45 protein-coding genes and 2 pseudogenes (1 of these 47 running past the window's edge) are annotated in these 57,671 nt (G+C 65.4%); 19 read left to right on the top strand and 28 right to left on the bottom strand.

Annotated features, from left to right (window positions below):
- Positions 1–609: the 3' portion of a response regulator transcription factor gene (locus tag ACYCVF_RS36345; protein ID WP_459604886.1), read on the top strand. 27 nt of this gene lie to the left of the window's left edge; only the last 609 of its 636 coding nucleotides appear in the window; its start codon lies beyond the left edge, outside the window; it ends in the stop codon at positions 607–609.
- Positions 610–742: 133 nt separating this feature from the next.
- Here the strand turns inward: ACYCVF_RS36345 and ACYCVF_RS36340 are convergent, their stop codons facing one another.
- Positions 743–4,261 carry a PAS domain S-box protein gene (locus tag ACYCVF_RS36340; RefSeq protein ID WP_459604885.1) on the bottom strand — a complete coding sequence of 1,173 codons (3,519 nt, stop codon included), beginning with the start codon at positions 4,259–4,261 and terminating at the stop codon, positions 743–745.
- Positions 4,262–4,334: 73 nt separating this feature from the next.
- Positions 4,335–4,433: pseudogene (locus ACYCVF_RS36335) on the bottom strand (response regulator); the annotation flags it as partial.
- A 267-nt stretch (positions 4,434–4,700) separates the two neighbouring features.
- Here ACYCVF_RS36335 and araD point away from each other — a divergent pair.
- Together araD and ACYCVF_RS36325 are read left to right on the top strand one after the other, a co-directional pair.
- On the top strand, positions 4,701–6,440 hold the full coding sequence (gene araD / locus ACYCVF_RS36330; protein ID WP_459604884.1) for an L-arabinonate dehydratase: 1,740 nt from the start codon (positions 4,701–4,703) through the stop codon (positions 6,438–6,440).
- Positions 6,441–6,550: 110 nt separating this feature from the next.
- Positions 6,551–7,270 carry a ribonuclease activity regulator RraA gene (locus ACYCVF_RS36325; RefSeq protein WP_459604883.1) on the top strand — a complete coding sequence of 240 codons (720 nt, stop codon included), beginning with the start codon at positions 6,551–6,553 and terminating at the stop codon, positions 7,268–7,270.
- Positions 7,271–7,531: 261 nt separating this feature from the next.
- On the opposite strand, the gene ACYCVF_RS36320 is transcribed toward ACYCVF_RS36325, so the two are convergent.
- Positions 7,532–9,631, bottom strand: coding sequence for a S9 family peptidase (locus ACYCVF_RS36320; RefSeq protein WP_459604882.1), 2,100 nt, complete (start codon positions 9,629–9,631; stop codon positions 7,532–7,534).
- Between the two features lie 249 nt (positions 9,632–9,880).
- Here ACYCVF_RS36320 and ACYCVF_RS36315 point away from each other — a divergent pair, with 249 nt between their 5' ends.
- Together ACYCVF_RS36315 and ACYCVF_RS36310 are read left to right on the top strand one after the other, a co-directional pair.
- Positions 9,881–11,317, top strand: a complete 1,437-nt coding sequence (locus tag ACYCVF_RS36315) for an MBOAT family O-acyltransferase (RefSeq protein ID WP_459604881.1) — start codon at positions 9,881–9,883, stop codon at positions 11,315–11,317.
- On the top strand, positions 11,317–12,429 hold the full coding sequence (locus ACYCVF_RS36310; RefSeq protein WP_459604879.1) for a hypothetical protein: 1,113 nt from the start codon (positions 11,317–11,319) through the stop codon (positions 12,427–12,429). The genes ACYCVF_RS36315 and ACYCVF_RS36310 overlap by 1 nt, the downstream gene beginning before the upstream one ends.
- An 82-nt stretch (positions 12,430–12,511) precedes the next feature.
- On the opposite strand, the gene ACYCVF_RS36305 is transcribed toward ACYCVF_RS36310, so the two are convergent.
- The 3 genes from ACYCVF_RS36305 to ACYCVF_RS36295 all read right to left on the bottom strand — a co-directional run bounded on the left by ACYCVF_RS36305 (position 12,512) and on the right by ACYCVF_RS36295 (position 16,421).
- Positions 12,512–13,699 carry a pyridoxal-phosphate-dependent aminotransferase family protein gene (locus ACYCVF_RS36305; RefSeq protein ID WP_459604878.1) on the bottom strand — a complete coding sequence of 396 codons (1,188 nt, stop codon included), beginning with the start codon at positions 13,697–13,699 and terminating at the stop codon, positions 12,512–12,514.
- Positions 13,700–13,806: 107 nt separating this feature from the next.
- A complete protein-coding gene (locus ACYCVF_RS36300; protein WP_459604877.1) occupies positions 13,807–14,532 on the bottom strand; it encodes a thermonuclease family protein in 726 nt (241 codons plus the stop codon).
- Between the two features lie 158 nt (positions 14,533–14,690).
- A complete protein-coding gene (locus ACYCVF_RS36295) occupies positions 14,691–16,421 on the bottom strand; it encodes a hypothetical protein (RefSeq protein WP_459604876.1) in 1,731 nt (576 codons plus the stop codon).
- A gap of 417 nt (positions 16,422–16,838) precedes the next feature.
- On the opposite strand from ACYCVF_RS36295, the gene ACYCVF_RS36290 reads away from it, so the two are divergent.
- Complete coding sequence (locus tag ACYCVF_RS36290; RefSeq protein WP_459604875.1) at positions 16,839–17,687, top strand: caspase family protein; 849 nt, start codon at positions 16,839–16,841, stop codon at positions 17,685–17,687.
- Between the two features lie 166 nt (positions 17,688–17,853).
- Here ACYCVF_RS36290 and ACYCVF_RS36285 read toward each other — a convergent pair whose 3' ends face one another.
- Complete coding sequence (locus tag ACYCVF_RS36285) at positions 17,854–18,747, bottom strand: efflux RND transporter periplasmic adaptor subunit (protein ID WP_459604874.1); 894 nt, start codon at positions 18,745–18,747, stop codon at positions 17,854–17,856.
- 287 nt (positions 18,748–19,034) lie between these two features.
- Between ACYCVF_RS36285 and ACYCVF_RS36280 the strand changes: the two genes are divergently transcribed.
- On the top strand, positions 19,035–19,646 hold the full coding sequence (locus ACYCVF_RS36280) for a PAS domain-containing protein (protein ID WP_459604873.1): 612 nt from the start codon (positions 19,035–19,037) through the stop codon (positions 19,644–19,646).
- Positions 19,647–19,649: 3 nt separating this feature from the next.
- Here the strand turns inward: ACYCVF_RS36280 and ACYCVF_RS36275 are convergent, their stop codons facing one another.
- Positions 19,650–19,775: a hypothetical protein gene (locus ACYCVF_RS36275; protein ID WP_459604871.1), complete on the bottom strand. Its 126-nt coding sequence runs from the start codon at positions 19,773–19,775 to the stop codon at positions 19,650–19,652.
- Positions 19,776–19,889: 114 nt separating this feature from the next.
- Positions 19,890–20,093 (bottom strand): annotated as a pseudogene (locus ACYCVF_RS36270) (beta-propeller fold lactonase family protein); the annotation flags it as partial.
- A gap of 213 nt (positions 20,094–20,306) precedes the next feature.
- Here ACYCVF_RS36270 and ACYCVF_RS36265 point away from each other — a divergent pair.
- Positions 20,307–20,483 carry a hypothetical protein gene (locus ACYCVF_RS36265; RefSeq protein WP_459604870.1) on the top strand — a complete coding sequence of 59 codons (177 nt, stop codon included), beginning with the start codon at positions 20,307–20,309 and terminating at the stop codon, positions 20,481–20,483.
- A 93-nt stretch (positions 20,484–20,576) separates the two neighbouring features.
- A complete protein-coding gene (locus ACYCVF_RS36260) occupies positions 20,577–20,699 on the top strand; it encodes a hypothetical protein (RefSeq protein WP_283807823.1) in 123 nt (40 codons plus the stop codon).
- 111 nt (positions 20,700–20,810) lie between these two features.
- Here the strand turns inward: ACYCVF_RS36260 and ACYCVF_RS36255 are convergent, their stop codons facing one another.
- Entirely contained in the window at positions 20,811–21,857 is a 1,047-nt protein-coding gene (locus ACYCVF_RS36255) for a GlxA family transcriptional regulator (RefSeq protein ID WP_459604869.1), read from the bottom strand.
- Positions 21,858–21,993: 136 nt separating this feature from the next.
- Here ACYCVF_RS36255 and ACYCVF_RS36250 point away from each other — a divergent pair, with 136 nt between their 5' ends.
- Positions 21,994–23,040 carry a class I SAM-dependent methyltransferase gene (locus ACYCVF_RS36250; protein WP_459604868.1) on the top strand — a complete coding sequence of 349 codons (1,047 nt, stop codon included), beginning with the start codon at positions 21,994–21,996 and terminating at the stop codon, positions 23,038–23,040.
- A 225-nt stretch (positions 23,041–23,265) separates the two neighbouring features.
- Here ACYCVF_RS36250 and ACYCVF_RS36245 read toward each other — a convergent pair whose 3' ends face one another.
- Positions 23,266–25,926: a bifunctional diguanylate cyclase/phosphodiesterase gene (locus tag ACYCVF_RS36245; RefSeq protein ID WP_459604867.1), complete on the bottom strand. Its 2,661-nt coding sequence runs from the start codon at positions 25,924–25,926 to the stop codon at positions 23,266–23,268.
- A gap of 134 nt (positions 25,927–26,060) precedes the next feature.
- Positions 26,061–26,753 (bottom strand): hypothetical protein, encoded by a 693-nt coding sequence (locus tag ACYCVF_RS36240; protein WP_459604866.1) that lies wholly within the window; start codon positions 26,751–26,753, stop codon positions 26,061–26,063.
- Positions 26,754–26,935: 182 nt separating this feature from the next.
- Between ACYCVF_RS36240 and ACYCVF_RS36235 the strand changes: the two genes are divergently transcribed.
- Together ACYCVF_RS36235 and ACYCVF_RS36230 are read left to right on the top strand one after the other, a co-directional pair.
- Entirely contained in the window at positions 26,936–27,994 is a 1,059-nt protein-coding gene (locus tag ACYCVF_RS36235; RefSeq protein ID WP_459604865.1) for a LysM peptidoglycan-binding domain-containing protein, read from the top strand.
- Between the two features lie 319 nt (positions 27,995–28,313).
- Positions 28,314–29,564: a Spy/CpxP family protein refolding chaperone gene (locus tag ACYCVF_RS36230; RefSeq protein WP_459604894.1), complete on the top strand. Its 1,251-nt coding sequence runs from the start codon at positions 28,314–28,316 to the stop codon at positions 29,562–29,564.
- Positions 29,565–29,596: 32 nt separating this feature from the next.
- Here ACYCVF_RS36230 and ACYCVF_RS36225 read toward each other — a convergent pair whose 3' ends face one another.
- The 11 genes from ACYCVF_RS36225 to ACYCVF_RS36175 form a co-directional block, all read right to left on the bottom strand.
- Entirely contained in the window at positions 29,597–30,640 is a 1,044-nt protein-coding gene (locus ACYCVF_RS36225) for a uroporphyrinogen decarboxylase family protein (protein ID WP_459604864.1), read from the bottom strand.
- A gap of 36 nt (positions 30,641–30,676) precedes the next feature.
- Positions 30,677–31,546, bottom strand: coding sequence for a fumarylacetoacetate hydrolase family protein (locus ACYCVF_RS36220; protein WP_459604863.1), 870 nt, complete (start codon positions 31,544–31,546; stop codon positions 30,677–30,679).
- 3 nt (positions 31,547–31,549) lie between these two features.
- Positions 31,550–32,209: a polysaccharide deacetylase family protein gene (locus ACYCVF_RS36215; RefSeq protein ID WP_459604862.1), complete on the bottom strand. Its 660-nt coding sequence runs from the start codon at positions 32,207–32,209 to the stop codon at positions 31,550–31,552.
- Positions 32,210–32,218: 9 nt separating this feature from the next.
- On the bottom strand, positions 32,219–33,028 hold the full coding sequence (locus ACYCVF_RS36210; RefSeq protein ID WP_459604861.1) for an ABC transporter permease: 810 nt from the start codon (positions 33,026–33,028) through the stop codon (positions 32,219–32,221).
- A gap of 7 nt (positions 33,029–33,035) precedes the next feature.
- The gene (locus ACYCVF_RS36205) at positions 33,036–33,842 is read right to left on the bottom strand and encodes an ABC transporter ATP-binding protein (RefSeq protein ID WP_459604860.1); all 807 of its coding nucleotides are present in this window, start codon (positions 33,840–33,842) and stop codon (positions 33,036–33,038) included.
- Positions 33,821–34,576: an ABC transporter permease gene (locus tag ACYCVF_RS36200; protein WP_459604893.1), complete on the bottom strand. Its 756-nt coding sequence runs from the start codon at positions 34,574–34,576 to the stop codon at positions 33,821–33,823. The genes ACYCVF_RS36205 and ACYCVF_RS36200 overlap by 22 nt, the downstream gene beginning before the upstream one ends.
- A 5-nt stretch (positions 34,577–34,581) precedes the next feature.
- On the bottom strand, positions 34,582–35,544 hold the full coding sequence (locus ACYCVF_RS36195) for an ABC transporter substrate-binding protein (protein WP_459604859.1): 963 nt from the start codon (positions 35,542–35,544) through the stop codon (positions 34,582–34,584).
- Positions 35,545–35,591: 47 nt separating this feature from the next.
- The gene (locus ACYCVF_RS36190; RefSeq protein ID WP_459604858.1) at positions 35,592–36,299 is read right to left on the bottom strand and encodes a GntR family transcriptional regulator; all 708 of its coding nucleotides are present in this window, start codon (positions 36,297–36,299) and stop codon (positions 35,592–35,594) included.
- Positions 36,300–36,426: 127 nt separating this feature from the next.
- The gene (locus ACYCVF_RS36185; RefSeq protein ID WP_459604857.1) at positions 36,427–37,293 is read right to left on the bottom strand and encodes a hypothetical protein; all 867 of its coding nucleotides are present in this window, start codon (positions 37,291–37,293) and stop codon (positions 36,427–36,429) included.
- 222 nt (positions 37,294–37,515) lie between these two features.
- Positions 37,516–39,963, bottom strand: a complete 2,448-nt coding sequence (locus tag ACYCVF_RS36180) for an adenylate/guanylate cyclase domain-containing protein (RefSeq protein WP_459604856.1) — start codon at positions 39,961–39,963, stop codon at positions 37,516–37,518.
- Positions 39,964–40,211: 248 nt separating this feature from the next.
- Positions 40,212–42,278 carry an AsmA family protein gene (locus ACYCVF_RS36175; RefSeq protein ID WP_459604855.1) on the bottom strand — a complete coding sequence of 689 codons (2,067 nt, stop codon included), beginning with the start codon at positions 42,276–42,278 and terminating at the stop codon, positions 40,212–40,214.
- 235 nt (positions 42,279–42,513) lie between these two features.
- On the opposite strand from ACYCVF_RS36175, the gene ACYCVF_RS36170 reads away from it, so the two are divergent.
- Positions 42,514–43,188, top strand: a complete 675-nt coding sequence (locus ACYCVF_RS36170) for a Crp/Fnr family transcriptional regulator (RefSeq protein WP_459604854.1) — start codon at positions 42,514–42,516, stop codon at positions 43,186–43,188.
- Between the two features lie 194 nt (positions 43,189–43,382).
- Here the strand turns inward: ACYCVF_RS36170 and ACYCVF_RS36165 are convergent, their stop codons facing one another.
- The 4 genes from ACYCVF_RS36165 to ACYCVF_RS36150 form a co-directional block, all read right to left on the bottom strand.
- On the bottom strand, positions 43,383–46,529 hold the full coding sequence (locus ACYCVF_RS36165) for an efflux RND transporter permease subunit (RefSeq protein ID WP_459604853.1): 3,147 nt from the start codon (positions 46,527–46,529) through the stop codon (positions 43,383–43,385).
- Positions 46,529–47,458 (bottom strand): efflux RND transporter periplasmic adaptor subunit, encoded by a 930-nt coding sequence (locus ACYCVF_RS36160; RefSeq protein WP_459604852.1) that lies wholly within the window; start codon positions 47,456–47,458, stop codon positions 46,529–46,531. Before ACYCVF_RS36160 ends, ACYCVF_RS36165 begins: the two co-directional genes overlap by 1 nt.
- Before the next feature lie 158 nt (positions 47,459–47,616).
- Complete coding sequence (locus ACYCVF_RS36155) at positions 47,617–48,288, bottom strand: OmpA family protein (protein ID WP_459604851.1); 672 nt, start codon at positions 48,286–48,288, stop codon at positions 47,617–47,619.
- 144 nt (positions 48,289–48,432) lie between these two features.
- Positions 48,433–49,980: a caspase family protein gene (locus ACYCVF_RS36150; protein ID WP_459604850.1), complete on the bottom strand. Its 1,548-nt coding sequence runs from the start codon at positions 49,978–49,980 to the stop codon at positions 48,433–48,435.
- Between the two features lie 362 nt (positions 49,981–50,342).
- On the opposite strand from ACYCVF_RS36150, the gene ACYCVF_RS36145 reads away from it, so the two are divergent.
- The gene (locus ACYCVF_RS36145) at positions 50,343–51,149 is read left to right on the top strand and encodes an N-acyl homoserine lactonase family protein (RefSeq protein WP_459604849.1); all 807 of its coding nucleotides are present in this window, start codon (positions 50,343–50,345) and stop codon (positions 51,147–51,149) included.
- 103 nt (positions 51,150–51,252) lie between these two features.
- Here the strand turns inward: ACYCVF_RS36145 and ACYCVF_RS36140 are convergent, their stop codons facing one another.
- On the bottom strand, positions 51,253–51,795 hold the full coding sequence (locus ACYCVF_RS36140; protein WP_459604848.1) for a MarR family winged helix-turn-helix transcriptional regulator: 543 nt from the start codon (positions 51,793–51,795) through the stop codon (positions 51,253–51,255).
- A 111-nt stretch (positions 51,796–51,906) separates the two neighbouring features.
- Here ACYCVF_RS36140 and ACYCVF_RS36135 point away from each other — a divergent pair, with 111 nt between their 5' ends.
- The 5 genes from ACYCVF_RS36135 (at position 51,907) to fahA (ending at position 57,525) form a co-directional block, all read left to right on the top strand.
- Complete coding sequence (locus ACYCVF_RS36135) at positions 51,907–53,511, top strand: FAD-dependent oxidoreductase (RefSeq protein WP_459604847.1); 1,605 nt, start codon at positions 51,907–51,909, stop codon at positions 53,509–53,511.
- Positions 53,512–53,523: 12 nt separating this feature from the next.
- Positions 53,524–53,748 carry a DUF2783 domain-containing protein gene (locus ACYCVF_RS36130; RefSeq protein WP_459604846.1) on the top strand — a complete coding sequence of 75 codons (225 nt, stop codon included), beginning with the start codon at positions 53,524–53,526 and terminating at the stop codon, positions 53,746–53,748.
- Between the two features lie 18 nt (positions 53,749–53,766).
- On the top strand, positions 53,767–54,723 hold the full coding sequence (locus ACYCVF_RS36125; protein WP_459604845.1) for an MBL fold metallo-hydrolase: 957 nt from the start codon (positions 53,767–53,769) through the stop codon (positions 54,721–54,723).
- Positions 54,724–54,725: 2 nt separating this feature from the next.
- Entirely contained in the window at positions 54,726–56,072 is a 1,347-nt protein-coding gene (gene hmgA, locus ACYCVF_RS36120; RefSeq protein WP_459604844.1) for a homogentisate 1,2-dioxygenase, read from the top strand.
- Positions 56,073–56,250: 178 nt separating this feature from the next.
- Complete coding sequence (gene fahA, locus ACYCVF_RS36115) at positions 56,251–57,525, top strand: fumarylacetoacetase (RefSeq protein WP_459604843.1); 1,275 nt, start codon at positions 56,251–56,253, stop codon at positions 57,523–57,525.
- Positions 57,526–57,671 lie beyond the last annotated feature (146 nt).

Below are 57,671 nucleotides of genomic sequence, written 5' to 3'. Positions count from 1 at the left end.
ATCTTCGTGGTCGACGACGACCCTGCCGTTCGCGACACCTTGTCGATGGTGTTGAAGGCGGCGGGCTATGAGGTGATCTGTTTTGCCGACGGTGCAGCGCTGCTCTCCGTCGCGCGGAGCCGCACACCGGCTGCGATCCTGCTCGACGTGCATATACCCGGAAAGTCGGGTCTCGACATCCTCAAGGAGTTGCAAGGTGAGGACTATCCGGCGCCGATCTTCATGATCTCCGGGCAAGGCGACATCGCGATGGCGGTGGGGGCAATCAAGAGCGGCGCGCTCGACTTCATCGAGAAGCCATTCCGCGGCAGCGAGATCGTCGGCCGGCTCGACGAGGCGATAGGCGCCTTTGCACGCAGGCAGGCGGAGAATGCGTCGCCGAAGTTCGGTTCGCTGCATTTCCCCGGACGCGAGCCGTTGACGCGCAGGGAACGCGAGGTGCTGGAGCAGTTCGCCTCCGGCGCATCCAACAAGGAGGCCGGCCGCACGCTCGGCATCAGTCCGCGCACCATCGAGGATCACCGCGCCAACATCATGAAGAAGCTCGGCGCGCGCAATGCCGCCGATCTGATTCGCATCGTGATGACCGCGGCCCAGCGGGCGTCGTAGCGGCTGGTTGCATCGCGGACATTCTTCGTCATTCCGGGACGATCCGGAGCATCGAACTACGGTGCGCAATCGCGCACCTGAGTATCCCGAGATTCCGGACCGTGCTGGCCGTTCCCGGAATGGCTCCCAAACGTCACCCGATCAGCGCCTTGCGGATGATCCGCGCCAGATCTGATTTGCGGTAGGGCTTTGCGAGCAGCAGAACGCCCGAATCCAGCCGGCCGTGATGGATGATCGCGTTCTCGGTATAGCCGGACGTGTAGACCACCTTGAGATCGGGACGTGTCTTCTGGAGCTCATCGGCGAGCTGGCGGCCGTTCATCTTGCCGGGCATGATGACATCGGTGAACAGAAGGTCGAACTGCTTTCCGGCGGCGACGATCGCGAGCGCCTCCGCGGCGTTCGCGGCCTGCAAGGTGACGTAGCCCAGCGAATGCAGTTGCGCCAGCACGTAGTCCCGCACCAGCTGGTCGTCCTCGACGACGAGGATCGTCTCGTGTCCGCCCTCGATGGCCGCCGCCGTCACGCCCTCTCCAACTGCGGTCGGCGTCTTGCCGGGCGGCAGATACATCTTGATCGTGGTGCCGTGGCCCTCCTCGCTGTAGATCCTGATGTGACCTGTGGACTGCTTGATGAAGCCGTAGACCATAGAAAGCCCGAGCCCGGTGCCCTTGCCCGGTCCCTTCGAGGTGAAGAAGGGGTCGAAAACCCTGGCCAGCATGTGCGCGGGAATGCCGGTGCCGGTGTCGCTCACGGCGATCAGCACGTAGTGCCCCGGCGGCACGTCGTTCACGCTGGCATAGACCTCGTCGAGATAGGCGGCGCCAGTTTCCAGGATCAGCTTCCCGCCGTTGGGCATGGCGTCGCGAGCATTGAGCGCGAGGTTGAGGATCGCGGTGGTGAGCTGGTTGGGATCGACGATCGCGACGCAGTTCTCGTCCTCGAACACCGATTCGATCTGGATCTGCTCGCCCAGCGTCGGCCGCAACAGTTTCGCGGTGTCGACGATCAGCGAGTTGATGTCGATCTCGCGCGGCTGGAGCGGCTGCTTGCGCGCGAAGGCGAGCAGGTGCTGGGTCAGATCGGCGCCCCGCGCGGCGGCCTCGTCGATCATCTTCGTGATGGCCGCGAGCTGCGGCTCCTTCGCGACCGCTTCCGCGAGAATCTCGATCGTCCCGGTGATGACGGTCAGAATATTGTTGAAGTCATGCGCCACGCCGCCCGTAAGCTGGCCGACAGCCTCCATTTTATCGGCATGGCGGATGCGCTCCTCGGCCGCGATCTTGTCGGTGAGGTCGCGGTAGAAGACGTTGAACAGCAAGCCTTCGCGGCGCTTCAGCGCGGTGACGCTCAGTTCGGCCGTGAACTCCTTGCCGTCGCGGCGGCGGCACATCAGCTCTCGACGGCGCTTCAGCGCCCTGCCGTCCTCGCTTTCGAGGAAGCGCTTCAGGCCGGCTCTCACCCTGCCACGTTCGCTCTCGGCGACGATCAGGTCGATCGTGCTCTTGCCGAGCACCTCGTCTCGCCGCCACCCGAAAAGCTGCTCGGCCTGCGAATTCCAGTTCAGGACGCAGCCGGTCTCGTCGATCTGGACGAAGGCGTCGAGCGAGGTCTCGACGATGTTGCGGGCGAGCCGTTCGCTTTCGAGCAGCGATTCCTGCGCGAGCCGAGCCTCGGTCATGTCGCGCCCGACGAAGAAGAAGCGCTTCGCCGGCCCTGACCAGCTGCCGAGCCAGGATAGCCAGACCTCGTGCCCGTTCTTGTGGAAGCAGCGGGTGTCGGAGATCTTGACGCGCTCGCCCTGCCGCATCGCGCGCATCTCGGCGCGGGACTGCTCCAGATGGTCTGGATGAATGAAGTCGGCGCCGCTGCGGCCGATCATCTCGTCCGGCCGATAGCCGAGAATGGCTTCGCTGCTCGGGCTGACCTGCGCGATATGGCCCCGCGCATCCATGATCATGATCAGGTCCTGTGATGTCTCGAAGATCTGCCGCCGCTCCTCGAGCTGCTGCTGCAGCGCCCGCTCGGCGCGCCGGGCTTCGGTCAGGCAGCGCGCGCTTCCGGAGGCGCCGATGATCTCGCCCGAGGGTCCCTTGATCGGCGACAGGCCCAGCGAAATCTCGACCGGCGTGCCGTCCTTGTGCAGGCGTACCGTTTCGAAGCGTTCGATCGGCTCGCCCCGCGCGATCCGTCGCAGATAGTCCTTGCCGTGCTCGCGGCGGTCGGGTGGCACGATGATCGACGTGGGCTTGCCGATCGCCTCGTCAGCCGAATAGCCGTACAGCCGCTCGGCGGCCGGATTCCAGCCCGTGATGACGGTATCGAGCGTCTGCATCACGATCGCATCGTCGGACGATTCCACCGCGGCACTGAACAGGCTCTCGCGTGCTGCGTGATGGCTTCGCGCGGCCTCGGTGCGGCGATGCTCCCCGATTTCGCGTTCGAGCGCGGCGGTCTTCGCCTGCGTCTCTTCCACCATCCGGGCAAACGCCCGCGCCAGCACGCCGGTCTCGCCGCCGGCATCGACGGGAATCTCCGCGGGACGTCCGCTGCCGATGGCCTGCACCGCCGCGGTGAGCCGCCCGATCGGGCGTGTCAACGAACGCGCCAGCAGCACTGCGAGCGAGGCCGCTGCGAGCACGGCCAGCACACCGACGACCAAGGAGGTTTTCTGGATGGCTCCTGGCACGAGGCCGAACACAGGCGCTGGAATCGTCTCGATGATTGCGACCCATTCCTTGCCCACGAGCATCGCTGGCGCGATCGCCGCGCCGCTCGGCCGGCCCGCACCATCCGTCATGAGCTGCGTGGAGACTTCCAGCGTGCCGGCCAAGGCGGCGAAATATGGAAAGTCCTTGCGCCAGTCGCTGGGACGGTCATGCGGTGCGCCGAATTCCCGCGTGCGATCGGGATGGATCAGATAATCGCCGCGCGAATTCACGACGTAGATCTCTCCTCCTGAGGTCGTGGTGGAGCGGACGCGGTCGAGTGCCGGGCGCATGTCGACATTGGCGACGATGATGCCGAACGGCTTGCCCTCGGATGCGAACAGAGGCATCGCGACCCGCAAAGTCGGAGCGCGAGCCGCCGTAGTTCCCCCGTGGCGGGTCGCTAGATCGATGGGCGACACGTAAATCTCGCCGGGCCCGAGCCGCATCGTTTCCTTGAAGTAGGTTCGGTCGCCCTTGCGCTCCAGTTCGCCGTCCGGGGCGATCCGTGCCGTTCCGCCCGGTCCGGAGCGATCGACGCGGACCAGTTCGCGCTGGTCGTTATCGACACCGATGATCCGAAACTGCCCATAGATCGGCTTGGCCTCGATCTCGGCCGCGAGCCGCGTCGCGATACGCTCGCGCCAGGTTTGCTCCGAGACGCCGTCAGTGGGGTCGATTCCTCCACCGGTCTGAGCTCGGATGAGGCCATTGATGGCCGCTGCGGCGCGATAGCCGATCAGATCGCCGCGCACGCCCGCAACGTAGGATTCGAGATTGGTCGCGAGCAGGCGTGACTGGGCTTCAACCCGCTCCAGGACCCGTGGAATGACGGCCCGTGTGGTGTTGCGATAGCCCAACCATCCGACTGCGGCCACGGTCACCGCCACCAGCAGGATCATCGCGATGGCCAGTCGCGTGGCCAGCGTCGTTGCGAGCCTCATGGGGATTTTCGCCGGGCTTGCCGTATCGCGCTTGTTCTGGCTCGGAGCAGAGGAGGTGTCCTGGTCATCTGCAGCCATCGCCGGCGACCGTCACGTGATGACCAGCCCGTTTCAGCAGCCGGATGGTGATCTGTACGGCCGGATCGTCATCCACGATCAGGATGTTGGCCACGCCTGAAATCCTCCAGGTCGGTGGGGGAGAGTCCCAGCGACCACAATCAAAGGCATCAAAAACATGGAATTCTTGCGCAGATTCTGGTCGGCCGGCAAGCACTTCGGAGCCCCTCCGGCCTGATGCCGCCGATTTATTGCGCCGCATTGTCCCTATGCCTGCCTGGGTGCATAGCAGAGGCCCGCCTTCGGCTAGCGCACCGCCTTGCCGGCGGTGGACAGCGTGTGAGAAGAGCAGGGCGTACTCTTGGGACGGACGAGGAATGAAATGACCAAAAAGAGGAAAACGCCCGACCAGCTCCGCAGCGCGCGCTGGTTCGCGCCCGACGATCTCCGTTCGTTCGGCCACCGCTCCCGCGCCATGCAGATGGGTTATGCCCCGGAGGAGTGGAAGGACCGCCCGATCATCGCGGTCCTCAACACCTGGTCGGACGCGCAGCCCTGCCACATGCACTTCAAGTCGCGGGTCGACGACGTCAAGCGCGGTATCCTGATGGCTGGCGGCCTGCCGCTGGAGCTGCCGGCGCTGTCGCTGTCGGAATCGCTGCTCAAGCCCACCACCATGCTCTACCGCAATCTGCTGGCGATGGACGCCGAGGAGCTGTTGCGCAGCCATCCCGTCGACGGCGTGGTGCTGATGGGCGGCTGTGACAAGACCACGCCGGCACTGCTCCTGGGGGCGACCTCGATGAATATCCCGGCGATCTATCTGCCGGCAGGCCCCATGCTGCGCGGCAACTGGAAAGGCAAGACGCTCGGCTCGGGCTCGGACGGCTGGAAGTATTGGGACGAGCGGCGCGCCGGCAAGATCTCCGACAAGGACTGGCTCGACATCGAGGCCGGCATCGCCCGCAGCTACGGCACCTGCATGACCATGGGCACGGCCTCGACCATGACCGCGATTGCCGAGGCGATCGGCATGACGCTGCCGGGCGCCTCCTCGATTCCCGCAGCCGACGCCAACCACATCCGCATGGCCTCCGAATGCGGCCGCCGCATCGTCGAAATGGTGTGGGAGGACCTGACGCCGAAGGTGATCCAGACCCGCAAGGCCTTCGAGAACGCGATTGCGGTCGCGATGGCAATGGGCTGCTCGACCAACGCGATCATCCATCTAATCGCACAGGCCCGCCGCGCCGGCCAGGACATCGGGCTCGACGATTTCGAGATCGCAAGCCGCAAGGTGCCGGTGATCGCCAACGTCCGCCCGAGCGGCGATGCCTATCTGATGGAGGATTTCTTCTATGCCGGCGGGCTGCCGGCCTTGATGGGCCAGATCAAGCCGCATCTGCATCTCGACTGCATCACCGTCACCGGAAAGACGCTGGGCGAGAACATCGAGGGCGCCGAGGTCCACAATGCCGACGTGATCCGCTCCATCGACAATCCCATCTACGAGGAGGGCGCGCTCGCCGTGCTCAAGGGCAATCTCGCCCCCGACGGCTGCGTCATCAAGCCCTCCGCCTGCGCGCCGCGCTTCCTCAAGCACACCGGGCCTGCGCTGGTGTTCGACGACTATCCCTCGATGAAGAAGGCGGTCGACGATCCCAACCTCGACGTCACCGAGGATCACATCCTGATCCTGCGCAATGCGGGGCCGCAGGGCGGACCGGGTATGCCGGAATGGGGCATGCTGCCGATCCCGACAAAACTCGTGAAGCAGGGCGTGCGCGACATGGTGCGCATCTCGGATGCGCGCATGAGCGGCACCAGCTACGGCGCCTGCATTTTGCACGTCTCACCCGAATCCTACATCGGCGGTCCACTGGCGCTGGTGCAGAACGGCGACCGCATCACGCTCGACGTCGCCGCGCGCACGATCGATCTCGACGTCCCCGAAGCCGAGCTCGCCAGGCGCCGCGCCGCCTGGCGACAGCCCGAGCGCCGCTTCGAGCGCGGCTATGGCTGGATGTTCACCAGGCACATCAAGCAGGCGAATGACGGCTGCGACTTCGACTTCCTCGAGACCGATTTCGGCGCGCCGACCGGCGAGCCGTCGATTTACTGACGTCGTTCCGGGGCGCGAAGTGAACCCGGAACCCATTTCACCGCCGTACGTGCGGCCCGATGGATTCCGGGTTCGCGCTGCGCGCGCCCGGAATGACGAGAGAGAACCTGATGACCAAACTCAGTGACGCCACCCGCAACAAGCTCAAATCCGTCTCCACCGCCACGGTCGCCACCGCCCTGTTCAAGCGCGGCCTGCGCATCCAGATGATCCAGGATGTGCATCCCTTAAATCCCGATCAGCCGACCATGGTCGGCGAGGCCTTCACGCTGCGCTACATGCCGGCGCGCGAGGATCTCAACACGATCGAGGTCTTCAAGGACCGTTCGCATCCGCAGCGCAAGGCCGTGGAAGATTGCCCTCCGGGCGCTGTGCTGGTGATGGACAGCCGCAAGGACGCGCGCGCGGCCTCGGCCGGTGCGATCCTGGTGACGCGATTGATGAAGCGCGGCGTCGCCGGCGTCGTTACCGACGGCGGCTTTCGCGATTCCGCCGAGATCGCCAAGCTCGGCATTCCCGCCTATCACCATCGCCCCAGCGCACCGACCAACCTGACGCTGCACCAGGCGATCGAGATCAACGTCCCGATCGGCTGCGGCGATGCGCCGGTGTTTCCCGGCGATGTCATCCTCGGTGATGCCGACGGCGTCATCGTCATCCCAGCGCATCTCGCGGACGACATCGCCAACGAAGCCTTCGAGATGACTGCGTTCGAGGATTTCGTCACCGAGGAAGTCGGCAAGGGCCGCGGCATCTTCGGCCTCTATCCCGCCACCGATCCGCAGACGCTCACCGATTTCGCGGTATGGCGCAAGAAGAACGGGAGGTAGTCTCTTCTCCTCCCCCCGCTTGCGGCAGGGCTATCGCATATAGGCGATCTCGCTTGTGGCCATCCTTCGAGACGCCCGCCGTTGGCGGGCCCTCAGGATGAGGACCGAGGTCGTGGCGACCGTTTCAACGAGCACAGATGCTGTTTAGCCTCATCCTGAGGAGACCGCGCAGCGGTCGTCTCGAAGGACGAGGCGTGCGCACCGGCGGCCGCTACAAGTCATATGCGATCGCCCTGCCACTTGCGGGGAGAGGGAGAAGAGTTAAGCCTCCGCCATTCCGGCCGCCCACAGCGCGAAGGCATAGACGATTGCGACCTCATCGAGCCGGTCGAACCGTCCCGACGCACCGCCGTGGCCGGCGCCCATGTTGGTGCGGAGCAGGACCGGGCCGCCGCCGCTCATGGTGGCGCGCAGGCGCGCAATCCATTTGGCGGGCTCCCAATAGGTGACGCGCGGATCGGTCAGCCCGCCCATTGCCAGGATCGCCGGATAGTCCTTCGCGGCGACGTTGTCGTAGGGCGAGTAGGCCAGGATCGTTCGAAAATCCTTCTCGCTCTCGATCGGGTTGCCCCATTCCGGCCATTCCGGCGGCGTCAGCGGCAGGGTGTCGTCGAGCATGGTGTTGAGCACGTCGACGAACGGCACTTCGGCGACGATGCCGGCGAGCAATTCGCCGGCGCGGTTGGCGACCGCGCCCATCAGCATGCCGCCGGCCGAGCCGCCATGGCCAATGATGCGCTTGGCGCTGGTGTACTTCGCATCGATCAAAGCGCGTGCGCTGGCGGCGAAATCGTCGAAGGAATTCGTCTTCTTCTCGCGCTTGCCGTCGAGATACCAGCCCCATCCCTTGTCGGCGCCGCCGCGGATATGGGCGATGGCATAGACGAAGCCGCGATCGACCAGCGACAGGCGATTGGCGTTGAAGGAGGCCGGCATCGCCATGCCGTAGGAGCCGTAGCCGTAGAGCAGCAGCGGCGCCGCGCCGTCGAGCTTTAGCCCGCGGCGATGCAGGATCGAGACCGGCACCTCGGTGCCGTCATGCGCCTTGGCCATGATGCGCGTGGTGACGTAATCGGCGGCATCGTGGCCGGAGGGAATCTCCTGGCGCTTGCGCAGGGTGCGCGTGCGATTGACCATGTCGTAGTCATAGACTTCCGACGGTGTCGTCATCGACGAATAAGCAAAGCGCAGATTCGTCGTCTCGAACTCGTAGGAACCCATCGTATCGAGCGAATAGGCCGCTTCGTCAAACGCGATCGCGTGCTCTTCCTTCGTCGCGAGATCGCGGATCACGATCGACGGCAGCGCATTGGCGCGCTCCAGCCGCACCAGATGGCCGGCATAGAGATCGAGATCGATGATGTAGATGCCGGGACGATAGGGGATCAGGTCGCGCCAGTTCTTGCGCTCGGGCGAGCCGAGCGGCGCGGTGACGATCTTGAAGTCGATGGCGTCGTCGGCATTGGTGAGGATGAACAGCTCGTCGCCGCGATCGGCGAGCGAATATTGCACGCCCTCCTCGCGCGCCGCGACCAGGCGCGGCGGCACTTCGGGGTTGGCGAGATCGATCAGCCGCTGCTCGCTCGTCTCGTGGTCGCCGCCCGCGATCACGCAGAAGCGGCCGCTGGTGCTCTCTTGCAGATGGGTGAACCAGCCGGCGTCCTGTTCTTCATAGACCAGCATGTCGTCAGCCTGCTTGGTGCCGAGCCTGTGCCGCCACACCTGCATCGGCCGGTGGTTGTCGTCGAGCTTCACATAGAAGAAGCTCTTGCAGTCCGCGGCCCAGACCACGCCGCCGTCGGTCTCCTCGACGACGTCGTCGAGATCCGTCCCGGTCGTCCAGTCGCGGACACGGATGGAAAAATATTCCGAGCCCTTGGTGTCGGCGCTCCAGGCCTGCAGCTTGTGATCGTAAGAGTGCCGGCTGCCGCCGAACTTGAAATATTTGTGGTTCTTTGCGAGCGCGTCGCCGTCGAGCACGATCTGTCCCTCGCCGCCCTCGCGTGGCATGCGGCCGAACAGCTCGTGCTGCCCGCCCTCGCGAAACCTGCGGAAATAGGCGAAGGGACCGTCGGGAGACGGCACGCTGGAATCGTCCTCCTTGATCCGTCCACGCATCTCGCGCACCAGCGTCTTCTGCAGGCTAGCTGTGTGGCCGAGCAGGCTCTCGGTGTAGACGTTCTCCTCGTCCAGATATTTGCGGATATCAGGATCGAGCACCTTGGGATCGCGCAGCACCTCCTGCCATTTCTCGTCCTTCAGCCAGGCATAGTCGTCGGTCACGGTGATGCCGTGCCGCGTGAAGGAATGCGGCCGGCGCGGGGCGACGGGCGGCTGGGAAGGCGTCTTGGCTTGGGTCACTCGGTCCTCGTTGCGTTTCACCGGAAACTCACTCGTCATGCGCGGGCTTGACCCGCGCATCCATCACAGAAATGTCGTGAGCGATGAATTGCCGGGTCAAGTCCGGCAATGACGGCGATAGGGCGGCAGCTCGCGCATCATATGGCGACGAGCGCTCGAATTGCCAGCGCCGCCGCGCCGAGCGTGCCGGGTTGTTGACCGGCCCCTTGTATGCTTTAGGGACGATATCCCCGCCGCCGGTCCAGCCAGATGCTGTTCAATTCCTATCCATTCATCCTGCTGTTCCTGCCGGTGGTGCTGGCCGGTTATTTCTGGCTCGGCCAGCGCAGCAATCTCACCCCGGTGATCTGGCTGGCGCTGGCCTCGCTCGCCTTTTACGCCATCGGCAGCTGGCAATTCCTGCCCCTGCTGTTGATCTCGATCGTCTTCAACTACGGCGTCGGCCATCTCCTCATCGTGGCGGAGCTTGCTCCGTCGCAACGAAAGGCGGCGCTCGCCTTTGGCGTCGCCGGCGATCTCCTCGTGCTCGGCATCTTCAAATATGCCGGCTTTCTCGCCGAGAACGTCAATGCGCTTGCTGGCACGCATCTTGCGGTCCACATCCTGCTGCCGGTCGGGGTCTCCTTCTACACCTTCACCCAGATCGCGTTCCTGGTCGATGCTTACCGCGGCCAGGTCGCGGCCTACGCGTTGCCGCACTACGCGCTGTTCGTGACCTACTTTCCGCACCTGATCGCGGGGCCGATCCTTCACCACAAGGACATGATCCCGCAATTCGGGCACGCGGAAGCGAAGCGCCCGGACCCGCATCTCATGCTGTGCGGTGTGATCATCTTCGCCATCGGCCTGTTCAAGAAGACGTGCCTTGCCGACGGCATCCAGCCGCTGGTCGCGCTCGCCTTCGAGGCGCGCTCGCCGAGCTTCGACCAGGCCTGGTCTGGTGCGCTCGCCTACACGTTCCAGCTCTACTTCGACTTCTCCGGCTATTCCGACATGGCGATCGGCATATCGCTGATGTTCGGCATCTTCCTGCCGGTCAATTTCAACTCGCCCTACAAGGCGACCAGCATCGTCGAGTTCTGGCGCCGCTGGCACATGACGCTGTCGCAATTCCTGCGCGACTATCTCTACATCCCTCTCGGGGGCAATCGCCGCGGCCGGGTGCTGCGCTACGTCAACCTGATGATCACGATGCTGCTCGGCGGGCTCTGGCATGGCGCGGCCTGGACGTTCGTTGTGTGGGGCGCGCTGCACGGCGCCTATCTCTGTGTCAACCACGCCTTCAATGCGCTGGCGCCGAACATCCCCGCGATCGTCAGGCGCCCGGTCCGCATCGCCGGCGCCGTGCTGACGTTCCTCGCCGTCGTCGTCGCCTGGGTGTTCTTCCGCGCCGAGAGCGTCGCGTGGGCGCTGCGGGTGCTCCACGCCATGGCCGATCCCTCGAATATCGTCCTTGGCCGCGAGGAGATAGCGGCGCTGGTGCTGGTCGCGATCTATGCGGCGCTGGTCTGGCTGGCGCCGAACACGCAGGCGGTCATGGGATACGACCACGGCGACCGCCGGGTCGGCGAGAATTTGCGGGCAGGGCGCATGCGACCGCTGTTCCTCTATGGCGCATCGCTGGTGCTCGCGCTCGGCATTCTGGGCATCCAGAGCCACAGCGAATTCATCTATTTCCGGTTCTGATGCGGGCCACGTTCACCAGTCTATGGCGTCTTCTGCTTGCGAGCATCGCTTGCGTGCTGGCCGCGGCCCTGCTCACCTTCGTGGTCGATCCCCTGCAATTGTTCCGCCCCTCGCGCCTCGTCACGGCCTTCTATTCCGAGGACACGCGCGTGCAGAATGCCGGGCTGATCCGCAGCCAGTCGTTCGACACCGTGTTCATGGGCACCTCGCTCGCGATCCATTTCCGCCAGAACGACATCGACCGCGCCCTCGGTGTGCATTCGCTCAAGCTGGCGATGACAGGCTCCAATTCGCGCCAGCAGGCCTTCGTGCTGGAGCAGGCGCTCGACCGCGGCGCAAGACGGGTGATCTGGGAGATGGACGACTTCATCTTCGTCGATGCCGCGGACATCGAGACGGATCCCTATCTCTCCGTCGACCTTTATCGCGGAACGGCCAAGGGCATCGCGTCCTATTTGTTCAGCGCGGCGATGGCGAAGGAGTCCTTGTTCGCGCTGATGCGGTCAGTCCCGCCGCTGGGGGAGCCGCTGACCCGGGTGGCGCCGTTTCTCCCGGTCAAGTTCGCGCTGTCAGATGTCGATGACATCTACGCGCTGCCGCGGAACTTCGATGTCGCGCGCGGCTACAACGCGACGAGGACGCTCGCGGCCTTCGCCCACATCACCGATCCTCTGCGCAGCCGCTTCCTCGGCGAAGGCTATCACTACGATGCGATGGTCAGGCATTTCGAGCACGATGCCGTCGGCCTGATCGCGCGCCATCCCGACGTGACATTCGACGTCTACTTCCCGCCTTATTCGATCCTGCAATTCGTCGCGATGCGCGATGCCTCGCCCGGGACGCTGAAGATCGTCACCGATCTCACCGCGCATGCAGCGCGGCGCCTGACGCAGCTTCCCAACGTGCGGCTCCATGATTTCCGCGCGATCAAGGCGGTCACGCACGATCTCAGTAACTACGGCGACGTCATCCACCATTCGCCGGTGGTCGACGCGATGGTGCTCAAGTGGCTGGCGAGCGGTGCGTACCGGGTGGATTCGAAGAAGCCGACCGCATCGCTGGATGAGCTGAAGGCACAGGTCGAGATATATCGGGTGCCGGGGCTGCCGTAGCCCGCACGAGCGAAGCGACATGCGGGACCTCGCATAAGAGTCCCGGGTGTCGCTTCGCTCACCCGGGCTACAAGATTGCAGCCTACGCCGCCACCTCTTCACCCAGATACGCGACTGCCGCTTCCAGTCCGCCCTTGCCGTGCGGGATCTTCAGCGCGTTCAGGGCGATCTCGACCACTCCGAGCGTGCCGAGCAGCATCGGCGCATTGACGTGGCCCATATGGGCGATGCGGAAGGCCTGCCCGGAGAGGTCGCCGATGCCGGTGCCGAGCACGACGCCGCACTTCTCCTTGCAATAGCGCTGCAGCACGGCCGGGTCGTGGCCGTTGCTCATGGTCACCGTGGTCACGGTGTTGGAGCGCTCGCTCGCTTCGGCAACGTTGAAGCCGAGCACCTGGCCCTCCGACCATACGGCGACTGCCCGGCGCGCGGCTTCGCCGAGCAGGCTGTGGCGGCGGAAGGCGTTCTCCAGGCCTTCCTCATGCAAGAGGTCGATCGCCCGGCGCAGCGCGAACAACAGATGCACCGGCGCGGTGCCGGCATATTTGCGATAATTCTCGGTGCCCTCGCGCTCGCTCCAACTCCAATAGGGCGTCGTCATGTTGGCCTTCTTGTGTACCTCGAGCGCGCGCGCATTGGCGGCGACGAAGCCGAGGCCGGGCGGCGTCATCAGGCCCTTCTGCGAGCCGGACATCGCGACATCGATGCCCCATTTGTCCATCTCGAAGGGCATGCAGCCGAGCGAGGCGACGGTGTCGACCATGTACAGCGCGGGATGGCCGCTCGCCTTGATCGCCTTGCCGATGGCCTCGATGTCGTTCTGCACGCCCGAGGCGGTGTCGACCTGGACCACGACGACCGCCTTGATCGTGTGCTCCTTGTCGCGGCGCAGGCGCTCCTCGACCTCGTGCGGCCGCACCGCGCGACGCCAGTCGCCCTTGAGCACCTCGACCTCGGCGCCCATCAGGGCCGCCGCATTGCCCCAGCCGATCGCAAAGCGCCCGCTCTCCAGCACCAGCACCTTGTCGCCGCGCGACAGGACGTTGCTCAGCGCCGCTTCCCAGGCGCCGTGACCGTTGGCGATGTAGATGTAGGACTTGCCCTTTGTCGCAAACAGCTTCGAGATGTCGCCGAGCAGGCTCTCGGTCAGATCGAGCATCTCCTTGGAGTAGATGTCGATCGCCGGACGATGCATCGCCCGCAGCACTTCGTCGGGCATCGTGGTGGGCCCGGGGATGGCCAGAAATTCCCGGCCCGCGCGAACGGTCATTGCTGTTGGTCCTTGTTGCTCGAGGACGGATCGGTGGGTTGTTGAATTACACTCTTACGCGCCGCCGATCGCCAAGAAAAGCACCCAAAATGCAGGCCAGGGCTGGGTTATCGCTTCGTCTCGCGACAGCCTGCTGCCTCCGCCTCCTCGACCGAGCAGAACCAGCGGGTGCCCTTGCTGATCTTCATCTTGATCTGGGTGTACCAGCGGCTGGTCGGCTGGTGATAGATGCACTCCCCGGCGCTGTTCACGTTGCCCTTGATGGTGCAGTCCGGCGAGGGCGCGACCGGCCCCGAGGCCGAGGCGAGCAGAACCGCATGCGCCCCGTCGGGCGGTTTGGTGGCGCCCAGAATGGCCGTCTTCTTGTTGCGCTCGCGCCAGTCCCAGGGTGCGATGAAGGCGCCCTGCCACATCCCGGCCTTGGCCTCGCGCGCGGCCTTTTCATCCGCCTCATAGTCGTGCGACATGCGCATATAGGCCAGCGCCCAGCCGCTGCGCACCAGCCACTTCTGGATGTCCTCACCACCGACCTCGCAGCGCGCCACGGTGCGGCCGCGCCGGTCGACAGACCTCGTGTGGCAGACCCAGCTCTTGCCGTCGGTATGTTTGGCGAGCTCATCGCGCGCCGCGACGCCGCACGTCCAGCGCTCGGCCTTGGTGTTGAGGCAGAGCTGATCGACCGCGGGCGCGTCGATGCCGCCGAGCCTGATGCGCGTGTTGCCGATCACGACGGCATCGCCGGCGCGGACCTTGGCCATGCCGCTGATCTCGGCGGCGTCGGCCAGCGCCGGCAGCGCAAGGAAAGACAGTGCAATCAGGATTCTTCGCAGCATGTCGGTCCGGTTGCTCAGGACGATCTCGATAAGCTGCGCGATTGTGGTCGGCTTTTGGTCGCCCGGCCACCATATGCCTAACGACTGAGCTTTCAACTTCCTGTCATCGAAGCGGGCGAGTTGCGAATAGGGGCTGGCGAACGGGGGTGCGACGAGCTCTATTCGCCGTTCACCATTCGCCTCCGCGCCACCGCCAGCCCCATCAGCACGAAGGCCGAGGTCACCTCGGGACCGCCGACCAGAATCCGCGTCGGCGTCTTCATCTTGTTCCATTCATAGGCGCGGAACGGGCCGCGGCGGCCGCCTTCCCCCAGGCTTGCGATGATGACGTTCAAGGCCGGCGCGAAGGCGCGCGGGTCGGCGCCGAGATGGCCGAGCGCGATCAGCGCCAGCGCGGCGTCGAACACGTTCATCTCGGCAGCCATCAACTCGCCCTTGACGTAGGACAGCACGCGATGGCGGATGAAATCGAAATCGCCGTCGGGGTCGATCGCGGCCTGCGCCGCCAGCGGCAGTGCCAGGAAGGCGGCATAGCAGCGGCCGAAATAGGCGCTGTAGAGCTCCGGCAGGTAATAGATGTGCGAGCGCGGATTGGCGAAGGCGCCGCTGGCGGCCAGACGCTTCTGGAAGCCGATGATGCGATGCACGGTGGCAAGCCGCGCCGGCGTCTCCAGAACCTTCCAGCGCGCAAGATTGCGAAAACTGACCTCGAGGATGTCGAGATTGAGCGTCGGATCGAGATCGTTGCCGTAAGGGCGCTCGCCCGCGAGGTTGTCGATCCATGTCGCAACCCCGCCCTCATAGTCGATATTGTCATTGAGCGGCACGGTCACGCGCGGCGCGTTGACTCCGGCGCGCACCTGATAGCCCGAGTAGAAATCCAGCAAGGGCTGGTCGATGATCGGATCGGTGCAGCCGGCCTGCGTTGCGGCGGAGATCGAGCACGCCGTGGTGTCGCAATCCGGCACGTAGATGCCGAAGCCGAGATCCTGCTTGATCTGGGCGAAGTAGCGGGAGAAGCGCGGGTGCGGCGCCGGCGCGAGCGCGGTGATGACGTTGAAGCGCACGCCGTCGATGCCTTCGACCTCTTCGCGGCTGATGTTGACGCAGAAATCCACCATGTCGGCGATCGCGCGCTCCGCCGCGGACTTGTCGGCCGGCGAGGCGAGCCCGGTCTCGACATAGCTCAGCAGCGCCTCGATGAAGAACGCATCGTAATAGGCCGAGCGGTGGCGGATCTGCACCGGCTCCCACATTGGCTCCGCGATGCCTTTCCAGGGCGGATTGACCACGTCGCGCGCGGGCGAGCGCGCGATGAAGACGCGGGCGAGGTTGAACAGCAGTGAGGAATTCTTGTAGCCGCGCGCGTTCAGCCCCGTGAGCGCCGTGATCAGCTCTGGTCCACGGAAATCGGGATCGCCGATCAGGTTGAAGGCGGCATAGGTCGGCAGGAAACCGTTCTTGCGATACGAGCCGAGCAGGTGCTGGGCACAGTCGCGGATCACGCCGTCGATCTGCGCGCTCTGCGGCATGGCGGCGATGAACGGCGCCGGCGGCGGCCTGGGGTGGTCAAGCGCGATGCTGTCGACGAGATCGGCGATCGGTCGCCCGATCGCCGCCCAGTCGGGCTCGACCTTGTCCCGGGCGTGGACGAGTGCCTCGCGCAGCCGGCTCAGCCTCGCCTCGTCGTGCAGCTCGGGCAGGCCGGCGCGGCGGAGCAGTATCCGCAGCGCGGGATTGCCGAGTGCAGTCTTGTAGAATTTGGCCAGATGCAGATCGCCGCTGGCCGCCTCAGACAATACGGGATCGCAGAGGTCGTAAAGCGAGGGGCCGTCCTTCCGCGCCGTCAGCGCCCGGCAGGCGGCGCCGGCAAAATATTGAAAGCTCATGAAATACCTGGTCGCGGGGCCTTGGTCGGGGACGGCCGGCGCGCTCCCACCTGCGCGCCACCCCTGCAAGTCGTTGAAAAACTACCTGGATTCGCAGGAAATACAATGTGATGAACGTCACGGAAATATCAGGCACGAGGGTTGCATTATCGGCCCCCGGAAGGCTACGGGGAAGCCAAAAATGCGGAAGCTCGGGTCTGGAAATTAACTAGTACAATCAGTTGCTTAGTTCAAATTTTGAGCAATCTATTGCCCCAGGGCCTATATGCGGTTAAGGGTTTGTTTGGTGCGGCGCCGCAAATTGCGCGCAATTCGGGGGCACATCCCCGGCCAATCCCTCAAACCTAAAGACGCTATCGCGCTACTCAAACAGTGTGCGCGTGCTTGGCTGGTCTTTGGCACAGGAAACGAACCGAGATGAATCTAAAGCAGCTCGACCTTTCCAGACGCACGATCGCCCTCGCCGCAGCCCTCATCGGCACGGTGTCGCTGGTGATCGGCGCCCATGCTGCTCTCAACATGCGCGCGATCGACGCCGCCAAGGCCGTCTCGACCGACCAGATCACCGGTTCGATCGGCCAGACCTCGCGCCTGGCGCTGGTCATCGGCAACGGGCATTATCCCGACGCCAGTGCGCCCCTGACGCAGTCGATCAACGATGCCCGGGCGCTGTCCTCGTCGCTGCGCAAGAACGGCTTTGACGTCGATATGGTCGAAGACGCGACCAAGGACGACATGGTCCGCGCCGTCAATCGCCTGAAGTCCCGGATCAAGCCCGACAGCGTCGTGATGCTGTTCTTCGGCGGCTACGGCGTGCAGGCCGGCCGCGAGAGCTACATGCTGCCGATCGATGCCGTGATCTGGAAGGAAAGCGACGTCCGCCGCCATGGCGTCTCCATCGACGGCGTGATCGAGATGATGAAGGAGCAGGGCGCCAAGGCCAAGCTCGTCGTGGTCGACGCCTCCCGCCGTAACCCTTACGAGCGCCGCTTCCGCTCCTACAGCCACGGCCTCGCGCCGATCAGCGCGTCGGACAACGCGCTGATCCTCACCTCCGCCTCGCCCGGCAAGGTCGTCGACGACGGTAGAGGCGAGCACAGCGTGCTCGTCAGCGAGTTCCTCAACAACCTCGGCAAGCAGGGCAGCGCCGAGAGCGTCTTCAACAAGACCCGCCTCGCCATCTCCCGCGCCAGCGAAGGCGACCAGGTCCCGACGGTTTCCTCCTCGCTGCTCGAGGACGTCCAGTTCGGCGAAGCCGGCGGCTAGGCTTTAATCTTAGGTCTTGCGAAGTCTCGTGCCCCGGACGCAGCGCATCATGCAATGATGCGACGTTGAGCCGGAGCCCCAGTTCTCCTGGGGCTGTCACTTCGCGAAGAGATGGTCGCGGCTTTGCGCTGCAGCGCGTCCGGGACACGAGCCAATTTTTCAAGATCTACTTCGCCGCTTCCGCGCTCGCCATCACCGGACGCACCGGATCGCCTTCGCGCAGCAGTGCGCCGGCGCGGGCGACGACGACGTCGCCTTCGTTGAGGCCGTCGCGGACCTCGATATTGCCGCCCGACATCAGGCCGGTCTCGACCCGCTTGGTCTCGACGCGGTTGCGCCGGATCACCTGCACGACGGTGCCCGCGGATGAATACTGCACGGCGGTCAGCGGCACCGCGACGTTGCAGCTCTGCCCGGTCTTGATCAGCGCGCGCCCGCTCGCGTTCAGGAGCAGCCGCTTCTGCGAAGAGATGCCGATATAGACCATCCCCTGCTGGATGTTCGGCTCGACGGTCGGGCCGATGCGGCGCACCTTGCCGCCGATGTCGTCGCCGCTTGCGACCCGCACGGTCGCTTGCTGATTGACCGCGACCTTGCGCATGTCGCTGGTGGCGACGAGACCGACGAGATCGTATTCGCTGCGTGCCACGATCGTGAACAGCGCCTCGCCCTTGGCCGATGCGAAGTTGCCGATCTGCGCGGTCGAAGTCGCGATCACGCCCGCCACGGGTGCCGTCACCTGAAGCGTGCCGCCTTCGGGCAGCGCCAGCCGCGCCAGCACCTGGCCTGCGGTGATGGTATCGCCTGCTTCCGCCAGCACGTCCGTGACCTTCAGGCCGGGACGCTCGGGCCGCACCGAGGTTTCCTCGCGCGCGATGATCGTGCCGGTCGCCTCGACGATGTCGGAGAAGCAGGATTTCGCGACCTTCAGCACGGTAACCGCCGGCCCCTTGGGCGCCTCGTCATCGGCGGCTCCGGCCGGATAAGGGCTGAAGACGAGCAGGCCGGCAACGGCTGCGGGACACAAGTTTCGAACGACGGCAGGGGGTAAATGACGCATCGGAAATTCCACAGGGGCTATGCCTCCAATCGATAGCAGATGGCTGCCGCCCGCACTACGGCCGCGTAGCCCCGGAACAGGATGCCGCGCCGCCGCAGGCGGTCGCGGCAAGTCCTTGATTAGTCGCGGGATTGGAGAACAGGTTCGCTCCCCTGGGCCTGCTCGCTGTGGCGCCTGGGCCTCGGGTGCGGCCGATTACGGTCTTCTCATCTGCCAGAGCCGCCTGTATGCACCTAGGATCAGGGAAGATGCGGCGTTGCCGCCGCACAGCTGGCGGTTGAGACGGGATGCAGCAGTTCGTTTGCGAGCAGAATATCGTCCATTTCGAGCGCCTGCTCGATGAAGCGACCGATCCGACGGTCCAGAACACCGTACGCGCGCTGCTGGCAACGGCGAAGCGCCAGTTGGCGTTGCTGAACTCGGCTGCGTCCGGTGCCGATGCGACCCCGCTCGAACGGCGCCGGCGGCAGCATGTCGACGCCGCAACGATCCGGCAGCAATTCCAGCCGGAGTTCGATACCTCGCCGCATCCTTATATGCTGCTGGACCCGGGTCCGGGCCTGTCGATCGTCGACATCAACGACGCCTATGCGGCTGCGACCTTCATCAGCCGGACCGACGTCGTCGGCCGGTCGCTATTCGAGGTATTTCCCGACAATCCCGATGATCCGCTCGCCGATGGCGTCAGCAATCTCTACGGCAGCTTGAGGATCGTCGGCGAGACGGGGCGCGCCCACGCCATGGCGATCCAGCGCTACGACATCCGGAATCCCGGCGGCTCCTTCGTGGAGCGTCATTGGCAGCCGATCAATTCGCCGATCCACGACGCGAGCGGCCAACTGGTCTTCCTGCTGCACCATGTCGAGGACGTCACGGCACAGGTCGCGGCGCTGCGTTAACCGTCAGCCGCGGCGGTCGCCCAGCAGCTTGCCGGTGGCCCGTTCGATCAGATGAAGCCGGGTGCAGGCCGGACAGGACACGGACACGTGCGTGCGATCGGCCGGCTCGTCGGTAAGCCGATGCTGCACGTTCAAGCCAGTTTGGGGGCATTTGAAGACGATATGTCGATCCATGGCCGGAGATATGCCGCCAAGCCGGGCCTTGCGAAATTACGGATGTTTACGTAGGTCGGCCGCGTCCACTCACGGCAGGCTCACGAGCTCGACCCGGTTCGGCTTCTTGCCTGTAGGGTAGGATTTCAGCCTGGCCAGCGCGCCGCTGCTCTGGTCGATGGCATGGACCGTCATGCCGTCCGAGAGCTCGCCGACCGCGGCGAGGTACCGCCCCGTCGGATCGATGTGGAAGCCGCGCGGCTGCTTCTCGGTCGGCACGCTGCCGATCGCGGTTCACGCGCTGACCGCAATCAGGGCGCACGTCGCGATGGTCCGGACGATGAGTCGTTTTCGCATCAGGCCGGATCCGTCGGTCCGAATTGCGTTGCCTTGGGGGCGCGCCAGCCATCCTGCATTGCAAAGTGCGACGCGCCTGCGAGCCCTTTCACAGGTCGAAAACAGGCCATGTCGTTGCGAACCAATAGCGTGCGAGCGCATTGAACCGGCATGCCCCGTGAAAACGATCTCGAAGGTAAGCCCGACATGGGCGGCAAGCATGGCGGTCAAGCCGGCCAGCCCAAGCCTCCACCGCGCCCGCACGAGGGCGAGCGCGACGGGGACGTCGTGGCAAAGCGCCACACCGGTCAAACCGATCGCGCGCCGCCATCGACCAAACCAAAATAGCGCCTTGCCCCGGGATCAGATTCGCCTTGGGAACCGCAGTCTCGCCTGTGACCTCGTCCCCGGGCGAAGGAAAATCGAAACGGAGGCTGGCTCGTGTTTTGGATCTGTTGGAACACCGCCTGGTCGCTGATCATCAGCGGCATCATGGTCGCCACCATCGTCAGCCACCCCGACGCCGAATTCGCCGAAGTGCGAGCGGCCCGGCGATCGATGTGAGCTTCCCGATCTCGCGGGTTTGTTCGTCCTTTTTTGTGAGGCCTGAGCGGACGAACTGCCGAGAGCAGCCGCGGTCAGGACCGCCTGCAGCCAGCGTGATCCCTGGTGCCGTCAGCCCGCTGCCCGCCGCGGCCTGACCGATGTGGCGGAGGCCGGCGACCGGGATTCCGTGACGTAATCGGGAAGCTGAAACTTGCGCCGGTAATCCTTCGGTGACACACCGGCCTGCTTTCGAAACAAGCGGCGGAAAGACGCCACATCCTCGTAGCCGACCTCGCGGCAGATGTCCTCGATGGCCGTTTCCGTCGTCTCGAGCAGTTGCTTGGCCTCCTCGATGCGCAGCGTCTGCACGTAAGCGAGCGGCGAATAGCCGGTCGCCGCGCGAAAGCGGCGATCGAATGATCGCTTCGGCAATCCGGAGTGATGCACCAGCGCCGCAATGAGATCCTGCCGCTGATAGTTCTGCGCGATGTAGTCCTGACTCTTCCGGATCACGCCGTCGCCGTGATCCACGTTCTGCACCATCGAGGCGAACGGCAATTGGCCTTCGCGATGCCACTGGTAGAGAAAGAGTTTCGAAATACGGATCGCCTCTTCCGTCCCGCCGTATTTCGCGACGATCAGCAGCGCGAGATCCTGCCAGGACGATGCGCCGCCTCCGCAGACGAGATTGTGTCCCGGGCCGTTCTGCACCAGGACGCGCTCCATGCGGAGCTTGATCTTGGGGAAATGCTTTCGAAACACCGGCTCGTAGACCCAGTGTGTGGTTGCCTCGCAGCCGTCGAGCAGGCCGGCCTCGGCGAGCACGAGAGATCCGCCGCAGGATCCGTACATCTGCGCGCCCGCCTCGTGCATCCGCCTGATCCATGCGATGAGCCGGCGATCGAGCACGGCGGTGCCCGTCTCCGCCGTGACGATCACATTGGGCACGAACACGATGTCGGTTGACGCAACGTGATCGACCAGGTCCTGCGGCAGGATGCTGACACCGGTGATCAACTCGATCGGGCCGGGCTCGGCACCCACAAGTCGCGGTTCGAACAGGCCCTCCGGCGTGCCGCCCTTGACGCCGTCCCACACCCGTCCAGCGCCCCACAACGTATCGAATACGCCGTAGATGATGGACGGGTCGCATTCGGCGAACACCGGAATACTCACGCGTACACGTCCACGTGACATTCAGCAGCCTCTGGCTCGATCGGCTCGTTACTGACTATTCTGCCTCTCCATCCGCAAGTCCAGACACCGTATGTCGCACCTCAACGGCGCATCTCCGCGCCTTGAGGAGCCAGACATGAACTTGGATGAGAGAAAGCTCGAGCAGTTGCTTGGACTGGTCGTCAACGAACTCGGGGCCGCCTCCAATGCGGCGCTCGTCGTCCTCGGCGATCGACTGGGACTGTTCCGCGCGCTGGCCGAAGGCCCGATGACGTCAGCCGAACTGGCCAGGCGAACAGGCACTCACGAACGCTACGTTCGCGAATGGCTGTCCTCACAGGCGGCCTCTGGCTTCGTGAGCTACGACGCGACGAACGACGCGTTCCGCATGACACCGGAGCAGAAGGCCGTATTCGCGGATGAAAACAGTCCGGTGGCGATGGTTGGCGGCTTCAGTCTGCTGCCGGCGGTCTACCACGACGAGCCGCGACTGGCCGAGGCGTTCAAGACCGGCAAGGGCCTGCGCTGGAGCGATCACTGCAATTGCATGTCCTGCGGCGTCGATCGCTTCTTCCGGCCAGGCTATCGCGCGCATCTGATCGCCGAGTGGCTGCCTGCGCTGGACGGCGTCGTCGAGAAGCTGGAGCGAGGTGCCAAGGTCGCGGACGTCGGTTGCGGTCACGGCTATTCGACTCGGCTGATGGCCGAAGCATTCCCGAACTCGGATTTCACTGGCATCGACTACGACGAGGCCTCGATCGACTGCGCACGGTCCGAAATCTCCGGCGCGCGCAATCTGCGCTTCGAGGTCGCCAAGGCGCAAGATTTCGCCGGGTCGGGCTTCGATCTCGTGACGATGTTCGACGCGCTGCACGACATGGGCGACCCCGTCGGCGCCGCCCGCCACATTCGTGCTGCGCTGAAGCAGAACGGCACGTTGATGCTGGTGGAGCCGGCGGCGGGGGACAGTCTGGCCGACAATCTCAATCCGGTCGGGCGGGTCTATTATGCGGGCTCCACCCACATCTGTCTTCCGACGTCACTGAGCCAGGACGTCGGTCTGGGACTGGGGGCGCAGGCCGGCGAAAAGCGTATCGCGCAGGTGTTGCGGCAAGGCGGCTTCTCGCAGATCGGCAAGGCCGCCGCCTCGCCCTTCAACATGATCCTGGAGGCGCGGCCATGACGGCCGCGCCCATCCTTGCAAGAGGCGCGTCAGCGCGCTCGCGCTCCAACCGCATGCTGCGGACGCGAGGTGGCCGTGATTGACGTCATCGCTCACCTCCTTCTCGCCCGCGCCTCGCTGGTCGCAGCCCTGTCCCGCCTGTCCTGGCGGCGGGTGGCGGCGCTCGTCGCCGCAGATGGCGCGCGTTCTGGACGGTCACCGCGGGGGCGTGACGATGCCGCCGTGCTAGGCCGCCGCCTGCGCCGCCAAGAGCTGCTTCAATTTCGCCGCGGGCACCGCCGGGCTGAACAGCCAACCCTGCATCTGGCTGCAGCCGAGCTGGCGCAGCACCTCGCGCTGGGCCTCGGTCTCGACGCCTTCGGCCGTCGTCGCCATGCGGCGGGCGGCGGCCATGTGCACCACGGCCTGCACGATCGGGGAGGAATCCTCGGGCTCCCCGATGTCGCTGATGAAGCTGCGGTCGATCTTGATCTTGTCGAAGGGGAAGCGGTGCAGATAGCTCAGCGAGGAGTAGCCGGTGCCGAAATCGTCGAGCGCGATGCGCACGCCGAGCTCGCGCAGCTGCTGGAGGATCGTCAGCGCCTCCTCGTCGTCGCGGATCAGAACGGTCTCGGTGATCTCGAGCTCGAGCCGTCCCGGCGCGAGCCCTGACTGCGCGAGCGCGGCGGCGACCTTGAGCGCCAGCGTGCGCGAGCGGAACTGGACGGGCGAGACGTTGACCGCGATGTGAATCTGGCCGGGCCAGGAGGCGGCCTCGAGGCAGGCCTGCTTCAGCACCCATTCGCCGATCTCGCCGATCAGGCCGGTCTCTTCCGCAACGGGAATGAAGTCCGCGGGCGAGACCATGCCGCGCTCGGGGTGGCGCCAGCGCAGCAGCGCCTCGCAGCCGGTGACGACATTGGCCGCGAGGTCCACCAGCGGCTGGTAGTGCACCTCGAACTCGCCGCGCACGAGCGCGTGGCGCAAATCGAGCTCGAGCTGCCGGCGCTGCCGCGCCTTGGCGTCGTATTCGGGCGCGAAGACGCGGAAGGTGCGGCGCCCTTCCGACTTCGCCGCATACATCGCGAGGTCGGCGCGCTTGAGCAGATCGTCGAGATTGTCGCCGTGATCGGGCGCGATGGCGATGCCGATGCTGGCGTCGGTCGGGACCTCCTGGCCCTTGCAGTTCACCGGCGCGCGCAACGCGCCGAGGATCGTTTCCGCCAGCGCCGTCAGTTCGGCCGGATCGCCGGTGCCGGCCTTCACGATGGCGAATTCGTCGCCGCCGAGCCGCGCGACCATGTCGTTGCCGGTGACGCAGGCGCGCAGGCGGCTCGCCACCTGGCGAAGCAATTCGTCGCCGACCTCGTGGCCCAGCGAATCGTTGACGCCCTTGAACTCGTCGACGTCGATGTAGAGGATCGCGAACGGCTTGCCCTGGCCGAGCTCGGCGACGCGGCGCTCCAGATGCCCGCGCAGCAGCGCGCGGTTGGGAAGGTCGGTCAGCGCGTCGTAATGCGCCATATGGGCGATGCGCTCGTCGGCGCGGATGCGCTCGGTGACGTCGTCATGAGTGGCGAGCCAACCGCCGGCGGCGCCGGGCTGGTTCTTGATCTCGATCAGGCGGCCGTCGGCGGTCTCGACGATGGCGCTCTGGGTACGGCCGACATTGCTCAGGATGCCGTCGCAATAGGCCTCGACGTCGCCCTCGAACGAGCCGGTGTCGTGGCGATGCCGGATCACTTGGCGGAAATGGACGCCGGGCTTCACCACGTCGGTCGACAGCCCGTACATTTCGATGTAGCGCCGGTTGCAGACGATCAGCCGCTCGTCCTGATCGAACATCAACAGGCCCTGCGTCATGGTGTTCATGGCGGTGTCGAGCCGCTGCTTCTCCAGCGAGAGCCGGTGCGTCACCTGGCGGAAGATCAGATAGAGCGTGAGCACCAGCAGGCCGATCGACAGCACGGCCACGGTGACGAAGAATTTCGTCTGCGTGCGCCAGGTCGCCAGCGTCGCATCGAGCGACTTGGTCGCAACCACCACCAGCGGCTCGCCGGCGAGCAGGCGCGAGGCGACGATGCGGTCCTTGCCGTCGATCGGGCTTGCGAGCTGCGTGGTGACGAAGGTGCGCTCGAACACCGCCATCTGCTCCGGCGTGCCCTTGCGGAAGTTCTGCCCGATCATGTCGTCGACGCGCGGAATGCGCGCGAGCATCTGGCCGTTCTGGTGATGCATCGCGATCGAGGAATCCTCGCCGAGCCCGGTCGAGGCAAAGAAGGATTCGAGCTGCTCGGGCGCGATCGCGCGCGAGACCAGCCCGAGGAATTCGCCGTGCGGGCCGGAGACGCGCCGCGCGAACACGATCGCCGGTCCGCTGCCGAGCCGGCCCTGTACGACCTCCACCTCTTCCTGCGCGGCCGGATCGTTCTTGAGGCGATTGAAATAGGCGCGGTCGGCGACCGAGATGTCGGCAACCGGCCAGCGCCGCGACGAGTTGATCAGCACGCCCCTGGAATCGAACAGATTGGCGCCGGCAACGTCGGACCAGCCGCTGGCTTTTGCGCGCATCACCTCGTGCATGGCAAGCGTGCCCATCTCGCTGCGGAACAATTCGGCGGATTCGATGCCGCGGCTTTCGAGCTCGGCGACGATGCTCTTCTGGAGCACCGCGAAATCCTCGAACTGGCGGTCGAAATGCCGGGCCAGCATGCGGACGGAGTTTTCCAGGCTGTCGCGGCCGCTCTCGATGGCATTTTGCCGGAAGCGGTCGACGGTGAGCGCGGTGCCGATGGCGGTTGCGGCCATCAGCACGAAGCCGCCGGCGATCAGCCACGTCAGCGGCGCCCCGCGCCAGCGGCGCAGCAACGCGCGCAGTCGCGCGGTCCATCGGATCGATGTGCCCATCCAGCCCTCCCGTGGGATGCAAGATGCAGCAAAACCGACAAGACCCCGTTACCAGCAAGCGTTAGGAAAGTATGAATCGAGAGGAATCAGGAGGTTGTTCGTCGCGGCCCCGCCTCCTCGGGCGAGGTCAAGACTCATCGCTTGATCTCCCACCGAAGCGCTTCCGCGTTCGCCTTGGCGAACACCGCCGGCACGTCGAAGGTGCCGGTCTCGAGGTCGTAGCGGCAGCGCCAGCCGGCGAGGCCCTTCATCGCCACGCTCTTGGGATGCTTGTCCATTTCGCCCGACAGCGAGATCACGAGGTAGCGGTTCTCGGGCCAGCGAACGCCGAGATTACGATACGCCTCGTCGGTGCCTTTCACGAGATTGGCCGAGATGTGGTCGTCGAGCTTCATCCTCCTCGTGTCCGTGCGGCTGCGAAAATAGGCCCAGGCGAGATCGCTGAGCGGCTTTTGCGTCGCACTGACGAAGGCGCCCTTCTCGGCACGGTAGAGATGGAGGTCCTGGGAGCCGGAGCCGGTCTTCTGCATCCGTACCAGCCATTGCGAGTCGCTGGTGAAGCGGAAGCCGGCCGGATAGTCCCGCTCGGGCTTCAGCTCGGTCATCTCTTCGCCGCGTCGCGCCCAGACCTGCCACTTGATGTCGGAATCCTCGCCCTCCTTCACGTATTGCTCGAGCCTGGTGGCGCCATCGGGCGAGGTGAAGGCGAGATCGGCATCGCCGGAGAGCGTGAAGCCTTGCGGCGGGCGGGAGGCGGCCAAGGCAGGTGAGGCAGCCAGCGTCAGGACGAGCGCCAGCCAGCAGGCGGGACGGTCAATTACGGGCACGAGAAATTCCCTGGAGACATGCCGCGATACGGCCTCGACGATTGGACGCCGGCACGGTTGCGCCGGTTCATCCCGGGCGCGCCGGGATCGCGGCCTATCATCCCATCGACCGTCTTGCTGCCGCAGCCAAATCGGCGCACTTTGCCGGCCTCGGCTGATTTGCCACCCAAGGTCCTTTTCAGATGATCACCGCGTCCAAGGTCTTCATTGCCTTCTGTCTGATCGCGCTGGCCGGCACCGCGCTGGTGATCGGCCCGACCGGGCTGCGCCGCCTGCTGCCGGACGGAACGAAGACGGCCGTCGCCGTCGGGCCGGAGACGAAGGTAGATCCCAGGCTCGAATCCAAAGCCGAGGCCAAGGTCGAGCCCAAACCCGAAGAGCGCAAGCCGGAACAGCCAAAGCTTGCCGCCGCGCCGCCAGCTGCGGCCCCCGAGCCGAAAGCGGGCGCGCTGGCCGAGACCCAGAAGCAGGTCACGGCCGCGCTCGCCGATCTCGCGCCGGTCAAGCCGCCCCCGACGGTTGCGGATGGTGGCCCCCGTTTCGACGTCGCCCGCATCGACGATCACGGCGAGGCCGCGGTGATCGCGGGCCGCGCCGCGCCAGGTGCAAGGGTCGAGCTGCTGCGTGACGGCAAGCCGCTCGATACCGTGGTCGCGGACGCCTCCGGCCAGTTCGTCATGACCCCGCCGCAGCTTCCTGCCGGTTCCTATGAATTGACGCTCCGGGCCAGGGCACCAGACGGCACGGTTGCGGAGTCCGGCCGGACCATGCCGGTGATCGTCGTCGCGGCGGCGCCGCCGCCCGCGCGGCCCGCGCCGGCCGCGAAGCAGGATGCCGGCCAAGACATGAAGCAAGAGACGAAGCAGGCCGAGAAGCCGGATGACAAGCCGGAGGTCGTGGCTGCCCTGCCATCGGCCTCGCCGCGCCTGGCTTCAGTGCCTGACAGGCAAGCGGCCCGGCCGAAATTGACCGGTGCGCCCAAGCCCAAGGTCCTGGCGCGTGCGCCGGCGGCCACGGCGGTCGCATCGGCGTCGCCCGCGGACGTGCTCGCCGCCGCGCCGGCAGAGGCAGGCGGCAGCCGGGTCATTGCCCGCGGCGACAGCCTGTGGGCGCTCAGTCGGCTCGCTTACGGTGACGGTGCCCGTTACCAGGCGATCTTCAATGCCAACCGCGACAAGATCCAGAACCCCAATCTGATCTATCCCGGCCAGACCTTCGTGGTGCCGCAAAAGGCGGAGTGAGTGACGGTGCGCGTCATTCCCCAAAGCATGATCCGGAAAAGTGCGCAGCGGTTTTCCGAAGGGATCATGCTCAAACAACAGCCTAAAGCGCGATGACGATGTCATCCTGATCTCATCGCGCTTTAGCGTCCGGAAATGACGAGCTGCCGGACGCGAGCAAGACCGCATCGCCACACTCCGCGGCGCTTTGTCCTGTGTCTCTCCGGAACAATCGGTTCCCTCGCGCGTCATCGTGCTGCGACGCATTGCGCGCTTGGCGCGGGAGGAGGGCCAGGACGTGGCCAAATCGGTCGTCAAGTCGGCGATCATTCCGGGACGCATGGGACTGGCGCTGGCGGGCGCGGCCCTCGTGCTTGTGGCAGTGTTGCTGCCCGGCAAGGCCGAGGCGCAGTTCGGATTGCGTGGCGGTCCGCTCGGGGTCGCGCGCTTCGCCGTCGGCCACATGCTCGGCATGTCGCGCCTGCGTCATTCCCGCATGGCCGTGCGCGGCGGTCGTTACCGCTCCGCTGCACTGAGATCGCAAGACCCGCGCGGGCGCGCGCAGCTCTCCAACCCTTACGTCCTGCGTGCGGCCCTCACGGCGCAGGCTGCGCTGGCGGGCTGGCACGGCGGCCGCCGCGCGCAGGGCTGGTGGCGCCATCCCGACGGCAGCTACGGCTGGGTCGGCCCGGTGTTCTGGCCGTTCGCGCATGACGATCTCACCACTGCGATCATCCTCGGCGACACCACCAGTCTCTCGTTCTATGGCTATGGCGACATCTATGCCGCGATCTTCGCGCCCTATGCCGCAAGGGAGCTCGCCGCCTACACCGCGCCGCAAGGCCGGCGCGGACGAAGGGTCCCGACGGCAGAAACCCTCTGCGAGGCCAGCGACACCGGCGGCCTGCCGGTCGACCGCATCGCGGCGGCGATCACGCCGAACGAATTGCAGCGCACCGCGCTCGACGAGCTCGCATCCGCCTGGCTTGCGGCGCGCGACACCATTCGCGCCGCGTGCCCGGCGCAAGCGCCGGCGACGGCCTCCGAGCGCCTCGGCCTGATGCGCGAGCGGCTCGATGCCATGATCAAGGCGACGGACGAGGTCGCGCAGCCGCTGTCGAAGTTCGTCGATCTGCTCAACGACGACCAGAAGGCCAGGCTCGATGCGCTCGCCAATGAGCGTCGCACGGCACTCGCTGCTGTACTGCGCAAGGACGCGCAGGCGGCGGCCGCCTGCCAGCCGGACTACGATCCGCGCTATGACGAAAAGGCGCAGCGCCAATACGAGCAGCTCGTGCAGCAGCAATGGCCCGCCGAAGACGTCGCCGCCACGCTCAAGCTCGACGAGGTCGGCCGCGCCCGCTTCGAGGTGCTGCAGGACACCACCCTGCGCACCATGGAAACGCTGAGCGCCTGCCCGATGCCGCCCGCCGCCACACCGCAGGCCCGCCTCGCGGCCGTGAAGGCGCGGTTGCAGACGATGCTGCAATCAATCGGCGGCATCAGCGATGCGCTCGACGATTTCCAGGCGGATCTGAGCGACGAGCAGAAGGCCGCCTTCGAGGCACTCGGACCGAAGCGGGGGGCGTGAGACCCAGGCCGAAACGCCTCGCGCGAAAGTCGCTAGCTGACCTCCCGCCGGACCTTCGCCGCTGCGTCGCACATGGCCTTCAGTTTCCCGAACGCTGTCGCGCGCGGCATGTATTTCATGCCGCAATCGGGCGCCGGGATCAGACGATCGGGCGAGACATATTTCAGGCCGTTGCGAATGCGGTCGGCGACGGTATCGACGCTCTCTATCTCGGGGTCCGCAAGGTCGAGCACGCCGAGCATGATCTTCTTCGATGAGAGATCCTTGAGCACGCCGAGGTCGAGCTTCGGCTGGGCCGCCTCGATCGAGATCTGATCGGCGATCGTGTCATCCAGCTCTGCGAGGAAAGAGTAGCCGGCGGGCTTGTTCGAGCCGGGCACGACAGCCGCATAGCCAAAGCACAGATGCACCACGGTCGGCACCGTGATGCCCTGCAGCGCGCGGTTGATCGCCTTGACGGCATATCGCTTGGCGAGCTCCGGATTGTTGCGCACCCAGGGCTCGTCGAGCTGGATCACGTCGGCGCCGGCCTTCTGCAGATCGAGCGCCTCGGCATTGACGGCTTCGGCGAGCGCCATCGCGAGCTCTTCCTCGTCCTTGTAGAACTCGTTCTTGGCCTGCTGGCTCATCGTGAAGGGGCCTGGAAGGGTGATCTTCGCCGCGCGGTCGGTGTTCTTGCGCAGGAACTGCATGTCATGCAGTTCGACCGGGCCTTTGCGCCTGATGGGGCCGACGACGCGCGGCACCGGCGTCTGGGTGTTGCCGGTGCGCGCCACGATCATCGCGGGATTGTCGCCGTCGATGCCGTCGAGCGCGGTGGCGAAGCGATTGGAGTAGCTCTCGCGGCGGATCTCGCCGTCGGTCACGATATCGATGCCGGCGCGCTCCATGTCGCGGATCGCGACGATGGTGGCATCATCCTGGGCTTCCTCCAGATGCTCCGCCGGCAACCGCCACATGTCATGCAAGCGCGTGCGCGGCACCACCTTCGACAGCATGGCGCGATTCACCAGCCATTCCGGCTGTGGATAGCTGCCGACCACGGTGGTCGGCAGGATGTGCGTCGGCGTGGGCATGGGGTTCTCCTTCTTATTGTTAGCGAGCGCGACCGGTCAGGCCGCGCGTGTTGTGGCGACTGAACCCTCGTCCTTCACGGGATTGCGCAGGATGCCGATGCCGGAGATTTCGATCTCGACGACATCGCCGCCCTTCATCCACAACGGCGGCGTGCGATAGGCGCCGACGCCGCCGGTCGTCCCCGTCACGATCACGTCGCCGGGCGCGAGCTCTGTGAAGGTCGAGCAATAGGCGATCAGGGCCGGCACGTCGAAGACGAGATCGGAGATCGGCGCCTTCTGCACCTCGATGCCGTTGAGCCGGGTGATCAGGGTCTGCCTTGTGATATCGGTCAGCTCGTCGGTCGTGACCATCCACGGCCCGAAGCCGCCGGTGCCGGCAAAATTCTTGCCCGGCGCGAATTGCGAGGTGTGGCGCTGCCAGTCGCGGATGCTGCCGTCATTGTAGCAGGCATAGCCCGCGACATGGCCGAGCGCAGCTTCGCGCGAGATGCGGCGGCCGGCCTTGCCGATGATGACGGCCATTTCGCCCTCATAGTCGAAGCGCTCGGATTCCAGCGGCCGGATCATCGGCTGGCCATGACCGACCTGGCTGTTGGCGAAGCGGGTGAAGATCATCGGATGTGCCGGCGTCGGGTGACCGCTCTCGGCGAGATGCGTGGCGTAGTTGACGCCGATGCAGAAGATCTTGTCGGGATCGGGGACCGTCGGCAGCAGGGCGACATCCTCGAGCGCGTAGTCGGGCTTCTCGCCAGCGAGCTTCTTCAGCTCGTCGAGCGAGCCCTTCGCAAGCAGCGCCTTCAGCGTCGGATGGGCCTTCAGGCGCTTGCCGGCGTCGACGACACCTTTGTCGGTGACGATGCCATAGCTCGCGGTCCCAGCGATGGTGAAGCTTGCAACTTTCATCGGTCAAACACTCTCTTCGATGGAGGAAACATAGTCGTCGATCGGAAGCGCGATCTCGCCCTTCCGGATCGGAACGCATGGCGGCGGGAAGTCCTGGCGGAAGCGGGCGCCGGCCGCACCGGCACGATCGAGAAAGCGTTCCAGATGCGCCATCGCACCGGTCGGCAGATCGTGCAGCACCATCAGCGTCCAGGGCTGCCGGCTGCACTGGTCGAGCGCGCGCTCGGTCCAGCCGTCCGGGTCGTCCCAGTCGCGCGGAATGGAATTCCACAGCACACAGCTGTGTCCGTTGCGGGTGAGATAGCCGACGACCGACGGCTTGAGCAGCCGCTTGTCCAGATTGCCGCCGCCGCCGAACGGCCGGAACCAGCGCTGCGGATGAGCGAGATCGCCGATCGCATCTTGGGTGCGGCCAATTTCGTTCTCCGCGGTCTCGCGCCCGGATTGCTCGCCGAGCGGAACGCTGTGGGTAAAGGTGTGATTGCCGATCCAGTGCCCCTCGCCGTGCGCCCGCTCCGCAAGGCTGCGGCGCTCGGGATCAGCCAGCTTCTCGCCGATGACGAAGAAGGTGGTCTTGATCCCGCGCTCGCCGATAATGTCGAGCACGCGCGGCGTCACGTCGGGATCTGGGCCGTTGTCGAACGAAAGGGTCAGGTCGTACACGCTCGTACCTCAGGTCGCCGGCTGCATCGCGCCCGAAGCGGCGTCGTCATTGGCCTGACCGGCGCGGGTGCCGGTCTGCCAGATCGCCGCCTTGCGCTCGATCCACCTGATGATGGCGTTGAAGCCGATCGCAAGAAACAGCACGAGCAGCACGCCCGCAAACACGTGCGGGCTGTCGAGGATGGTGCGGTAGCGCGAGATCAGATAGCCGATGCCGGCCGAGGAGATCAGCATCTCCGAGACGACCACGCCGACGATCACCAGCGCGCCCCCGACGCGCAGGCCGGAGAGCACCGTCGGGATCGCCGCAGGAATGATGACGCGGACCAGCCGCTGGCTCAGCGTTGCGCCCATGCTGCGGGCCGCAAGCAGGAGCTGCGGGTCGATAGTCTGGATACCGGCGGCGGTCGCGAGCATCGTCGGCAGGAAGCCGTAGATCGAGGCGAACGCTATCTTTGATTCCGAGCCGATGCCGAGCCACACGGTGAACACGGGATAGAGGATCACCAGCGGCACCGCGTAGAGGCTCGATACCATCGGCATGATCAGGACGCGCGGGCCCGGCAGGCTGCCGACGATGGCGCCGAGCAGGATGCCGCCGCCGCAGGCGAACGCCATGGAGACCACGACCTCGTAGAGCGTGACCGCGAGCGCATGGCCGTATTCACCCGCGTCGGTCCAGCCGGCCATCAGCGTGGACGATAGCGATGGCAGGAACAGCTCGGCAATGAGTCCGGTGCGTGGCAGCAGCTCCCACAACGCGATCAGGCAGATCACGATCAGATATCGCAGCGTCTTCGCACTGATCCTGGCGCTCATCGTCGCCTCACGCCGATTTGCGGATATGCCGCCAGATGCGGTCGCGCAGGCTGCCGAACGCATCGCCGCTCAGCATCTCGTAAGTCCGGGGCCGCGGCAGCTGGACCTGCAGATGGTCGACGATCCGGCCCGGCCGCGCCGACATCACGATCACTTCGTCGGCGAGATACACGGCTTCGGTGAGGCTGTGCGTGACGAAGACGACCGTCTTGCCGGTGGCGGCCCAGATGCGCAGCAGCTCATCGCCCATGGTCATGCGCGTCTGCTCGTCGAGGGCCGCGAACGGCTCGTCCATCAGCAGCACCGGCGGGTCCTGCACCAGCCCACGCGCGATCGAAACGCGCTGCTTCATTCCGCCCGAGAGTTCGTGCGGATGACGTTTGCCGAAACCTTCGAGGCCGACCAGCTTGAGCGCATCCTGCGCCTTGGCGCGGCGCTCGGCCTTGGGGACCCCGCGCAGCGCCAGCGGAAACTCGACATTGTCCTCGGCGGTCAGCCAGGGAAACAGGCTCGGCTCCTGGAATACCACGCCGACCCTGTCGGGGTCGGGTTGCAGGATCGGCGCACCGCTGATGGTGATCGTGCCCGCGGTCTGTTGGCGCAAGCCCGCCATCATCATCAGGAGGGTCGACTTGCCACAGCCGCTGGGACCGACCAGCACGACGAAGCGGCCGGGCTTGATGTCGAGCGACACGTCCTCCAGCGCGACGACGTCCTGCGACCGGGTCTTGAACACCTGGCCGACATTCTTCACCTCGATCGCGCCGGCGCGCGCGGCGGGCTTGAGCGGGGTCACGTTCGCCAATGGCTGCATCGCGTTTCCACCCATCTGACAAGTTCGTTGAAGGTCATGGCGATCGCGGCGACCATCACGACGCCGGCGAGCAGCTGCTTCATCTGGAAATTCTCGCCCCAGGTCGCGATCTGGTGGCCGATGCCGTCGCGCGAGGCGTACATCTCGGCGAGGATCACGCCGGTGAGGTTGAAGATCATGGAGATCCGCAAGGCTTCCAGCAGTACCGGCAGCATGCTCGGCAGATAGACCCGGAACGCGGTCTGCATCGGCGTAGCGCCATAGGAGCGCGCCACCGTCAGATGCTCGACCTTCACCGATTCCACCGCCGTCGTGGTCGACATGATCACGATGAAGATCGTGGAGAAGAAGCCGAAGCCGACCTTCTGGGCAAAGCCGACGCCGAACACCAGGATGAACATCGGTAGGAAGATCGATTTCGGGATGCTGAAGGCGAAGAACAGCAGCGGCTTGGCGACATCGGCGAAGTAGCGGTTCTCCGCGACCAAAAAGCCGATCAGCGCGCCGAACGGCACCGCCAGCGCGAACGCCGTCAGCACCTCGGTCGCGGTGACCATCAGGTCCTTCTGCACGGCGGCGCGCTGGAGGAGATCGCCGAGCGTCACGAACGTGTCGGAGGCCGACGGCAGCAGGCGCGGATTGACGATGCCGGTGCGCGACAGCATTTCCCACAGCGCCAGGATCGCGACGATGATCGCGATCCGCGCCAGGTTGATGGCGAGCTTGCCCTGCATCGTCACTACTTGGTCGGGACGGGCTTGAACTTGGTCGAGATCACGTCCTCGGCTGGCACGATGTCCTTGAGCCCGCCGAGCTTGGCGAGATCGAGCGACAGCTGCACGGCGGCATTCACGTTGGCCGCGCCCATGTCGCCGCTGGTCTCGAGCTTCATGATGGTGTTGTCGTATTCGAGGGCGGCGATCTCCGGCGGCATTTCGTAGAGCTCGGCGATCAGCTTGACGGTGACCTCTCGGTTGGCGCGCATGAACGCGACCGCGCCGTAGAGCGCGTTCACCGCCTTCTGCACCAGCTCAGGCTTCGCCTCGGCGAATTTATCGAGCACGATCCAGCCGGCGGTCAGGTTCGGCGGAACCGCGGTCGCGTAGTCGAGGATGGACTTGGCCTCACCGGACTTCGAGATCTGGAAGCTCAGCGGCGAATAGACCACGGCGGCCTCGACATTGCCGGCGAGCAGGTTCGGCACCAGGCCGCCGCCGCCGACGGGGACGCGCGTGAAGTCGATTTTCTTGTCCTGGATGGTCCACAGCGCCAGCAGGTCCGAGCCCGAGCCGGCCGCGGTGATCGCCACCTTCTTGCCGTTGAGGTCCTTGACCTCGAGCGTCGACTTGGCCGGCACCATCAGCTGCCAACCGAAATTTCCCATCGCGGCATTGGCGACGATGCGCGACATCACGCCCTTCTTGCGCCCGGCGGAGACCAGCGACGGGGGATCGAGGATGATGTCGGCTGCGCCCGCAGCCATGCCTTCAAACGTCTCCGCACCGCTGCGATAGATGGTCAGCTCGGCCTTGATGCCCTCCTTCTCGAACAGCTTCTGGCGCACGGCGGTCTCGGCGATCGTCGTCGGCCAGTATGTCTTCGTGGGCAGGCCGACGCGAATGGTGTCGGCGGCACTCGCGGGGCCGGCGTAAATTGCGGCGGCGACGAGCGATAGCAACGCGTGACGGCGGTTGATCTTCATTGTTTCCTCCCGGTCTGTCTTTTTTTGTAGCGAATTTCTAGGGATCGTCAGGGCGAGCGGCTCACCTCCGCAATGCGCGAGGCGGCGAGCTCGACGAAGTCCCTGGTGATGCCAAAATGCTTCGACAGAGCGCGAACGGCCGCATCGGCATCGCGCTTCACCACGGCTGCGACGATCGCCTCGTGCTCAGCCTCGACGTCTCGCGGCTTGCCGCCGAGCTCGCGTCGGATCGACAGACGCCGATATCTCTCGCTTTGCTCGTGCAGCACGTCGCGGAAGCCGAGCAGCCATGGCGAGCCGCAGGCGTTGACCAGCGCCCGGTGGAAGATGCGGTGACGGATCACCCATTCCTCGTAATGCGCGGTCGGATCGTCAGGGTAATGATAAGGAACGGCTTTCAGAGCCGCCCAGGTCGACGTCACCGATGCGAGCCAGGCATCATCGCCCCGCTCGATCGAACGCCGCAGCGCGAGCCCCTCGATGTCGATCCTGGTCTGGGTGACGTCAGCGAGATCGGCGAGCGACACCGGGCTGACGCGGAAGCCGCGCTGGTCCGAGGCCTGCACCAGGCCGTCGGCGACGAGCCGCGACAGCGCCTCGCGCACCGCCGCAAGGCTCACCGAAAACTGCTTGGCGAGGCCGGCGATATGCAGCTTCTGGCCCGGCAGCAGCCGCGTCGCCAGAATATCGGCGCGCAACCGCTCATGCAGCGCCGACGTCAGGCTGCGTGGACCATCCGCGGAGCTTGCGGACATATCGAACTGAAGCGGACCCATCGTGAGATGATTGCAAGGCCACATCCCGCGGTCAACAGAAAATCGAAAATCGATTTTTTCGGCTCGCCCGGGTTGAGCGTCGGAAGCGTGGGCACGCTCGGCGTGATCATCCGCACGCCCAGTCGAACTTCATGTCCCTGAAGTCGAGCTGGGCGTTGCCGCCGCCGAAATTGTAGCCGCCGAAATATTCCTCGAACTCGATATAGAACGGGCTCATCTCCGGCACGGCCTGGCACGGCCGCATCGTGCCGCCGAGATGGTTGTGGGCGTGATCCCCGGCCCAATCATGCAGGCGGAAATTGTCGCGGCCGGGCACGCCGCCGACATAATAATAGTAGGGCTGATAACCGGTCGGAGGCTTCTCGCGCACGTGCTCGTCCTGCGGACCCTTGCCGGCGTTGGGATCGTTCGCGCGCGGCGACAAGGCGATCGCGCGATTCTCGACGAGATCCGCGCGCGGTGAAGCGGCGAGCATCTTCTTCGCGTAAGGCGGCGCCGCCTCGAAGAAGGCGCTGGCGCCGCCGACATCGAGCCAGCGCGGCCGCTCCGCCGTCGCCAGCGCCAGCGGTGCCGGCGGTCTCGCGAACGCGCCCTCGTATTCAGCCCGTGTCAGCAGCAGCGCGGCATATTCGTAGTCGAGAATGTCGGTCATGCGCGACAGGCGCGGATGCGCGGGCCGCGCCATCACGGCCTCGCGGACTTCAGGATCATCGGGCGCGCCGCCGTCATTGTGATCGGGTGCGGTGGCAAAGAACGACAATGCGACGACGTCCTCGCCATGCACGCGATAATCCTCCGGCAGCAGCAGCGTGAACCCGTGCATCAGCGGGAAGCCGCTGACCGGATCGAGCGGCCATTCGTCGCTCGTGATGCCCGGCGGCAACCCATAGACCCAGCCATGATCGCGCGCGCGGTCGGCGGGGCGGTCCAGCATCTGCAGATCATAAGCACGCGAAGGCAAGGCAAACGCCACGGTCCGTCTCCATCCGGATTCTCGCCTCGCCGATGAGGCGAGGGTTGGTCGCGGGGAGGAGGGATGTGGTTCGGGGGAGAGACTGGGGAGATCATGCCATCCTGCCGGTGTTTTGCCCGACAAGTCAAACCGCGCCAGCACGCGCATGAGGCACGTGTAAGTCCTTGATCTCAAAGACCCCGTCTACTGTGCATGGGGTTGTTTTCGCACTTTTTGTCTCGGCTACCCCCGTCGCCGCGCGACCGAGGTATCCACCACGTTGTCCACCTCCTCGCGCCAGCTCAGGATCTCCATCGCGAGCACGGGGTGATTGAAGCCCTTGAGCTGGAGATCGTCGAGGGCGCGGGCCTCGACGAAAGGTTCGACCATGCCGTAGACACGGCGGCTCACCACGATCTGGTTGGCCTTGGCTTCGCCGCAGAGGCGGGAGGCGAGGTTGGTGACGCTGCCGATCGCGGCATATTCCAGCCGCTGCTCGAAGCCGACCTGGCCGAGCGTGGCATAGCCGAGCGCGATGCCGATGCCGAACCCCAGGCTATGCCCGCGGTTGCGCCAGCGCTCGGTCAGGGGGCCGATGGTGTCGCGCATCTCCACCGCCATCTTCACCGCGCGCTTGATGTGATCCTCGAACTGGATCGGCGCGTTGAACAGGATCATCACGCCGTCGCCGGCATATTTGTCGAGCGTGCCCTCGTACTTGAAGATCAGCTTGCCGAGCGCGGCGTGATATTCGCGCAGCACGTTCATGGCCTCTTCCGGCTCGGTCGCTTCCGTGAACGCGGTGAAGCCGCGCAGGTCGCAGAACACGACCGTGACCTCGCGGCGCTGGCTGGTGAGCAGCCCCTCGGGGCTGTCGGAGGAGGCGATCAGCTGCGCCACCTGCGGCGCCAGGAAGCGCTCGAGCTTGCGGATGCGCTCGATCTCGCCGAGCTGGGTCCTGACGCGCGCCTCCAGCGACTTGTTCCAGTCCTTGAGCTGCTCGGTCTGCTCGCGCAGCTTGTCCGACTGGGCGCGCACGGTCTTGTTCGCGGCCTCCAGCGCGTGGCTCTTGTGGTCGACCTCGCTGAACAGCCGCGCATTGCGCATCGCCAGTACGGCCTGGTTGGCAAAGGTGCGCATCAGGCCGATGACGCTGCCGGCGAACTCGCCGCCGGCGCGGCGCAGCACCACCAGCGAGCCCAGCGTGCCCTGCTGGTCGATCAGCGGCACCACCAGCACCGAGTTGAACCCCGCCGCGAGCGCGACCTCGCGCAGCGGCTGCTCGGTGGCCTCGCCGAGCTCGGCGAGCGCGATCGGCTCGCCGCTGGCGGCGGCATCGCTCAGGATGTTCTCGCCCTGCTCGATGGTGACGTGCGCACCGTCGGCGGACTTGTCGATGCCGTTGGCCTCGACCAGGTTGAAGCGGCGCGCCTCGGCGTCGAAGCCGTAGATCAGCACCGCGTCGGCGCGGGTGATCTCGATGGCGCGGGCCGCGATCGTGGCAAGCACCGCGTTGAGATCGAGCGAGGAGGCCACCGCGCGGCCGACCTCCTCCAGCACCTTGAGCTCGTGGATCGACTGCGCGAGGTCGCGGGTGCGCTCCTCGACCTTGCTCTCCAGGTTCGAATAGGTCTCCTGGATCTGGTCGGCCATGCGGTTGAACTGCCCGGCGAGGTCTTCCAACTCGTCGGAGGTGTGCACGTCGATGCGATGGCTGAAATCGCCTTCGCCGAGCTTGTGCGCGCCGTCGCGCAGCGCCGTGATCGGGATGATCATGCGGCGGGCCAGCAGCGTGCCGGCCAGGATCGCGACCATCAGGCCCATGCCGATCAGCAGCGCGATGCGCACCAGCTGGTCGCGGATCGGCATCAGGGCCTGCGTCGTCGGCTGCTCGAACAGCACGCTCCAGCCGAGCTTCGGCACGATGCTCGCGGCACTCATCACCGCATGGCCGTTGAAATCGGTGCCGGACGTGTCGGGCTCGTGGCCGGGCGCGATCGCGGCCGCAACCTGCGGCAGCTTGGAGAGGTCCTTGCCGACCTCGGGCCCTTTCGATGACGTCGCCAGCACCCGGCCGCGCGGATCGACGACATAGGCGAAGGCCGCCTTGCCGACCTGGGCGTCGGACAGGAAGTCGGAGAGGAAGCTGAGATCGATCTCGGCCACGGTGACGCCGGCATTGAAGCCGGAATGCGCCACCGAGATCGACATCAGCGGCGTTCGGTCGGAGAACCAGGCCGGCGCATAGCTGACGCCGCGGGCGACAGCGTCGGTGAAGCGCACGTCGCGGGAGAGGTCGGCATTGCCGCCGGTCGTGGTCGACTGCCGGGAGACACGCAGCACCTCGCGGCCGTCGCCGTTGAGCTGGAACAGCTGGTTGACGTCGGAGATCTGGTGCAGCAGCTGGGCGTAGTCGGCGCGGCGTTTCTCCAGTGTGTCCTGGCTCGCCCGCGTCACCCAGCTGATCTGGCGATCGAGCTCGGAGATCGACTGCTCGATCCGCCGGGCGGCCGCCTGCGCCTTGTCCTCCAGCCCGTCGGTCAGCTGTGTCCGGGTGGCGCGGTAGGAGATCCAGGTCTCCATCGCGCCGTTGACGGCGAGGACGAACACGACGAGGCCGACGAGGGAGACGACGTATTTGGCGAACAGGCCCCCGCGCAGAGATCGTGTCTTGTCGTTCGCTCCTGCCATCCCGATCCTCTCGCGCCGCCATCGACGCCGGCGCTACGGGCCGTGCAGGCCCTTCCGCGCCGTTCTACCACAATTTGGTCCTTGGGGCGGTCGCCGGTCCGGCGGACCGGCCGGTGTGGTTACTCCCTGTGAACTTCCGGGCAGGCGGAAGGCGTGAATCGCCGCTGGCTGATCCGTTCGGACGAAGCCGCAGAGCTGGAAGCCGATGCGAGGATTTGCCCGTGACGTCCAGCGCGCCGGTCTCTTGATCAGCGATTGAAGAGCTGCCGCAGCACGTCGTTCATTGGCTGACTGTCCTGCTGCGCCGGTGGCGGGTCCTCCAGGGCGGGGTCCGCAGGCGAGGCCCGCGGCGCCGGCGTGGAGGGCGTCGCCGGCAAGCTGCGGCTGCGGGAAGAGCCGGTGCCAGTGCCAGTGCCGGTTGCTGCGCCACTGGACAGCCCCTGCTGGATCAGATTGCCGATCGCCTCCCCCAGCGGGCCGCCGAGCAGATTGTCTTGCCCAGGCTGCTGCGCTTGCGGATTGGCATTGCCGGTTGCATTGCCGCCGCCCGGCGCGGTGGTGCCGCCTAACCCGAGACTGCCCAGGATGTTGCCGAGCCCGGCGCCGTCGGGGCCGAACAGGCCCTTGCCCATCTCGCGCAGCTTGGCATAGGCGGCGTCCGGATTGTCCAGCATGCCGGCCATGTCGGGATAGATCCGCGGCTGCGACCAGCTGCCCTGGATCATCACGGGGATGCCGAAGCCGACCGGCTCGGAGGTGCGGCCCTGGCCTTCGGTCGTCATCACGAGCTTCGGCTCGACGCGAAAGCCCATCATCTTGGTGTCGAGGGCGATCGTGCCGGCGCCCGTCACGCGCACCAGCGGCCCGATCAGGTTGAGATCGGTCGTCACCGCCTGACCCTTGTCGATGCGGAAGGAGGCCGAGAGCTGCGACAGATCCGTGCTCTGTTCCTGGCCTGGGTCCTGATTTCCTTGCCAGCCGGACAGCGTGCCCGCCGTCAGCGAGCGGATCATCTGTGCGACATTGATGCCGCGGATCGCGCCGTCCTGGAAATTGACGAAGGCCGTGCCCTGCATGTTCGCCATCAACGCACGCTGGCTGGTGCCCGCGCTGCGCAAAGCGAGCTTGGCCTGCAGCTTGCCGTCGATCCGGTCGAACTCGGCAAGGCTCTGGAGCAGCGGCAGCGCGCGCACGCCGACGAGGTCGGAATGCATGGCAAAGCTCGGCGCGCCGCTGGTCGCATCCAGGATCACTTCGCCCGAGACCTGGCCGCCATAGGCGCCGAGATTGGCGGTGCCCGCCTTGAGCACGCCGCCGGCGAGCTTGGCATCGAGCGCCAGCGGCGCGATGCGCGCATCGCCGATCAGGGCTTCGTTCGCGGAGATCCTTACCTGCGCATCGACATAGTTGAGTCCGGACACGTTGATCGGCGCATCGCTCCAGGGCTGCCCGGCCGTGCCCTGCGGCGACTTCGCCAGCGGAATCGCGAGCCGCTGGAAATCGAGGTCAACCTTGACCAGAGGCTTGCTCGCAATGTCGACCGAAGCCCAGCCGTTGAATGCGCCGTCGCCGAGCTTGCCGTTCACGCCGTTGATCATCACCACGTCGCGGTTGAGCCGCATCTCGGCGTGACCGGTGAGCTGGGACTTCAGCACGCCGGGCATGTCGATGGCGAAATCCACCGGAACCGTCGGCCGTTCGGCCGGCGACGCCGGCGCGATTGCCTTGATGTCGAACTTGGTCGGATGCTCGCCGACCCGCGCGGTGCCGGAGATGTCGACCTTGCGGTCGCGGTCGACGGTCGCCTCGGCGTTGATGGCGCTGATGCGGCCCTCGACACGATCACGCAGGCGCGAGAATGCGACTTCGCCGTCGATCACCTTGATGCGATCGATGGTCGCGCCATTGGTATCGATCGCGAGCGGCTTCGACGGGGCGCCGGCATTCGGCAGGCGCTCACGCAGCAGCGGCTGGTAGAGCACGGGATGGGTGACGACGAGCTCGCCGATCTCAGGGCGGCCCGACCAAACGCTGGCGAGCGACATGTCGGCCTGTACGCTGTCGATCGTGAGGCGCGTGATGCCGCTGCGGTCCTTGGGGTCGGCAAGCGTGAGGTCGTTCAGGGTGACGTTCAGCGTCGGCCACAGGCTGATCTTCGTGGAGCCGTCGATCGACAGGCGATAGCCGGTCGCACCCTCGACCCGCGAGGCGATCGTCGAGGTCAGGAAGCCGGAGGGGACGCCGACCACCAGCAGCAGTGCGATCACGATGATGACGGCGGCCAAAGCCCCGCCGACGAATTTCAATGCTCTCATGTCGACTTTCCAACGACGGACAATGGCCGTCGAATCCGGCAGACTGCCCGTCCCTTACGCCTGAGTTTATCCCCGGACGGGAAGCGGCTCCAAGCGCGTAAAAATAGTCAGGGGGTGCTGTAAAGTTATGTGACTTATGACACACTTCTCCGGCGCGGTTTTACGCGATCCTGAAGTCGATGGTTTCAAGCGATTTGCCAAGCCCAATGACCCGGACGTTCACAAGGACATTGAAATGAGCAAGCAGGCCGAATTTGCGGTCATCCTGAAGATGAACCCGATGTTCGCCGATCTCGGCGCAGACGAGCTCCAGCGGCTGTCCAATCTCTGTCACACCCAGCATTTGGGCAACGGCGAGGTGCTGTTCCAGAAGGGCGATCCCGGGGGTGCGCTGTTCGGCGTGCGCCGCGGACAGGTCCGCATCGAGACCGGCGCCTCCGACGGGAGTCGGCTGACGCTGAATTTCATGGGGCCGGGCGACCTGTTCGGCGAGGTCGCGGTGCTGGACGGCCAGAACCGCACGGCAGACGCCACCGCCGGCGAGGCCAGCGAGCTGTTCGTGCTGCGGCGCGAGGATTTCCTCGGCTTCCTCGAGCGCGAGCCGAAGGTGGCGATCAAGATCATCGCATTGCTGTGCCAGCGCATCCGCTGGCAGAGCGAGCGCATGGAGGAATCCATGCTGCAGCCGCTGCCGGTTCGCCTGGCGCGGCGGCTCTGCGCGCTCGCTGCCGATTTCGGCTCTGAGGTCCACATCTCGCAGGAACAGCTCGGCGTCTTCGTCGGCGCCGCCCGCGAGAGCGTCAATCGCCAGCTTCAGGCCTGGCGCAAGGACGCGATCCTGGATCTCCAGCGCGGCCGCATCCTGCTGCGGAACATGACCAAGCTGACGGCGATCGCGCGGAACGAGTGAATTAGCCAGCTGCGCACCTCAATCGTGTCGAGGTAGCTCGTCAGCGGAGCCCCGGCTGGCGAACCACGCCTTGGCGCCCGGCAGTGGTACGGCTTGACCAGTGCGCCTGAACGTGTCGCAGCGGAGACGATCTTCCGCGACGTCAGGCTCATGGGCGCCGCTCGCAGGCACGTCCGGCGCTTTCGGGGTCGCGGCTACTCCGCCGCCGGATGCACGACATTCTTCGGCAGGTGCGCCTGCGTCGGCGCCGCCGCGTGATGGTCACCGGTTTCCGCATCCTCGCTGTGCACGATCAGCCGCTTGGCGAAGCGCCAGATCAGGGCGCCGACATCGTCCATCACCATGAACATCGCGGGCACGAACACCAGCGACAGGATGGTCGAGAAGATCAGGCCGCCGATCACCGCGAGCGCCATCGGGGAACGGAACTCGCCGCCGGCGCCGACCGCGAGCGCGCTCGGTATCATGCCGGCGGCCATCGCGATCGTGGTCATCACGATCGGGCGGGCGCGCTTCATGCCGGCGTCGATCATGGCCTCCTCGCGCGGCTTGCCCGCGTGAATGGCTTCGATGGCGAATTCCACCAGCATGATCGCGTTCTTGGTGACGATGCCCATCAGCATGAGGATGCCGATCCACACCGGCGTGGTGAGCTGCTTGCCGGTGAGGAGCAGGGCCGCGATGGCGCCGCCGATCGAGAGCGGCAGCGAGAACAGGATGGTGATCGGTTGCAGGAAGGTGCCGAACAGCAGCACCAGCACGGCGTAGACCATCATCAGCCCCGCCGTGATCGCGGTCGCGAAGCCGTCCGACAATTCGTTCAAGCTTTCCGCGTCGCCGGAGGGCGAGACCTTCACGCCCTTCGGCAGGGTCTTCATGACCGGCAGGTCGTAGATCTTCTTGGTGGCATCGCCGAGCGCGGCGGAGCCGACGAGGTCGGCGGCGACGGTCGCCTGGCGTTCGCGATCGTAACGGTTGATGCTGGTCGGACCCTGGTCGAGCTTGACGTCGGCAATGACGGAGAGCGGCACGCCACCTTTCTCGCCGCGCTCGCCGAGCGGCACGCGGAGCTGCTCCAGCGTCTTCAGATTGCCGCGGGCGGCATCCTCGAGCTGCACGCGGATCGGAACCAGGCGGTCGCCCACGTCGAACTTCGCGAGCGCAGGTCCGACGTCGCCGATGGTGGCGACGCGGATGGTCTGCGACAGGCTTTCCGTCGAGACGCCGAGCCGTGCGGCGAGATCGGCGCGCGGCTCGATCCGCAGCTCGGGTCGTTCCAGCGAAGTTTCCGAGATCACGTTGGAGATGGTGGGAATGCGCTTCATCTGCGTCGCAAGCTCGCTCGCGACGTTGTTGACGATGTTGGGATCGACCCCGGTCACGACCAGCGAGATCGCGCGCAGGCCGTTTTCGTCCAGGAACCAGAAGCGGATATCGGGAACGTTCTCCAGCTCCTGGGTGATGGAGAATTCAAGCTCGCGCTGGGTGATGTCGCGGCTGTCCTTGGGCGTGTAGTTGATGATCAGGGCGGCGCGCCGGACCTCCTGGGTCCCGGGCGGAACGCGCCCGCCGTCCACGAAGATGCTCTTGACCTCGGGCCGCTTGCGCAGGCGCGCGACGATGTCCTCGGTGACTTTTTCGGTATAGGCGAGCTGGGTGCCGGGCGGCAGCTCGAGCGCAAGCAGCGAGCGGGCGCTGTCCTGGGCCGGCAGGAATCCCTGCGGCAGCAGCGTGATGCTCCAGATCGAGGCGGCGAAGACCCCGAGGCCGATCAGCACCGTGATGAAATAGTGCTTCACCGACCAGGCTACGAGCCGATGATAGGAGCGCAATATGCGGCCGGGCGGCGGTTCCTGATGCGTATGATGCTTGAGGAAGTAGGCGGCCAGCACCGGGGTGACGAAGCGGGCCGCGAGCAGCGAGAAGAACACCTGTACCGAGACGGTGATGCCGAACTGCTTGAAGAACTGTCCGGCGATGCCCGACATGAAGCTCGCGGGTGCGAAGATCGCGATGATGGTCAGCGAAATCGCGATGACCGCGAGGCCGATCTCGTCGGCGGCCTCCAGCGCGGCACGATAGGGCGACTTGCCCATGTTCATGTGCCGGACGATGTTCTCGATCTCGACGATGGCATCGTCGACGAGAATGCCTGTCGACAGCGTGATGGCGAGAAAGCTGACCAGATTCAGCGAGAAGCCGAGCAGGTCCATCGCCCAGAACGCCGGGAAGATCGACAGCGGCAGCGAGATCGCGGCGATGATGGTCGCGCGCAGGTCGCGCAGGAACAGGAGCACGATGACGACGGCGAGGATGGCGCCTTCGAACAGCGTCGAGATCGCCGCGTGGTAATTGCCCTTGGTATATTCGACCGAGGTATCGATCACCTTCAGGTCGACGTCGGGATAGGAGGCCTTGAGCGCGTCGATGCGCTTCTGCACGGCCTCGGCCACCTTCACGTCGCTGGCACCCTTGGAGCGCTTTATGCCGAGCGCGACGATGGGCTCGCCGTTGAAGCGGGCGAAGGTGCGGCGGTCGGCGATGGTGTCGGTGACTGTGCCGAGGTCGTCGAGCCGCACCTCGCCGCCGCCGAACAGCGGGATCATGGTGCCGGCGAGATCGCCCAGCGTCTTTGCGCCCGCGAGCGTGCGAATCGCCTGGTCGTTCTTGCCGATCTCGGCGCGGCCGCCGGCGACGTCGACATTGGTGCCGCGCAGGCTCTGGCTGACATTGACGGCGGTCAGTCCCATCGCCTGCAAACGATCGGGGTCGAGGGAGACCAGGATCTCGCGCTCGACACCGCCGATACGCTCGACCTGGGCGACGCCGCGCACGCCCTGCAGCGCGCGCTTGACCACGTCGTCGACGAAATAGGAGAGCTGCTCCGGCGTCTTGCCGGGCGAGATCGCGGCATAGGTCACGATCGGCAGGCCGATGACGTCGACGCGCTGGATCAGCGGCTCGGTGACGTTCTGCGGCAGGTTGGAGCGCACGCGCGTCACCGCGTCCTTGACGTCGTTGATCGCCCGGTCCGTGTTGGTCTCGAGCGCGAACTGGATCGTGGTGACCGACAGGCCGTCGGTGATCGAGGAGGTGATGTGCCTGACGCCCTCGACGCCGGAGACCGCGTCTTCGACCGTCTTGGTGACCTGGGATTCGAGCTCGGCTGGCGCTGCGCCGAACTGCGAGACCGCAACCGAGATCACGGGGATGTCGGCCGACGGCAGCCGCGTCACCGCAAGCTTGGTGAAGGAGACCCAGCCGAGAATCAGGAGGATGATCGAAAAGACGACAGACGGCAGCGGATTACGGATCGACCATGCCGAGATATTGAGAGCCATCAGCGTACCCGCGTGCGATCGAGTTCATCGGCGAACATGGTTTTGATCTGGTCGCCGTCATGGAGCGAAGAGCCGGCGTCCGCCACGACGATGTCGCCGACCTCCAGGCCTTCCAGAATTTCCGTCGAGGTGTCGGACGACAGTCCGACCCGCACCTTGCGTGTCTCGATGACATTGCCTTTGACGACCTGCACCATGAGATGGTCGATCGCGGTCTTGGGGATCGAAACGCCGCAGCTGCGCTTGGCGTCGATCGAGGCGCGGGCGAACACGCCGACCTTCAGCGAGGGATTGTTGGCGACACTGATGCGGACGCGCCCGAGCTGGGTGGCGCGGTCGATTTCGGGTGCAACCAGCCGGACCCGTCCGATCAGATCGGGCGCGTCGTCCCGGCTGATGCGCACGGTCGCACCGGAGCTGAGCTTGGACATGTGCACCGCCGGAACCTGTGCGTCGAGTTCGATCTCGTTGTTGACCGCGATGCGGAACATGGGACCGGCCTGCGGCGAGGCCGGTGCGCCGACGATGGTGCGCACCTCGGTGACGAGGCCCGGCGCAGGTGCTTTCAGCGAGATGGGACCTTGCGCGCCGGGGCGCTGCGGCTGGCCCGGGATCTGCGGTGGCGGAGTCAGGCGCGCCAGCTCCTGGTTGTCGGCGACCATGGCGCCTTCGGTGACCAAGAGGTCGGTGACCCGGGAGCCTTCCTGGTCGGCAACGACCACGGCCTCGCGGCGCGGCACGAAGAAACCGGTCACCCGGACCAGGTCGGAGAAGCAGGCATTGGTCGACTTCGTCACGATGACGAGCGCCTCGCCCGGCGTCTCCTTTGGTTCGGGCCGATGCCGATGATCGAACAGATAATAGCCGACGCCGACCGCGACGACGAGCACCACGGTTCCGGCCGGTTTGAGATATTCAGTCAAGTTCATCGCCGGATCATCCTGACCGGGCTCACGGCCATCCACGCGAGGCCGATACAGAGCGTTTCCCTGAAATGAAGCGGCGTCCCGCAAGGCTGCGGGACGCGCTTTGAAAGCGAGACCTTACACCACATCACGACCTGTTACTGCAAAGGATTACGTCGTGCTCACTTCGATGCGGTGGTCTTGTTTTCCATGTTGACGACCTGCACGCGGCGGTTGACCTCTGCCATCGGCTGGCTCGCATTCTTGAGCTTGCTCTCGCCGTAGCCGACGGTGACGAGGTCGGTCGCGGAGATGTTGTACTTCTCGACGAGGTAGCGCTTGATCGAATCCGCGCGACGCTCTGAAAGCTCCTGGTTGTAAGCCTCGCTTCCGGCGGCGTCGGTGTGGCCGGCGACCACGAAGGTCGAGCCCTTCAAATCGGGACTGGTCAGTGCCCGGCCGAGCGCCTGCACGGACGCCATCGATTTGGCGCTGATGTTGGCGGAGTTGTAGTCGAACGTGATTTCGAGATCGATGTTCGGCTTGTCCTTGGCGGCCGAGGCGATTTCCTCGCGTTCGGATGACGACAGCGAGCGCGTTGAGCGGCCACGCACGGACTGAAGCAGCTTGGTCTCCCCCGAGTTCGCCGCGGGTTCTGTCTGGGGGGCCATCGAGAGGCCGCGGGTCAGGGGCTTCTTGGCAGGCGGGGCGAGCGCGCGGACGATCTCGTCCTCGGAGACATTCTTGCTGTTGCCGTCGTCGCCCGCATATGCGGCCGATGGCGGCAACGACAGAACGGCGCCGACGGTGATGATGGACAGGATCGCGGTTAGTCCTTTTGCAGCCAATCTCATAGCCAGTCCCTCCTGCGCAGCCAGCTCGCGTGCTTCCAAACTCCAGCAGCAGGCCCCGGAAAAAGCCTGTTGCGACATCCGCCCATTAGTCTTGCTTGGGCTGTTCAAGGTTCGAGGGTTCGATCGCCTCGACCATAAAAAATATCAACGCACTCCGTAGCTTGCGAATTCCTGGACGATGTTCGGGTCCATCGCCTTGGCATTGGCGATGTCGAGCGCCCCCTCCTGGGCCGAGCCGTTGCGTTGCTTGGCAAGGCCCCGTCCGTAGAGCGAGGAGGTCAGGCGCGGGTTGATCTTCAGGGCCGCGTCGAAATCGGCGATCGCATTCTTCACCGCTCCCGACTTGAGGTTGACGAGTCCCCGGCTGTCCAGCGCATCGACGAAGTTCGGCCGCAGCCGCAGCGCTTCGTTGCAGTCCTTCAGCGCGCCCTGGAGGTCGCCGACCACGGTGCGGGTCCAGCAGCGGTTGTTCAGCGCCTCGACGTCCTTCGAATTGATCCGGAGAGTGTCGTCAAAATCCTTGATGGCGAGGTTGTAGGCGCCCTTGCTGGCATAGACCTGGCCGCGCCGGTACAGCGCGTTCACGTCGTCCGGATTGGCGGCGATCTTGGCGGTCAGGCCCTTGATCGTGGGATCGTCAGCCAATGTGGCGGCGCTGGGTCCGCTGTCCGTGTTCGGCGCGAGGCCGGGATCGATCGGCTTCACCGGCGGTGGCGGCGGGGGCAGGGCAGCCTCGATTTGCGGCTTGGGTGTGGGGGCCGGCGCGGGTGCGGGTGCGGGTGCAACTGGGGCAGCAGGAGCGGGTGCAGCAGCCGTGTCGGCCGGCTTCGGCTTCGGCGGGGTCGGCGGGGCAGGTGGTGCCGGCGGCGGGTTGTTGGCGACGACGGCCGGCGCAGCGGGAGGTGCGGGCGTCGTCGTCGTTGCGGGGCGCGATCCGCCGGCCCCCGGAATGAACGAGAAATCCTCGGCCAATGACGAGGAAATCCACGGCACCTGCTCGCCGCGCGAGGCGCGGGTGACGCCCATCTTGGTGCGGTTCAGCGTCTCCTCGGCCATCAGGTCGGGGACGCGGATTTCCTTCAGCAGTTCCTGGACGAACAGGCTGTGCTCGCCGCCGGCGTCCGAGACCACCGAGGCCAGTGCCGCCGAATACATCACCAGCGTTCCGTTCGGCGCGATCACCGGGGTCAGGCCGGCGGAGAAGCTGCGGAACCGCCGCTCGAACGGGTTCCGCCGGGAGGCGTCGATCAGCGCAATCTTGACGCCGGCGCCGCGGGTATTGAGCTCGCCCAGGATGGTCTCGAGGCTGAAGCCGTCGCGGCGCACGTCGGATTCGGTCCAGATCTGCGCATCGACCGGCAGCAGATAGCTCTGGCGCGCCGACTGGATCCCGAAACCGCTGAAGAACACCAGCGCCACCGATCCCGGCTTGATCTTGCCGTAGAGCTTGTCGAAGGCACGACGCATGCCGTCGCCAGTCAGATTCTCGCCGATCTCGACCGAAAAGCCGTCGCGCTTGAGCTCATCGGCGACGTCGCGCGCGTCGTTGATCGGCTCTTTCAGCGGGGCATCCGCATCCGGATACTTTGCGTTGCCAATGACCAGCGCAAAGCGGTCGCCGGCCGCCAGCGATGGGGCAATCGGAACAAGCGAGATGAGCAAGGGCAGAAGGAAAAAGAAGCGAATTTTCATAATCAGCGCGGTCCAGCCAAAAAGGCGCCGTCCAGCTTGCGCCGCGGCGACCTTAACTTACGCTCCAAGCATTATCAAACCGGGGACGGGGGGCGTCAACCGCTTGGAGATTCGACCTTATCGCGATTATTGACGGTAACGGAAGGGCGTGGCGCGAGCGGAATAGAGGGGCTGTCATGACAGTACTCGGCGCGACCTGGTTCGATCCAATCGGAAGCATGCTAGGGCAATCATGACGATGAAAATGTGATTGGTCTCACATTGGGGGCGGCTCCGGCACGACGCCTCGTTTGACCTTTCCCGGCGGCGATGGCTTGGTGAACTCGATCGTCCCAGAAGATCCAACTCAGAAAAGCAAGAGCATGGGAAACGTCTACGAAATCTACGCCCTGCGTTACGCGACGATGTCGCCGCGCACCCCCCACATGAACTTCCTGGCGCCCGATCCACATGACAGTGCGGCGCAGGACCTCGACTATTTCGTCTGGCTGATCCGTGGCGGTGGCCGCGACATCCTGGTCGACACCGGCTTCAACGCCGAGGAGGCGAGCGCGCGGGCGCGCAAGCTGACGCTCAATCCGGTCGATGCGCTTGAGCGTTTCGGCGTCGCCGCGTCCGGGATCCGCGACGTCATCGTGACGCATCTGCATTACGATCACGCCGGCAATCTCGACCGCTTCCCGTATGCGCGCTTCCATCTTCAGGAGCGCGAGATGGCTTACGCGACCGGCCGCTGCATGTGCAATGGCCTGTTGCGCCATCCGTTCTCGGTCGAGCACGTCACGCAGATGGTGCGCCACGTCTATGGCGAGCGCGTCACTTTCTATTCCGGCGACGGCGAGGTCGCGCCCGGCGTCACCGTGCATCGCGTCGGCGGGCATTCCGACGGCTTGCAGGTGGTCAGGGTCGAGACCGCGCGCGGGCCGGTGGTGCTCGCCTCCGATGCCGCGCATTACTACGCCAATCTGCAGCGCCGCAGCCCGTTCCCGATCGTCTACAATGTCGGTGACATGGCGGTTGGCTGGGAGACGATCGAGCGTCTTTCCGGGCATCCGGATCGTTTCATACCGGGGCATGATCCGATCGTGACGGAGATCTATCCGCGCGCCAGCGACAAGACGGACGCCTGGGCGCTGCATCTGCCGCCGACGAGATCGTTTGCGAAATGAGGTTGTCATTCCGGGGCGCGCGAAGCGCGAGCCCGAATCCAGAAGTTGTAACGCGAGATTCCGGGTTCGCCGCTGTCGCGGCGCCCCGGAATGACAGCGGTGCTTAATACGCCTGTTTGGCGTCGGCCTCTTCACTGGTCTGAATCAGGTCGAGGCTCTGCTCGATCTTGCCGAGCAGGGCCGACAGCTGCTTGCGCTCCTGCGCGGAGAGGCAGGCGAGGATTTCATCCTCCCGCCGCAGCAACTGCGGAAACAGCTCCTCATACAGCGCGCGGCCCTTCTTGGTCAGTTGCAGGCGAAATTCGCGGCGGTCGGCTTCGTTCTCGACCCGTTCGATCAGGCCCGCGTTAAGCAGCGTCGTCACCGCGCGGCTGATGGTGGATTTGTGCGTGCGGGTGCATTGCGAGATGAATTGCGCGCTGCAGGCATCGTTGCGGAAGCCGAGCGTGGCGATCACGCGCCAGGCTGGAATGTCGAGGCCATGCCGCTCCTGATATTCGACCGAAAGCGCGGAACTCACCTCCGCGGCGAGCCGGTTGAGGCGGAATGGCACGAACTTGAACAGATCGAGCCGTGGCTTGGGCGGCAATGAAGCCTCGCGGGCCTGCCGCGTCTTGAGCGCGATGTCGCTGGATGTCCTCGCCAAAGCAGAGCGCTCCGAATTCCAGTTGACGGCCGGCCGGCTCCGGTCCAAAATAGTTGCACGTGAGACTATCTAGCAGACCAGTCCTCTCCTGACCAGAGCCGAGGTTAGTGCATGGCGCAGGCCAAATCCCAGTTCGGCTATCGACGCCACCCCGATCAGGATCGTCCCGTTCAGCACCCGGCCGAGCATCCGGTCGTGGTGGTCGGCGCCGGACCGGTGGGGCTGTCGCTCGCGATCGATCTGGCCCAGCGCGGCCAGCGTGTGGTGCTGCTGGACGATGCCGACCGCATCGGTGAAGGCTCGCGCGCGATCTGCTTCTCGAAACGATCGCTGGAATATTGGGACCGGCTCGGCGTCGCCGACCGCATGGTCGAGAAGGGCGTGGTGTGGAGCGTCGGCCGCATCTTCCACGGCGAGTCTCAGCTCTACCAGTTCAACCTGTTGCCTGAAGACGGCCACAAGCGGCCGGCCTTCATCAATCTGCAGCAGTATTACGCCGAGGCCTATCTGGTCGATCGCATCAACGATCTGCCCGAGATCGACCTGCGCTGGCGCAACAAGGTGACGGGGATCGAGCAACGCAACGATTCCGTCGCGTTGACGATCGAGACGCCCGAGGGTGCATACCGCGTTCTGGCCCAATACGTCATCGCCTGCGACGGCGCGCGTTCCTCGCTGCGGCAGATGGTCGGCGCCGAGTTCGCCGGACAGGTGTTCGAGGACCAGTTCCTGATCGCCGACGTCAAGATGACTGCGGAATTCCCGACCGAGCGCTGGTTCTGGTTCGATCCGCCGTTCCATGCGGGACGTTCGGCGCTCTTGCACCGGCAGCCCGACGACGTCTGGCGGATCGACCTCCAGCTCAGTCGCTATGCCGATCCAGTGGTCGAGAAGAAGCCGGAAAACGTGCGACCGCGCATCGCGCGCATGCTCGGTCACGACAAGTTCGAGTTCGAGTGGATCTCGCTCTACAAATTCCAGTGCCGGCGGATGGATCGCTTCATCCATGGCCGCGTGATCTTTGCCGGCGATTCCGCGCATCAGGTCTCGCCCTTCGGGGCGCGCGGCGCCAATTCCGGGCTCGAGGACGCCGAAAATCTCTCCTGGAAGCTCGACCGCGTGCTGCGCGGCACCTCGCCCGCGAGCCTGCTCGATAGCTATCACATCGAGCGCAGCGCGGCCGCTGATGAGAACATCCGCGAGTCCACTCGCTCGACCGACTTCATGGCGCCGAACTCGCATCAGGAGGCGCGGCTGCGCAAAGCGGTGCTGTCGCTGGCCAAGGAGACCGAGTTCGGCAAGCGCATGGTCAATGGCGGGCGGCTGTCGGTGCCGTGCAGCTATGACTCGCCGCTGTCCTCGCGCGATGCGGATCCGTGGGCCGGCGGACCGTCTCCGGGCTGTTCCATGCTCGATGCGCCCGTCGCGGGCGAGCAGGCTTATCTGACCGACGCCTTCCGCAAGGGTGGAACGCAGTTCACCCTGCTGTCGTTCGACAATGATACGACGATCCAGGCTCCTGATGGCGTCAACGACATCCGCATCGGCGGCGAGGCCGGGCTTGCCGATCCGTCGGGGCTCGCGGCAAAGCGGTATGATGCCCAGCCTGCGACGGCCTATCTGCTGCGGCCCGATGGCTACGTCGCCGCGCGGTTCCGTCACCCGACCGGTGCCATGATTGCGGCCGCGCTGTCGCGCGCCCAGGGTTTGAACTGAGGTTCTTGCGCAATGGCTCTCTCGACCAGCTCGAACTTCGCGCGCCCGGACGATGCCTTTCGCGCCATCGTCGAGGCGCATCGCGGTCTCACGGAGGAGCAGAGCGCCGACTTCGATGCGGCGCTGGTCCTGATCCTTGCCAATCATATCGGCGACATCGACGTGCTGCGCGAGGCGATCGGGCTCGCCAAGCGCCGCATGATCGACGACCAGCAGCAACAGCAGCAACAACAATAGACTTGTAAGGAAGCATCGATGGCGAAGAACTTCGCATCCACCGGCGATCTCTCCGAGAAGAAGATCACCTTCTCCGAGATCGGCACCGATCTTTACGCCTTCACCGCCGAGGGCGATCCGAACACGGCCGTGATCGTCGGCGACGACGGCTGCCTCGTGTTCGACGCGCAGGCAACGCCCGCGATGGCGAACAAGGTGATCGAGCGCGTGCGCGCCGTCACCGACAAGCCGATCAAATATGTCGTGCTGTCGCACTATCACGCCGTGCGCGTGCTCGGCGCTTCCGCCTACAAGGCGCAGGGAATCGTCGCCTCGCAGGAGACCTATCGCCTGATCCAGGAGCGCGGCAAGCAGGATTGGGATTCCGAATATGGCCGCTTCCCGCGCCTGTTCCAGGACGCGCAGAGCATCCCGGGCCTGACCTGGCCGACGCTGACCTTCGAAGGCGAGATGTCAATCTACCTCGGAAAGCGTGAGGTCCGTTTGATGCAGCTCGGAGCCGGCCACACCTCCGGTGACATCGTTGCCTGGGTGCCGGACGCCGAGGTGATGTTCTCCGGCGATCTCATCGAATATCACTCGGCCTGCTATTGCGGCGATGCTCATCTGCGCGAATGGCCGATGACGTTGAACGAGATCCGCAACTTCAATCCGAAGGCGATCGCACCGGGCCGCGGCGATGCACTCAAGGGCACAGCCACGGTGCGCGAGGCCATCGCGATGACGCGAGACTTCGTCACCTCGCTCTATGGCGCCGCCGAAATCTCCGTCGCGAAAGGCCGCACGCTGAAGGAATCGATGGCGGCGACCCGCGAGGTGATGGATCCCAAGTTCCACAGCTTCGCCATCTACGAGCACTGCCTGCCGTTCAACGTGTCGCGCGCCTACGACGAAGCGTCGGGGATCGACGATCCCGTGATCTGGACCGACAAACGCGACCAGGAAATGTGGGCCGCCTTGCAAGGAGGAGGATAGTCATGAACATCAACACCTCACCCGACCAGATCATCCGCAGCTCGGCGCAGGTTACGCCCGGCTACATGTCCGGCTTCGGCAACAGTTTCGAGACTGAGGCGCTGCCCGGCGCATTGCCGATCGGGCGCAACTCGCCGCAGCGCTGCGCCTATGGCCTTTATGCCGAGCAGCTCTCGGGCTCGCCCTTCACGGCGCCGCGCGGCAGCAATGAGCGCTCCTGGCTCTACCGCATCCGTCCCTCGGTGAAGCATTCCGGCCGGTTCGACAAGATCGACGCCGGGCTGTGGCGATCGGCGCCGTGCCATGAGCATGATTTGCCGATCGCGCAGCTGCGCTGGGATCCGACGCCGCTGCCGAAGGAAGAGGTCACCTTCGTGGAGGGCGTGCAGACCATGACGACGGCCGGCGACGTCAACACTCAGGCAGGCATGGCTGCGCATGTCTACCTCATCACCAAATCCATGGTGGACCAGCATTTCTACAATGCCGACGGCGAGCTGATGTTCGTGCTGCAGCAGGGTAATCTGCGCCTCGTCACCGAGTTCGGCCGCATCGACGCCGAGCCCGGCGAGATCGTGGTGATCCCGCGCGGCGTCAAGTTCCGCGTCGAGATTCCGAATGGTCCCGCGCGCGGCTATCTCTGCGAGAACTATGGAGGCGCCTTCACGCTGCCGGAGCGCGGGCCGATCGGCGCCAATTGCCTCGCCAACGCGCGCGACTTCCTCACGCCGGTTGCGTATTACGAGGACAAGGACACACCGACCGAGCTGTTCGTCAAATGGGGTGGGTCGCTGTTCAAGACGCAGCTCCCCCATTCGCCGATCGACGTCGTCGCCTGGCACGGCAATTACGCGCCGTACAAATACGATCTGCGTACCTTCTCTCCCGTCGGCGCGATCGGCTTCGACCACCCCGATCCCTCGATCTTCACGGTGCTGACCTCGCCGTCGGAGACCGCGGGCACCGCGAACATCGACTTCGTGATCTTCCCCGAGCGCTGGATGGTCGCAGACAACACCTTCCGTCCGCCCTGGTATCACATGAACATCATGAGCGAGTTCATGGGCCTGATCTACGGCGTCTACGACGCCAAGCCGCAGGGCTTCGTCCCCGGCGGCATGAGCCTGCACAATTGCATGCTGCCCCACGGCCCGGACCGCGACGCTTTCGAGCACGCCAGCAATGGCGAGCTGAAGCCCGTCAAGCTGACCGGCACCATGGCCTTCATGTTCGAGACCCGCTACCCGCAGCGCGTCACCGCGCATGCGGCGAATGCGTCGACATTGCAGGACGATTACGCGGATTGCTGGACGGGACTCGAGAAGCGGTTCGATCCGAACCGGCCGTAGTATTCTTCCCCTCTCCCCTTGTGGGAGAGGGTGGCTCGCCGCGCAGCGGCGGGACGGGTGAGGGGTTTCCTCCGCAAGTACACCTCTCTCATCCGGGCACGCGGACAGACACCCCTCATCCGGCGCTTCGCGCCACCTTCTCCCACAAGGGGAGAAGGAAGAAAGAATCGAGCCGAAAGTGACAGCTCACCCCAACGACCCCAGCCTCCGCTCCTTCATCGAAGTCGACCCGGCCTCCGACTTCCCGATCCAGAACCTGCCCTATGGCGTGTTCTCGACTGCGGCCAACCCGGCGCCGAGGGTCGGGGTCGCGATCGGAGACTACGTGCTCGATCTTTGGGAACTCGAGCAGGATTCGCGGCTCGACGTCGGGCCGCTCGGCGTGTTCTCGGCACCTTCGCTCAACCCCTTCATGGCGCTGGGGCCGAAGGTGTGGACGAAGACACGGGCGAGGATCAGCGAGCTGCTGCGTCACGATCATCCGGAGCTGCGCGACAACGAGGAGCTGCGTAGCCGCGCGCTGGTGCCGATGCGGGACGCAAGATTGCACATGCCCTTCACCGTCTCCGGCTACACCGACTTCTATTCGTCGAAGGAGCACGCCACCAATGTCGGCGTCATGTTCCGCGGCAAGGACAATGCGCTGCAGCCGAACTGGCTGCATATGCCGATCGCCTATAACGGCCGCGCCTCCACTGTCGTGGTGTCGGGGACCCAGGTGAAGCGTCCGCGCGGGCAGCTGAAGCCGCCGAACGTCGATGTGCCGAGCTTCGGGCCGTGCAAGCGGCTCGATTTCGAGCTGGAGATGGGCGTCGTAATCGGCCAGCCCTCGCCGATGGGCGGCATGCTCAGCGAGCAACAGGCCGAGGAGATGATCTTCGGCTTCGTGCTGCTCAATGACTGGAGCGCGCGCGACATCCAGCAATGGGAATATGTGCCGCTCGGTCCCTTCCTCGCCAAGGCGTTTGCCACCTCGATCAGCCCCTGGGTGGTGACGCGCGAGGCGCTGGAGCCGTTCCGGCTGAGGGGGCCGGAGCAGGAGCCGGTACCGCTCGACTATCTCAAGCAGGCCAAGCCGCAGAACTACGACATCGCGCTCGACGTCTCCCTGCGCGCTGCCGGCGCCAATGCTGCCGCCGGCATCAGCCACACCAACTTCAAGTACATGTACTGGTCATCGGTGCAGCAATTGATGCACCACGCCTCCTCCGGCTGCGCCATGAATGTCGGCGATCTCCTGGGCAGCGGCACGATCTCCGGTCCGGAGAAGAACCAGCGCGGTAGTCTTCTGGAGATCAGCTGGAACGGCACCGAGCCGGTCGAATTGCCCGGTGGCGTGAAGCGTTCGTTCCTGGAAGACGGTGACAGTCTCGTCATGCGCGGCTGGTGCCAGGGCAATGGCTATCGTATCGGCTTCGGCGAGGTCGAGGGGACGATCTTGGCGGCGGAGTGATCTCCGCCATCGCTACAAACACCGTCATATGTGGACGGCCCCTATTGGCAAGCACTTTTTGAAATATCGAACGACTTGGTCGGCTTCAGTCATATGTCCGGCCTGTTGGTGCGGGTTTACGACCGCTGGCCCTGATGAAATCCGAT

The organism is Bradyrhizobium cedriense, from assembly GCF_054602315.1.
The sequence above is the reverse complement of the archived record's forward strand: the minus strand, read 5'-3'. Positions and strand labels throughout refer to the sequence as shown.

Bases quoted from the DNA above. Each gene is read 5' to 3' on its own strand.
- ACYCVF_RS36265 (WP_459604870.1), top strand. From the start codon at position 20,307: ATGCCCCGTGAAAACGATCTCGAAGGTAAGCCCGACATGGGCGGCAAG.
- ACYCVF_RS36155 (WP_459604851.1), bottom strand. From the start codon at position 48,288: ATGAGATTGGCTGCAAAAGGACTAACCGCGATCCTGTCCATCATCACC.
- hmgA (WP_459604844.1), top strand. From the start codon at position 54,726: ATGAACATCAACACCTCACCCGACCAGATCATCCGCAGCTCGGCGCAG.
- ACYCVF_RS36220 (WP_459604863.1), bottom strand. From the start codon at position 31,546: ATGAAAGTTGCAAGCTTCACCATCGCTGGGACCGCGAGCTATGGCATC.
- ACYCVF_RS36160 (WP_459604852.1), bottom strand. From the start codon at position 47,458: ATGAACTTGACTGAATATCTCAAACCGGCCGGAACCGTGGTGCTCGTC.
- ACYCVF_RS36300 (WP_459604877.1), bottom strand. From the start codon at position 14,532: ATGCTGCGAAGAATCCTGATTGCACTGTCTTTCCTTGCGCTGCCGGCG.
- ACYCVF_RS36205 (WP_459604860.1), bottom strand. From the start codon at position 33,842: ATGCAGCCATTGGCGAACGTGACCCCGCTCAAGCCCGCCGCGCGCGCC.
- ACYCVF_RS36130 (WP_459604846.1), top strand. From the start codon at position 53,524: ATGGCTCTCTCGACCAGCTCGAACTTCGCGCGCCCGGACGATGCCTTT.
- araD (WP_459604884.1), top strand. From the start codon at position 4,701: ATGACCAAAAAGAGGAAAACGCCCGACCAGCTCCGCAGCGCGCGCTGG.
- ACYCVF_RS36200 (WP_459604893.1), bottom strand. From the start codon at position 34,576: ATGCAGGGCAAGCTCGCCATCAACCTGGCGCGGATCGCGATCATCGTC.
- ACYCVF_RS36195 (WP_459604859.1), bottom strand. From the start codon at position 35,544: ATGAAGATCAACCGCCGTCACGCGTTGCTATCGCTCGTCGCCGCCGCA.
- ACYCVF_RS36235 (WP_459604865.1), top strand. From the start codon at position 26,936: ATGATCACCGCGTCCAAGGTCTTCATTGCCTTCTGTCTGATCGCGCTG.
- ACYCVF_RS36340 (WP_459604885.1), bottom strand. From the start codon at position 4,261: ATGAGGCTCGCAACGACGCTGGCCACGCGACTGGCCATCGCGATGATC.
- ACYCVF_RS36165 (WP_459604853.1), bottom strand. From the start codon at position 46,529: ATGGCTCTCAATATCTCGGCATGGTCGATCCGTAATCCGCTGCCGTCT.
- ACYCVF_RS36295 (WP_459604876.1), bottom strand. From the start codon at position 16,421: ATGAGCTTTCAATATTTTGCCGGCGCCGCCTGCCGGGCGCTGACGGCG.
- ACYCVF_RS36230 (WP_459604894.1), top strand. From the start codon at position 28,314: ATGGGACTGGCGCTGGCGGGCGCGGCCCTCGTGCTTGTGGCAGTGTTG.
- ACYCVF_RS36250 (WP_459604868.1), top strand. From the start codon at position 21,994: ATGAACTTGGATGAGAGAAAGCTCGAGCAGTTGCTTGGACTGGTCGTC.
- ACYCVF_RS36145 (WP_459604849.1), top strand. From the start codon at position 50,343: ATGGGAAACGTCTACGAAATCTACGCCCTGCGTTACGCGACGATGTCG.
- ACYCVF_RS36280 (WP_459604873.1), top strand. From the start codon at position 19,035: ATGCAGCAGTTCGTTTGCGAGCAGAATATCGTCCATTTCGAGCGCCTG.
- ACYCVF_RS36285 (WP_459604874.1), bottom strand. From the start codon at position 18,747: ATGCGTCATTTACCCCCTGCCGTCGTTCGAAACTTGTGTCCCGCAGCC.
- ACYCVF_RS36180 (WP_459604856.1), bottom strand. From the start codon at position 39,963: ATGGCAGGAGCGAACGACAAGACACGATCTCTGCGCGGGGGCCTGTTC.
- ACYCVF_RS36290 (WP_459604875.1), top strand. From the start codon at position 16,839: ATGAATCTAAAGCAGCTCGACCTTTCCAGACGCACGATCGCCCTCGCC.
- ACYCVF_RS36135 (WP_459604847.1), top strand. From the start codon at position 51,907: ATGGCGCAGGCCAAATCCCAGTTCGGCTATCGACGCCACCCCGATCAG.
- ACYCVF_RS36225 (WP_459604864.1), bottom strand. From the start codon at position 30,640: ATGCCCACGCCGACGCACATCCTGCCGACCACCGTGGTCGGCAGCTAT.
- ACYCVF_RS36305 (WP_459604878.1), bottom strand. From the start codon at position 13,699: ATGACCGTTCGCGCGGGCCGGGAATTTCTGGCCATCCCCGGGCCCACC.
- ACYCVF_RS36125 (WP_459604845.1), top strand. From the start codon at position 53,767: ATGGCGAAGAACTTCGCATCCACCGGCGATCTCTCCGAGAAGAAGATC.
- ACYCVF_RS36310 (WP_459604879.1), top strand. From the start codon at position 11,317: ATGCGGGCCACGTTCACCAGTCTATGGCGTCTTCTGCTTGCGAGCATC.
- ACYCVF_RS36210 (WP_459604861.1), bottom strand. From the start codon at position 33,028: ATGAGCGCCAGGATCAGTGCGAAGACGCTGCGATATCTGATCGTGATC.
- ACYCVF_RS36245 (WP_459604867.1), bottom strand. From the start codon at position 25,926: ATGGGCACATCGATCCGATGGACCGCGCGACTGCGCGCGTTGCTGCGC.
- ACYCVF_RS36175 (WP_459604855.1), bottom strand. From the start codon at position 42,278: ATGAGAGCATTGAAATTCGTCGGCGGGGCTTTGGCCGCCGTCATCATC.
- ACYCVF_RS36325 (WP_459604883.1), top strand. From the start codon at position 6,551: ATGACCAAACTCAGTGACGCCACCCGCAACAAGCTCAAATCCGTCTCC.
- ACYCVF_RS36315 (WP_459604881.1), top strand. From the start codon at position 9,881: ATGCTGTTCAATTCCTATCCATTCATCCTGCTGTTCCTGCCGGTGGTG.
- ACYCVF_RS36190 (WP_459604858.1), bottom strand. From the start codon at position 36,299: ATGTCCGCAAGCTCCGCGGATGGTCCACGCAGCCTGACGTCGGCGCTG.
- ACYCVF_RS36150 (WP_459604850.1), bottom strand. From the start codon at position 49,980: ATGAAAATTCGCTTCTTTTTCCTTCTGCCCTTGCTCATCTCGCTTGTT.
- ACYCVF_RS36170 (WP_459604854.1), top strand. From the start codon at position 42,514: ATGAGCAAGCAGGCCGAATTTGCGGTCATCCTGAAGATGAACCCGATG.